The organism is Flavobacterium sp. GCM10022190 (assembly GCF_042656445.1).
GTDB classification, from domain to species: domain Bacteria; phylum Bacteroidota; class Bacteroidia; order Flavobacteriales; family Flavobacteriaceae; genus Flavobacterium; species Flavobacterium nitratireducens.
The window spans coordinates 115,344-173,014 of record NZ_JBHSOQ010000002.1; the positions used below are offsets into that span (position 1 = coordinate 115,344).

The window sequence follows — 57,671 nt, forward strand, 5'->3', positions numbered from 1 at the left end:
GACAATCGCAAAGTTGTGTTTTCTTTGTACCAAGTCTGATGGCGAATGTGCCATGTTGTCTCTTAGGTAGTCAAAACCAAATTCGTTGTTGGTTCCATAAGTAATATCAGCATCATAGGCTTTCTTTCTGCCTTCTGAATTCGGTTGGTGATTGTCGATACAGTCAACAGTCATTCCGTGGAATTCGAATAAAGGTGCTTTCCATGCGCTATCACGTTTTGCTAAGTAGTCGTTCACGGTTACTAAGTGTACTCCGTTTCCAGTTAAAGCATTTAAGTATAAAGGAAGAGTCGCTACTAAAGTTTTTCCTTCCCCTGTTTGCATTTCGGAAACCTTACCTTGGTGCAATACCATACCACCAATTAACTGTACGTCGTAGTGAATCATATCCCAGGTAATGTCTTTACCGGCAGCATTCCATTTGTTTAACCAAATGGCTTTATCTCCTTCAATACGTACGTAGCTTTTTGAGCCTGAAAATTCACGGTCTCTAGCCGTAGCAGTAACGGTTATTTCTTCGTTTTCTTTAAAACGTCTTGCAGTTTCTTTTACAACGGCAAAAGCTTCTGGAAGAATTTCCATTAAGGTTTTCTCAGAAACAGCATAAGCTTCTTTTTCTAAGTTATCAATTTCAGTGTAAATGTCTTCTCTTTTGTCGATATCTTCGATACCCTCAACTTCTGTTTTAAGAGTAGCAATTTTAGCATCAATAGCAGCGCGGGATTCTGTAATTTTTTCTTTGAAGAATATAGTGCGTGCTCTTAATTCATCATTTGATAAACTGATTAAGTTGCTTTCAAAAGTTTTAATTTTATTTAAGTAGGGTTGCAAAGACTTCACGTCTTTCTCGGATTTATCGCCTACAAAAATTTTGATAATGCTGTTTATGAAACTCATAATGTTTGTATTTCTAAAATTGTTTTTTTCTCTTTAATTGAACAAAAAAAAAGCCTCTTTTGAGACTTTTTCTTTGTTTTTTAATATTCATCCTCGTTCCAAAGGTAATCTTCGTCTGTAGGATAGTCTGGCCAAATTTCTTCCATTGACTCATATATTTCGCCTTCATCTTCAATAGATTGTAGGTTCTCTACTACCTCTAATGGAGCTCCTGCACGTATAGCGTAATCAATAAGTTCGTCTTTGTTAGCAGGCCATGGTGCATCACTAAGATAGGATGCTAATTCTAATGTCCAATACATCTTTTGTCGATTTAGTTTTGTGCAAAAATAAATTTTTTACTGAAAAAGGCAAGTAAAAAATCATTTATTTTAAAAAAAAATAAGAACGTCTTTTTTTAGTGTTCAGTTTTCCGTTTTTTAGCGTTCAGATTGGTACTGTTCATTGCATTCTGATGACTGACTACTATTTCCTTGGAATCCACTTGACTTCCTCGGCGTTTAAATCAAGCGACAACTTTCGTGCCAACACAAAAAGATAGTCAGAAAGTCGGTTTAAATAGCTGATTGTAATCTCAGGAATGCTCTCATTATGACTTAAATGAACGGTTATACGCTCGGCACGGCGACAAATACAGCGTGCAATATGACAATGTGACACGGTAGGATGTCCGCCTGGGAGAACAAAATGAGTCATTGGAGGCAATTTGCTTTCCATTAGGTCTATTTCTTTTTCTAAAAATTCAATATCCGAATCGACAATACCTAAATTTTGCAATCGTGCGCTACCATTTTTTAAAATAGCTTTATCCTCAGGTGTGGCTAATAAAGCACCCACAGTAAATAGCCTATCCTGAATTTCGATCAATATGTCTTTGTAATGCGCATCGATATCTTGATCACGAATCAAGCCAATGTAGGAATTGAGTTCATCGACCGTTCCATAACTTTCAATGCGGATATGGTCTTTTGGCACAGGAGTCCCTCCAAATAAGGAAGTACTACCTTTGTCGCCTGTTTTGGTGTATATTTTCATTTAGTAAAAAGTTAAGTGTTATAGGTTAGAAGTAAGATGTTTGTAGAGAAAAAACATATTATTAATAATTGGAATTTGAAACTTCAAACCCTTAACTCTTAACTTCTAACTTTTTTCTGGTATCACTTTCAATCATTCCATCTCGTAAACGAATGACACGATGTGCATAAGCGGCAATTTCTTCTTCGTGAGTGACCAAAATAACCGTATTTCCATTTGCATGAATATCGTTAAAAAGGTTCATGATTTCGATAGAAGTTTTAGAGTCAAGATTTCCTGTTGGTTCGTCAGCAAGAATAATAGAAGGTTTGTTGACCAAGGCACGAGCCACCGCTACACGCTGGCGTTGCCCCCCAGAAAGCTGGTTGGGCTGATGATCCATACGGTCAGCAAGATTAACTTGTTTCAATACTTCGATAGCTCTTTTGTTGCGTTCTTCTTTTGGATAACCGGCATAAATCATGGGTAAAGCTACATTGTCCAGTGCAGTAGTTCGCGGTAATAGATTGAAAGTTTGAAAAACAAATCCTATTTCTTTATTACGGATTTCGGCCAGCTCATCATCTCTCATTTTACTGACATCTTTTCCGTTTAAAATATAGGTTCCAGAAGTAGGAGTGTCTAAACAGCCCAGAAGATTCATTAACGTCGATTTTCCAGAGCCTGAAGGTCCCATTAGTGCCACATATTCTCCTTTGTTGATTTCTAAATCGATTCCTTTTAAAACGTACACAATTTCATCTCCTAGTTCAAAATTACGTTTGATATTGGCTATTTTAATTAATGGTTCACTCATTTTTCAGTTTCGATTTAGATTGTTTTTTTCGATAAACCAAAGCTAAAAAATCATTTACTAAAAAGTAGCTTCTATTGTGAAAAACTTATGATTTATAATACAAATTAATAGTGAGTTAGACACGAATGATAAAATGTTCTTTAGGTTGTTCTCTTCTGAAGAAAACCAATCCCCATTGGAACGTATCAATAGTTACAGAAACTTTTGGGTGTTTTTTGATGCTTTCCCAAGCTATTTCCATTTCGGCAGACCAATGAATATCATCAAAAATCCAAACGGAGTCATTGTTAATAGTAGGTAATAATTTTTCGAAATAATCTAAAGTAGCTTCTTTTGAATGATTACCGTCAAAATAGATTAAGTTATAAGTTGACAGTTGTGAATTGACAGTTGATAGGAAATTATTGAATTCGGTTGTAATGCATTTTACGTTATTGATATTGTCCCTCGACTCCGCTCGAGATGACAGCGTTACTAATTGTTTTTGTGCAACTGCCATTGTATTTTGGCAACCTTCTAAAGTGGTAATTGAAGCATTTTTATTTCCTAAAGCAAGAGCAGAAGTAGCCAAACCTAATGAAGTGCCTAATTCCAGTATATTTTCGGGTTGGAAATAATTAGTAATTCTAAATAATAATCGAGCTCTTTTTTTTGAAATTCCAGCTGTTTTGGCGATTTGTCTTATAGCTCTGGTATTTGATTTAAAAACTTTGGAACCTGCTCCAAAATCGGTTACTTCAATGCTGTTTTTGTTTTCCAATAAAGTCTTGCGGTAATTATCTAAAAGGGGATATTCAGCTTTCTTTTTCTTATCATAAAAGCATTTGGTTATCAGACTAAAAACAAAAGGGGAGTGCACCGCATGTTCGTTTTTTGAATGCCAAAGGAATTTTAGATAGGCTTTAATTTGGAAAAACATGGATTTTAGAGTTTAATTTTTAGCTAAAAAAAGCCGCAGATTTAAAGATTTACGCCGAATGATTTCTATCTTACTTATAATATTTAAACGCAAAGGACACAAAGAAAGATTATTCTTTTGTCTAAAAAAAGATCGCAAAGCTTTGAGAACTTTCTGAACTTTGCGAAGACATTGCGGTCTTTGTGTTTAAAAGTTAGCTGTTTTTTATCAAAGCGAGTCTCTTTCTTAAAATCTGCGGCAAAAATAATAGATTTTATCTTGAAGTAGCTTATTTGAGTTTTTTAATACATATTTTTCTAAAATCGATTGGAAAACCTTCGTATTGCAATAAAACCCTACCTTCGGTAACGGTTGATTCACTGCCTTGATTGACTAAGATGCCGTTTAACTTTTGAGTGATAACGCCATTTTTAGAAATTACTTCTAGTTTGTTCCATTCTCCAAATGGTTTTTCGGTATCCGCAAAACGTTTAGAAACCACGCTTTTGCCTGCTTGGGTTTTGGTTCCATTGATGTTAAGAGTTACTTCCTGAAGTAAAACAAAATCGCCTGTAGCGCCTTCTTTAATTTGAAATTGGATTCCTTTAGGCCATAAAACATCTGGAGTTTCAGCAGGTACCAAATACATCACACCGCTGTTTTTAGTATTCATTTTTTTTGCAAATTTAGAATCGGTGTTCCAACGGAATTTAACAATCATTTCAAAATTTTTAAACGATTGTTCGGACATCAGGTAACCCGACTTAGATCCATAAAGTCGAATCATTTTATTTTCGACCGAAAAAAGTTCGGAAGCATTGTTTACCTTGCCTTTTTCCTCCCCAAAGGCATACCAGCCTTTTAGGTCTTTTTGATTAAAAAGCGTTACTTTTTTTTGTGCCTGATTATTTTGAGTGACCAGTAATAAATTCAACAAAAACAAGCGATAAATAATATTCATAATGAGTACTGTTAGAGTAGCGAAAGCGTTGATTTATAAAAATTCTTGACGCAAAGGAGTAAAACTATCTACAAGTTTTACATATTCTGTTAGCGTTTGAATGCTGTGATTTAAATTGGATTCGATTTTATAGACATCTCCTTCGTTTAAAAGATATTCTCGGTCTTCAACAAATAATTTAAGTGAACCCGAAGCTACATAAGTGATTTGTTCATGTACATGTTTGTGTGGTGGGTCAGGTGTTTCCATTGGTCCGTTTAAGAATTCAATTACGGTAACCATCAAATGATCCAAATGAACTACTTTGCGCATTAGGGATGGATTTGAATTTACTGCTTCAAATCCTTCTTTGTTTTTTATTACTTCCATAAGTGTTTGTAAATAGGAGGCTCAAAGAACTAAAATAATTTTTTAATGTACAATTTAACTTGTTCTTTAAACTTGAGGATTGTTTCTTTTATTTTGAAATCAGTTAATTGATTTCAACTTTATGAGTGTCTTGTTGAATTAACCATGGTCTTTTGTCTACTGATTTAGTAGTTATTTTACAATTTGTAAAAGTAATGGTATCGGCATGCCTGATAAAAAAACCAAAAGCATTGGTGTTGCCAAAGTAACTTCCTTCTGGATATTTTCCATCATATTCCATAACTGTTTGATTTGTGTTTTGGATACCACCTTTTAATTCGAAATTGATATTTTCAAAAGTTACATTTTGAATGTTGTGTCCTTTTATCCCTGTAATGATAGAAGGATATTGCTGAGTAAAATTAGTTCCATTTATGTTTTTGAAAGTGATATTTGAAATGGCACCTATGCGTGTTTTTCTGTCGGGTACAGTTCTGCGTCTGTCGGCTAAAAGAATAAAGATAGCTTGCCCACAATTGGTAATTTGGCAATCGCTGAAATTTAAATTGTCAATTACAGCTCCGTCCATCGATTCTATACAAAAGGCTGAATTTTGAAAAGCATTTTTCAGGATTAGTTCAGAAACATCAAAATTCATAAAACTACCTAAGCCATCGGTACCTAATTTAAAGCAATTTCCAGCTTTTACATTTAGTTTATCCAATATACATCTTCTTACAATAATGTCTTTACAGCCGTATTCGCTACCGCTTTTAAAACAAATTCCATCGTCTTCTGATTCAATATAGCTGTCTTCAATAAGTACTTTATGACAGTCTACGATATCAATGCCATCTCTGTTTGGGGTGAGTTGGCCCGTATTTACTTTTATTTTTTGAATAACTACGTTATCCGATTCTATATAAACTTGAGTCCAGCAAGCCGGTTTGATAAGGGTAATGTTTGATACTGTTACAGTGTTACAGCCTACAAAGGCTAGGATAGAAGGACGGTCTTTTTCGGTACCTATTTCTTTTACATGCATCCAAGGTTCGTAATCACCTTGTCCGTTGATGGTTCCGCCACCTGTTATCGTTACATTGTTAACTTTGTTTCCGTAAATTAATCTTCTTTGACAATCTTGAAGCATTCTGTTTGGGAACTTGGTATCAATAAGATGATGCGGATAGTCTTTTTCATCATCAGATTTAATTCCTAAAACAGTGGCAGAAGCATCAATTTTTAAAGTTAAATTGCTTACCAAAACTATTTGACCTGTTAAAAAAGTTCCTTTTTCAAATACAACAGTTCCTCCATTTTCTTTACAAGCATCAATAGCTTTTTGAATGGCTATTTGGTCATTGGTTATTCCGTCTCCTTTAGCACCAAAATCATAAACGTTATAAACTTTTTTGATGTTTTGAGCTTGAGAACATAAAAAAGAAAGAATTGTAAAAAATGTAATACAGGCTTTTTTCATAGTTTTTTGGTAAAGGATGAGGTTGAATTTTGAGAAAGAAAATTAGAATAAATTCAAAAATTGATTTGCTTTATTTGGGGCCATCATAGTTGTAATGAAAATAATTAAAAGCAGCAGCACCTCCATCGGTTAATTCATTATAACTGTATAAAGCTATTCGGCTACCTTTCCAATATCCAAATTCGGCATTGAAATCAGGGCCAATGGCTTTGAAGTTTTTATTATCCAAACTGTAAAAGAAATGATTTTTTTGATGTATTAAATCAAGTTTTAATTTAAGGTAAATTGTTTTATTTGTAATGATGAATTCTTCTTTTGGTTTATCTTTTCCTTCGAAAAAAACGTATAATTTTCCGTTATTGTTTTTAACCCCAATAGAATTGTAAACTTTAGACATACTACTTAATCCTGCTTTTTGTCCAGAAACCATATGAGTAGCATCCATTTGAACCGTAACTTCTCCGTAACTTCCCATTACTTTTTGAGTTAAGGTATTATAAGCTTCCATAATATTTGCTGCTTTTTTAGCTTTTAAAACAAACCATCCTTTTTTGTCCGTTAAAGACCAATTAGCATTAATAGGGTTATGATTCCATTGCCATTGAAGTCCTAATTCGGCTGAATTAAATTCATCATCTGATTGCGGGGCAACAATGGGGAAATCACCAACTATATCAGGTTTTTTCCATACCGCTACAGGTTCCCCAATTCCGTTTCGGTCAATATCTATTCCAATAACGGGCCAATCGTCATGCCAATACATAGGTTGTAAATGCAATACACGCCCTAAAGCATCAGCAGATTGAAAATGATAAAACCACCACTCTCCATTAGGAGTGTCAACTATTGCACCTTGATGTGGACCGTTAATGTTGGTGCTTCCTTTTTCTAAAACGACTCTTTTTTCATAAGGACCATAAATGTTTTTGCAGCGTAAAATAGTTTGCCAACCTTCTGAAACTCCTCCTTCAGGAATGCTGATATAGTAATAATTATTTCTTTTGTATATTTTAGTTCCTTCGGCAACAGGTCCTGTATATACTGTTTTGCCTTCATCAAGTAATTTTGTCCCGTCAGCACTCATTTTATGTATAATAATTGGTCCAGCACCATGCACACTGTGTCCCAGATAGGCTTGGCCATCATCATCCCAAAAAGGGCAAGGATCTTCCCATTTTTCAACTTCTTTTACAAGTAGGAGTGGAGACCAAGGGCCTTCGGGATTATTAGCAGAAGTCATAAACAGGCCTTCATTGATAGTACAAAAATAGACCCAAAATTTATTGTCGTGAAAACGTATTGCCGGAGCCCAGCTGCCTCCGGCATATCTTTTAAAAGTATCATATGCCGGAAAATCCAAACGATTGTAAATTCGACCCACGATTTTCCAGTTTACCATATCTTCTGATTCCTGGATAGTCATCCCCATATAATGAAATTCAGAACAAATCATGTAGTATTTATTCCCAACCCGAATGACATCGGGGTCAGAATAATCAGCATTTAAAATTGGGTTTATGTAAGTTCCATTTCCTTGATCGCCCCAAGAACCTCTTTTTTGCCCATAGTTTACTACTGAAATTAGAGTAACTAAAAATAATACTAGTTGCTTGTATTTCATTTTTAGGATATTATTTATCACGGTTTGGCATTGGTGTCAAATCGGTCAAATCGGAGATTTTTATTGGTTTTCCAGATTCTATGCTATTTCGAGCAGCAATACCTATTAATATTGACATTGCTCCATCTCTACTGCCAGCAGATCTTTCGTATGGGTCGATCGTTTCAGGTGTTTTAAAAATTTTGTCATGCAAGCGTTGGTCACCACCACCATGTCCTCCTTTTTCCGTAGGAATCGTAACTTTTTCATAATCTTTCCAAAGCTTATGAACGATGATGGTTTCAAAGTCAGCTTCTTCAATAGCCGATTGGTCCATTTCTTTGTCGTGCATTTCGGCTTGATCTACCTTTCTTTTCTTATTATATGGAATATCTAAAGAAGCTTCAATTCGACCTTCGGTACCATTAAATGCTAATCTCCAGCCTTCAAAAGGGGAATACGTAGTGAGGGAGTAGTTTACCATAGCATTATTAGCATATTTTATTTGAGCCGACATTTTATCATAAATATCAATTTCTTTTCTAAAAACGCAATTGTCCCTCACATAGCCATCGTATTTTTCATTTGCGACATACAAATCCATGAGGTGTTTATCTTTAGTAATATCATAAAAATAGTTGCAAGTGTTTTTGTGTTCACATTTGCGGCAGTTTTCTCCTCTAAATGAATTGTTTTTTCCATAATGTTCTAGATCACCCATAGCAAAAACTTCAACGGGGTCTGAATCCAGCCACCAGTTCAATAAGTCAAAATGATGTGTTGCTTTATGAACCCAAAGTGTTCCGCCGCTATTTTTTAGACCGTGCCATCTCCTAAAATAGGAAGCACCATGATAGGTATTTAAGTACCAATTAAAATCTACCGATGTAATTTTTCCAATGGTATTATTGGCTAAAAGTTCTTTGATTTTTGTGCTGTAGGGACTCCATCTGTAATTGAAACCTACAATTAATTTTTTACCTGATTTTTGCTCTGCATTTAATATATCTTGGCATTTGTTTTCATCAGTTGTCATTGGTTTTTCAGTCAGTACATCATAGCCAGATTCTAATCCTTTAATAATGAATTCGTGATGCGTTGAGTCTTTTGTTGTAACAATGATAAGATCTGGTTTTGTGTTTTTTAGCATCTCATCATAATTTACAAAAGTAGGGCAGTTCACACCGATGAATTTCTTGGCATATTCAACTCTTCCAGGATTGCTATCGCAAAGACCAACAAATTCAAGTATGTCCGAATATTGTTCGATTAATCTTTTGCCCCAAAAACTAATTCCGCGTACTCCGGTTCCTACCAGAACGACTTTTAGTTTTTTAGAATTTTCAAAATCAAAATCAAATGAACTGATAGGGAATGCTGAATAAGCTGCCAGCATGCTTACTGAGGTTAAAAATTTTCTTCTTGTGATATCCATTTTGGTTTAATTTAAGGTTGGATTATAAAATCAATAATGTGGTTTTACTCTAATTTTTTTGATTGGTTGTTGTGGTAATGAAGATAAAAAAAATCATCTGAAAATTTATAAAAAAATATATCCAGATGATTGATTAATAGCTTGTTTTGGTTTTAGTTGTTAGTTGAATTTTATTAGTTCTTTTCTTTTTCTGCTTTTTTCCTCCAAAAATTGGCTAATAAGGAACCAGATACATTCATCCAGGGGCTAAATACGGCAGAGGCCAGACCTACAGTGGCTAATTTTCCCATCGAACCCGCTAGCCCTGATGCCATTCCTCCATTTTGTAAACCTACTTCGAAAGCAATAGTTCGACTACTGTCTTTGTCTAAACCACAAATCCGACTTAAATAATAGCCAAAGAAATAGCCTGCTCCATTGTGAAGCACAGCCACAAGGAAAAGAATAAAACCTATTTGAATTAAATTATCTCGACCAGCTGCGGTGGTTACCAAAGTGAAATAAATAATACCAAACATTGAAAAATAGGGCATTAAACTATCGATTTTGGGATATGCTTTATAGGCAGAATGATATAATTTACCAACTAAAATGGCACCAGCAATAAAAGCGGAAATTTCGATTAAAATTCCAGTCGTACTTTCACTATCATAAGTAAATGAAGAACCGATAAAGGACAATACTCCCAACCAAATAATTGAGAACACAGATAGATAATTTATCCTTTTTCGTGCTGTTTCACCATAGTTTTTCAAAATATCATGAATCATTGCCGCTGATAATGGCACCAAAACAATTTTGATAATTTCCATCATCATGTTGAAGAACTTCACTTCAACCATGGTTCCGGCAAATAGTTTCATTAAAAAAGGCGTCATAATGGGTGCAGCTAGGGTAGAAATAGCAGTAACCGTAACGGATAAAACCAGATTTCCTTTGGCAATATAAGTCATCACATTCGAAGCTAAACCACTACTACAAGAACCAATTAAGATGATTCCTGCTGCGATTTCAGGTTCGAAATGGAAAGTTTTTGCCAAAATAAATCCTGTAATAGGCATAATGGTAAAATGTCCCAATAAGCCAATTAGTACTCCTTTCCCTGATTTGCGAATACCTGTAAAATCTTCAATACTCATTTGAGTTCCCATACCAAACATAACCAGTTGGATGATCACTAAAATGAGCCATTTATTTCGTAAATCGATAGAGCCCAGATGTAAAAAAGTTTGTGGGTAAATCAATCCGGCGCAAACAGCCGTCAGAATCCAAAGGGTGTATTGGTAACCACTCAGGAGTTTACTATGTCCAATTCCTATTGCCAAACAGGCAAAAGCACTAATTAAACCAATTTTCCAAAGGCTGTCCATTTGTGAGAACCAACCAATAGCCGAAAGGACAAACAAAATGGGACTAGCCCAAAGGAAGAGTTTACGCATAGTAATTCTATTAGAAATAGACTTCGGCTAATTTTTTCATGGCAATCGCCGGACTTGCTAAAATAGGAACCACTTTTTCGGCATCACTTAAACCATCTACAACACGGGCCATAGAAGCTTGAGCCAACACAATTACGCCCACTTCCTGCATTAATTCTTTTAGCGCTTTGGCTACCATTTCGTCATGTTTCGCAGCATCTCCACTCATTAAAGCTTCGAAAGCTCCTTCGCATAATTTTGAGGTTATAGTTACCTCTTTTCCTGTTGCAATGGCTCTTCTTCTCACCAAATCACTGGTTGGTTCTAAGGTTGTTGGCAATGTTGCAATAACACCAATTTTGTTGCTGATTTGAACTGCTTCGTCAGCCATAGCTTGATCGACACGTACTACAGGAACCGAGCTCAAAGTAGCAGCCGTTTCGATTGCAACTCCAATTGAAGAGCAGGTTACCAAAATCACATCCGCACCCGCTTCTTCGGCTGCTTTTACGTGATTTACCACTCTGGCTGAGGTATTTGGCATTAATTTTCCTTTTTTAATTACATCTTTGATTAGACTGTCGTCAACAATATTAAATGTTTCTACACCGTTTAAATATTCCGAACTAAGTTGTTGGAATAATGGAACTAATGTAGCTGAAGTATGTACGAATCCTAATGTTTTTGCTTTCATGTATTCTTTTTTTATTTTGAATATTATAATTTTTCTCCTTTTTGAACTTTGATAAAATAATCCGCAGTGCCTACCTGACCACCTTTGAAATTGAGTTCTAAGCCATTTACTTTTTCGTCCTCTGAAATCGCTTTGCAAAGCGGAGCTCCGGGTGCTAGTGGCGCCATCATCTCCAAGGCGAAAATCCCCAATTCGGAAGCGGCATAACTCGAAGTATCACCTCCGGCAAAAAGAATACGTTGGATAGGAACAACTTGTAAAACTTCTTTAATGATTTGCCCCAAAACACGTCCGTAGATTTTACTGCTTTGTTTTTGAACTTCTTTATCCGTTAGTCCGCTCTGTTTTAAATACGTTTCGGTTTCTGCAATTCTTGGGTCATTTGGACCAATACTCGTATGCAAAATGGCGCTTTTTCCAGCTTTTAGTTTGTTTATAATTGCGGCCGCTACCTCGGCAATACTTTGTTCCTGATGGTCGTGGTGCATTATTTTAGATTCCAAAGCAATGCTTTCAAAACCATTAGCTGCAGCATATTCGATTTGTCCGGCCGTTACAGGCGAACAGCTTCCAGATACGACCAAAAGCGGACTCGCTTCACCCGGATGCTTGAATTCATAATTATTTGGAATGATGTGATTTTCTTTCCAAGCCAGTCCAAGCGCCATTTCGATTCCCGAAGAGCCAACAGTAAATAGTGTTTTCTCTTTTCCTTTCTGATGAAAAACAGTTCCAATGTTTTTTAAATGGTCCTGATTCAAACCATCAAAAAATATTATTTCAGCATTTTCTTTGGAGAGCAATGCTTCTTGAATAGCATCCGAACCTTTTTCGATAGTAGTAATATTGACTAAATCAATGCTTTTTTTGGTTTGTTTAGCCAAATGTAATCGCAAATCGGCTTCGTGAGCGGGAGTAACGGGATGCATGCTCATGGACGGATGACGGTCAAGCCGATGGATTTCGCCATTTCCGGTAGTTCCCATTTTAGCAAATAAGTTCCCAAAAACACAATACCTTCCCAAATGCGGTGCAGCAGGGGAGATGAAGGTGGTTTTTTGATTGAAAACTTCCGAACCAATTTCGATAGCTTTACCAATATTACCCACATGAGGAGCTGAGTCGAAAGTAGAGCAGACTTTGTAATGCACCTGTTCGGCATTGAAATCTCTTAAGGTTTCAAATGCAGGATATAATTCACCTTCCATTTCATTGGGTGACATCGAACGGCTTTTTCCGGCCAGACCAATAGCCTGAATTCCAGGAAAAAGCTCCAGATCCTTATGAAGTGGTGAGCGAAGAAAAAGAACGGTTTTTATTCCGGCTAGGGTCAGGAATTCTAAAGCATCAGTGGAGCCTGTAAAATCATCTCCATAATATGCCAATAATAAAGAATGTTCTCTGTTCATTATTTTACGAATTTATTTTTAGCAGTTATGTCTGCAAACACAGGAATTTTATTTTCACCACGAATTACACGAGTTAGCACAAATACTAATGATTTCTAAAATAAATTACACAAATTTTTATCTGCTTTAGGCAGATTCGTGGAATGTTATGATATCCAAATTTGTGTTATTTCGTGGAATTCGTGGCTGTTTTTTGATTTATTATTTTGCGAATTTTTTAACTGATGCTGCAAATTCAGGATGCTGTAAAACGGCTTCTTCAATAGATAAACCATCAACTGCTGCTTTCCATGCTTGTTGTAAGGCGTTTACACCTGCTGTGGGACCCATTGGGTGTGCTAATATTCCGCCACCAGCCATGTATAATAAGTCGGTGGTTTGGGTTCTTCTGTAAGTTTCAAAAGCTTGACCACCCCATTGTCCTGAAGAAACAACCGGCAAAGGATTGTTGCCACAAACAAATGGTTTTAAGCAGGACTGAATGGATTTTACCACCGAATCGTCGGATTCCCAGAATTTATTCTGGATTCCGTTTACGTGCATTTGGTCAACGCCTGCCAAACGCCAAATTTTTTGATATGCTGGAAATTCAATTCCTAATAGCGGATGACGGTTTAACATTCCCCAGCCATTGCGGTGTCCGTGGATAACCAAATCACCTTGGTCACAAATTTTTTTAGTAGCGCTCAATCCTACGCTGTTTATACTAATCATGGCGCAAGTTCCCTCGTGCTTTTTGATTAAATCGTATTTTCTTTGCATCGCATCAATCTCGTCACTGATGTTAAATGCATACATTACTTTTTTGCCTGTTTTGTGAGCATGATTGTTAATTACTTTCATGATAACGTTTACACGATCGTCAAAAAGAGAGTTTGCTGTAGATCCCATCAATTCATCATCCTTGATAAAATCGATACCTGCTTCGATTAAAGTTTGTACTAAAGCCGCTGTTTCTTCAGGACTCATCCCCACGCTTGGTTTAATAATCGTACCAATCATCGGTCTTTCGCCCACACCACAAGAGGCTTTTGAACCTTGAATTCCAAAACGAGGACCTTTGAAATGATTTTTGTAGGATTCCGGTACTTCAAAATCCATTAATTTTAATCCGGTAAATTGACTGATTTCGTATAGATTACCTTGTAAAGTGCTGATTAATAAAGGTAGATTGTATCCGAAATTCTCAATTGACCAACTTACCTGAACTTTGGCTCTTTGGTAGTTCTTACCCGGAATACTATTTCCAGGAATCGAAGGTTCGTCTACAATATCCAGTTTTTCAATATGTTCTACTCGGGCAGCAAAGCGTTGTTTGAGTTCGGCGGTTTCACCAGGAACCGATACAAAAGTTCCAGAAGACTGTTCGCCTGCTAAAACCGCTGCCGCCTGTTCTACTTCATAAGGGGTCTCAATGTAATATTCTGCAAAAATTCTTTCCATTTCTTTTATTTCGATAACGAGTTATTTTTTGAGTGTTTTTTATAAAAATAACACTTAAAATCACATGTACAAACGAAATAATAGAATCTTTAAGCAATTTTTATTTATTCCATTGAATGTATTCCAATCATATTACCTTCGGTATCTGTTGCCAAAGTGATAAAACCATAATCTCCAATAGACATTTTAGGTTTAAAAACTTTTCCTCCAGCAGCTTCAATTCTGGATTCTTCAATACTGCAATCGTTGCTCATAAAATAAACAATAGTACTGTTATTACCCGCTCCAAAACCAGGCATCTTTACCAGTGCTCCTGATGCTGTGTTTTTAGATTCCATATTAGAAGGGAAGAATAACATTTGGAATTCTTCGCCAGTATCCGGCAATGGCATTTCCTCCATTGTAAGGTCAAATACCGTTTCATAGAATTTTTTTGCTCGGGTAAGGTCATCAACATAAATTTCAAACCAAACTACAGGATTTCCATTTTTCATAACTTTAGTTTTTTAATTATACTATTTTTTCTCTAAATTTAGTTTTCATCCCTTTTATAAAAAATATAATCAGTATTGATGGCTTCTATACCATTTGCTTTCAAATCACTGGCAATTTGGGCTCGATGATAAGTCGAGTGGTTAATAACGTGAAAAAGAATCTCCTGAACAGAATTTGAAAATTTACTTCCTTTAGAGTTTTTATAATTGATTTTTTGACTTAAATCAATCGTTTCTATAATTTGTAGACTTTGGTTGTAATTGGATTCATTAATTTCTTCCAAATTGATTAAAGATCGTTTTTCCCAAACTTCCACAGTGCTTTTTTGATTCAGAATTCGGTTGTTCCAGATTACTTGGGCATTAATTAAATGGTTTAACAATTGGATCGATTTTTCAGGAATAGTACGTTCAATGTCTTCAAATAACTGTATAAGTTTTTGATTGCATTGCCAATTATATTCGAAAGTGTCTTTAAAAAATAGCTTGATTTCCATTGGATGATTAAATTCTAAATTTAAGTTAAAGATATTAAAAATCGGACAATTTAAAGTGAACAATCATATTGTACAGCATAAATTACGGTTCCATTTTAAAAACTTAACTTTGCAACTCTTTAAAAACACTCTCCATATTTTGAGAGTTTATATAATTAATTTTTTTACCATCACATGCAACAGTATATTAAACTATTTGATTTTTCACAAAAAGTAAATTATAAAACCGAAGTTTTAGCTGGATTAACCGTAGCGATGACCATGATTCCGGAATCACTTTCTTTTGCTATTTTGGCTGGATTTCCTCCTCTGGTAGGTTTGTATGCTGCTTTTATCATGGGATTAGTAACAGCTATTTTTGGTGGTAGACCCGGTTTAGTTTCGGGAGGTGCAGGAGCAACGGTTATTGTTTTAATCGCTTTAATGAATTCGCATGGATTGGATTATGTGTTTGCTGCGGTAGCATTGGCAGGTGTAATCCAAATTTTGATTGGAGTTTTTAAATGGGGAAAGTTTATCCGATTAGTTCCGCAACCTGTCATGTACGGATTTGTGAATGGTTTAGCTGTTGTGATATTTATGTCGCAATTGGAACAATTTAAAACAATGGTCAATGGACAAAGTGTTTGGTTATCAGGTAGTCCGTTGTTTATTATGTTGGGTTTGGTTGCTTTGACAATTGGAATTGTTATAGGTTTTCCAAAAATAACTAAAGCGATTCCAGCTTCATTAGTGGCTATTATGGTGGTTTTTGTCTTAGTTTTTGTTTTTGGAATTCAAACTAAAACGGTGGCCGATATTGCTTCGGTGAGTGGTGGATTTCCTCCTTTTCATATTCCTTCTATTCCTTTGAATTTAGAAACATTCCAATTGATACTGCCTTATGGTTTGATTATGGCTTGTGTGGGATTGACAGAAGGTTTGCTAACCTTAAATTTAGTTGATGAAATTACTGCTACCAAAGGAAACGGAAACAGAGAATGTATTGCTCAGGGAAGTGCGAATATTTTAAACGGATTTTTCTTTGGGATGGGTGGATGTCCAATGATAGCACAAACGTTAGTGAACTTATCTGCTGGTTCCAGAGCTCGTTTGTCAGGAATTGTGGCTGCATTAACTATTCTTTGTATTGTTTTGTTTGGTGCTCCAGTAATAGAAAAATTGCCTATGGCTGCCCTGGTAGGGGTTATGATTATGGTCTCTATAGGAACTTTTGAATGGAGTAGTTTTCGAATCATCAACAAAATGCCTAAACAGGATATTTTTGTGGGTATTGTGGTGGCTTTGATTACTATTTTCTTGCATAATTTGGCTTTAGCGGTTTTGATTGGGGTGATTATTTCAGCTTTGGTTTTTGCCTGGGAAAGTGCTAAACGCATTCGTGCTAAAAAATATGTGGATGAAAAAGGAGTGAAGCATTATGAAATATATGGTCCGTTGTTTTTTGCTTCGACAACCGCTTTTGCTGAAAAATTTGATGTGCTGAATGATCCTCATGAAGTGATTATTGATTTCAGAGAAAGTAAAATAGCCGATATGAGTGCCATTGATGCTGTTCATAAAATTACGGAGCGTTATGCTAAAGTTGGGAAAACTGTGCATTTACATCATCTAAGTGAAGATTGCCGTCAATTGTTGCAAAATGCCACGGGAATTATTGAAGTGAATATTATAGAAGATCCAACATATAGAGTAGTATCTAATTGATTGAAAATGGACTTAGTTTTATACCACAAATTACACCGATTTTCATAAATTAATAAGTTGAAATTTATCTAATTTGTAGTTTTATTCGGAAGTAATACCGCTAGGAGTCATTGCTTTAACCACTTTTAGACTAAGTATAGTTGGACGATCTAAAAATATATTCCTACTCATTTTTATAAAATTAAGAAACCAATTAGTTATACGTTTATAGGTAATTAATGGGTTACGATTTTTTTTTTTTTTTGTTTAACTGTAAGTTTTTTTAATTGTGAACAACTAATAGCTAAAAATAGATAATTATGAAAACAGTTATTATGTTCGTTTTACTTTTTGTAGTATTGAGTTGTGCAAAAGAGTCTTCACCCGAAGGAAGATCAAAAATTAGAGACAACCATCTTCAAGAACAGCTCGATAGTTTAAAATCTCAAAATGCAGCCCTTCGAAAAGAAATTAATTGGATCAAGAATGAATTAAGTGTAATGAATCCATGAAAACTCAATTGAATTTTGCTGATGTTAGATTGTTTCTTTATCAATTAGTTTAGAATGAATAAACTTGAAAAAGATTTTTTAGGGTTAATATCACAATACAATGCGATGATTCATAAAGTTGTCCATTTGTATCGTGATACCCCTGAAGATCGTGAAGATTTGTTTCTAGAAATAGTATTCTAACTCTGGAAATCCTATCCTAATTTTAAATCGGAGTCCAAAATAAGTACTTGGATGTACCGTATAGCTTTGAATACTGCAATAGCCTCTTTTAGAAAACAAAAATCTCCAATTAAGTTCTTGTCTCAATTACCTGACTTGGCTGAGGAGCAAGTAAGTGAAGAGCTTTTAGTTAGACAAGAACGATTATTTAGTGTGTTAAAAGTATTAGATGATGGTGAAAAAGCCTTGATAACGCTCTATTTTGAAGATTTAAGTTATCAGCAAATTTCAGAAGTAATAGGGATAAGTGAGAATTATGTAGGTGTCAAAATCAATCGGATTAAGGCCAAAATTAAAAATCTATTAAATGAGAAATTATGAGTAAAGATGATTTAAAATCGGAATGGAATGCAGTAGATACAATTTTAAAAAGTGAAAAAGCTTTGTTAAATATGTTACAGGAAAACCAACATCCTGTTTTAAAATCCATTAGAAGACAAATTCAGATTGAGGTTACAGCTTGGTCGCTTTTTTTATTAGTGTATTATTCGATGTTTGATGGAGATAAAAAGCCATTTTGGGTAAATGCTGTTCTAGTAGTAACACTTATGCTTCCTATTTTGCATAGCGTATACGGTTATTTTTATAATAAGTATTTGACTGATGGATCAGATGTTAAGAGGGCATTAGAACAATTATATGTTAGATTAAAGAAATACGCTTTAATCTCTATTTTTATTCGTTTAGGCTTTGCTGGAGGTTTAATGTGTTTTTTTACTTATAATATCAATTTCAACGCTAGCAAGTATTGTTTTTTAGTGCTTATAAGTACTGTTTTAGTTCTGCAAATTGCTTTTTTATGTGCTATTTGGAGGAAGCGTTTTAAGCATTTTAAATTAATAATTTCAACTTTTTATGAAAGTGAATAAGACAAATCTTAAGTTTCTCTTAAAAAGCTAAAAAAAAATCACTAAAAGTGGGTATTGTCATAAAAAGCTAATTCTTATAATTTTACCATCGTAAATAAGAACTGAAATATTAATTGTTAAAACACATCAATATGACAAATTCAGAAAAAATAAGAAAAGTTAACGAATTACTTATTGAAGTAATAAAAGATGAAGAGAATCAACTAGAAAGTTCTTTTTCTGGTTTAAAAGATGTAGTTTTGAGTATCCTAGCTGATTATTGGCAAACAGAAAGAGAGCCAGCAATCTTCATGGATAATGTGATGTTAGAAATAGATTAGTATAAAGGATATAGGATTTGTCATTTTAGGGTTTGATAAATTTTTGTTAGGAAGCCACTTTAAATTTTTAGAGTGGCTTTTCTTATTCTATGAATATAGAACCTATAAGATAGCATTTAGCGTATCCACTTATACGAACTCTATTCGCAACTAATTCACATTCTAAATATCCTTTTCGGTTCGATAGTTGTATAGCTGTTAATTTGTTTTTATTTAATTCTTTAGCCCAATATGGAATTAAACTTGTGTGAGCTGAACCTGTTACAGGATCTTCATTGATTCCAGATTGTGGTCCGAAGAAACGGGAAACAAAATCGACTTTGGTAGCTTTTGCGGTAACAATTACTCCTCTAGCATTGAGTTTTGAAATTTTTTCAAAGTTTGGATTCAGATTCAGTATATCTTCTTCATGGTCAAAAACCAGCATATAGTCAGTCTTTCCTTTAAGTGCTAGGGAGGGTTTGATATTGAACGACTCAATAATTGAATCGGTCAAATCAGTTGTTTCCACTATGTCTATTGGGAAATTCAATGAAAGTAAATCACCTTCTCGGGTTACAATTAATTCGCCACTTCTGGGAGAGAAAAATGGTATTGTGTTTTCGTTGTGGTTTTCGTAGTTGAATAACACAAAAGCCGCTGCTAATGTGGCATGCCCACATAAATCGACTTCAACAGTTGGAGTAAACCATTTAATTTCGAAATGATTGTCTTTTTTTACATAAAAAGCGGTTTCGGCTAAATTGTTCTCAGCAGCGATTTTTTGCATGATACTGTCGGGTAGCCATTCGGTTAAAGGGCATATTGCAGCTGGATTTCCTGAAAAAACTTCTTGGGTAAAAGCATCAATTTGATAGATTTTCATAGCTGAATTGTTGTTTTAGAGTAGTCCTAAGGGGGGCAAATGTTTTAATTTAAAAAAATCCTCTTTTTAAATTGGATTAAAAAAGAGGATTTAAAAGGAATCTTGTTTTACTGTTTTATAAAACAGCTTTTATTTTTTCGATAATATTTTCATATTCCTCATCTGTAAGGGTTACTCTGTTAGGAAACATTTCAAAAACACTTCCAAATCCATATCCATCAGCATATTTAGGGACAATGTGAAAATGTAAATGTGATAATTTATCCGAAAAAGAACCGTAGTTAATTTTATCAGGATTGAACACTTTAGCTATTGCTTTGGCAGTTCTTGCTACGTCTTCCATAAGCGCATTACGTTGTTCGTCAGTAAGTTCATGAAATTCAACTCCATGATCTTTGTATACTACATTTAATCGTCCAGTGTAAGATTGCTCTTTAAAAATAAATAATTCTGATACTTTTAAATCAGTAATTTTAATCATTAAATTGTCTAACGCTTCGTTTTTTTGACAGTACGAACATTCTGAAACAGGTGTTGGCATAATTAGGGTTAATTTTATTAATTTGTGTTAGTCTATAGACAAATCTAACGATAGTATTTTATTTATCCAAATAGCCTTTTTCTTTTAAGCGAGCCAATACTTTTTCACCAATTTCTCTACCCCAATTTTGACCAGCTTTCATTGATTCTTGCATGACTAAAGGCATTGTGTTAATCATTTTTTTACCAATTGGGGAGTTGTAGAAAGTAATTAATTGATCGATATCAGTTTCAGTGTAATATTTATCATAAACGGGTAAAATTAAATTCTCGATATCATTAGCATTGATTTCTTTTCTAAAATTATCCCAAAATTCTTGTTTAACAGTGGAATAGGAATTTTTAAAACTACTCATCATTTGATCCATAACTTGCATGCCTAATTTTCCTGAGCCAGTTAATTCTAACAGATGTTTAATCTTTTCTCTTTTTGAGTTATCTTGAGCATTCGCCAAAAAGGATATTAATACGAAGCTAGCCATTAAAAGTGTTTTTTTCATGTTTGTTGAAGTTAATTATTTAGAAAAGTAAATGTAGGATTATTTTTGTATTAAAATAAATTTGATGTAAAAAAAAGCGTTCTCGAAAGAGAACGCTTTTCATATTGTAGAACTAAAATTAGTTGTTTTCAATCCATTTTCTGGCATTTACAAATGCTTCATGCCATGGAGATACTTCGTCTTTTTGACCTCTTTCTGGGTAGTGTGCCCAGTTCCAAGGATAGTAAGAACGCTCAATGTGTGGCATCATCACTAAGTGACGACCTGTTTTATCACACATCATAGCTGTGTTGAAATCAGAACCATTAGGGTTAGCTGGATAGCTGTTGTAACCGTATTTACCAACAATTTGGTATTGGTCTTCACTGTAAGGTAATTTGAATTTACCTTCTCCGTGTGATACCCAAACTCCTAAAGTAGATCCTGCTAATGAAGATAACATTACAGAGTTATTCTCTTGAATAGTAACTGATGTAAATCCGCTCTCGTGTTTGTGAGAGTTGTTATGTTGCATTTTTCCGTGTACTTCGTGTTCCGGATTAATTAATTCTAATTCCATGAACAATTGACATCCATTACAGATTCCAACAGAAAGTGTGTCTTCGCGTTTAAAGAAGTTCTCTAAAGCCGTTTTCGCTTTTTCGTTGTATAAGAAAGCTCCAGCCCAACCTTTAGCAGAACCTAAAACATCCGAATTAGAGAAACCTCCAACAGCCCCGATGAATTGAATATCTTCTAAAGTTTCACGACCCGAAATCAAATCGGTCATGTGAACGTCTTTTACATCAAAACCAGCCATATACATAGCATTAGCTACTTCGCGCTCAGAGTTTGATCCTTTTTCACGGATAATCGCTGCTTTTGGTCTTGGACCTGCAGGAATCTCTGCTTTTTTACCTGTAAAATGAGCAGGAAAAGTAAAGTTTAAAGCTTGGTTCTTATAGTTGTCGTAACGCTCTTTAGCTGTTCCGTTTTTAGATTGTTTTTGATCTAATAAATACGATGTTTTGTACCAAATATCTCTGTATTTAGCAATGTCTAATTGGCAAGGGCCAAAGTTTAAAATAGCCTCGTTTGTTACTGTTCCTAATTTGTAGAAAGAAACTCCGCTAGCATTTAATTTACTTTCTAAAGCAGCGTCGTCTTTCGCCTGGAAAACAATACCGATGTTTTCTGCAAATAAGTATTTGATAATGTCTTTTTCTTCAAAAACAGAGAAGTCAATTTTTGCTCCTAAGTTTACATCAGCAAAACACATTTCTAATAAAGTAGTGATTAAACCACCACTTCCAATATCGTGTCCAGCCACAATTTGACGGTCATTAATTAATTCCTGAACAGTGTTGAATGCTTTTTTGAAGAATGCAGCGTCCTTAATCGTTGGAACTTCAGTACCAATTTTGTTCAATGTTTGAGCAAAAGAAGAACCGCCTAATTTAAAGTCGTCCTGAGAAAGGTTGATATAATAGATTGAACCTGCATTTTTTTGTAAAACCGGCTCAACTACTTTTGTGATGTTAGTACAGTTACCAGCAGCCGAAATAATAACCGTTCCAGGAGCAATTACCTCGTCGTTTGGATATTTTTGTTTCATCGAAAGTGAATCTTTTCCGGTTGGGATATTGATTCCTAATTCGATTGCAAAGTCAGAACAAGCCTGAACCGCTTCGTATAAACGAGCATCTTCACCTTCATTTTTACAAGCCCACATCCAGTTAGCCGATAATGAAACACCTTTGATACCGTCTTTAATTGGAGCCCAGATAATGTTTGATAAAGACTCGGCAATAGCAGTACGGCTACCAGCAGCAGGATCTACTAAGGCAGCGATAGGAGAGTGACCAATAGAAGTGGCGATACCTTCTTTTCCATTATAATCCAAAGCCATAACCCCAACGTTGTTTAATGGTAATTGTAATGGTCCGGCACATTGTTGTTTTGCCACTCTTCCGCTCACACAACGGTCCACTTTGTTAGTTAACCAGTCTTTACAAGCTACTGCTTCTAATTGCAATACTTCTTCTAAATATTTAGCAATATTGTTTTTGTCGTAAGCTAATTCAGTGTAGTTATAGGCTACTGAATTATCAGTGATTACGGTTTTAGGAGAACTTCCAAAGAAATCTTCCAAAGCATAATCCATCGGTTTTTCACCCGTAATTTTTGATTCAAAAGTAAAACGGTGGTCACCGGTTACATCACCTACCTGATACATTGGAGCACGCTCTCTTTCGGCGATTCTTTGTAAGGAATCGATGTCTTTTTGAGCGATAACTAATCCCATTCTTTCCTGAGATTCGTTACCAATGATTTCTTTAGCAGAAAGTGTAGGGTCACCAACAGGTAATTTGTCTAAGTCGATTAAACCTCCAGTTTCTTCCACTAATTCCGAAAGACAGTTTAAGTGTCCACCAGCTCCGTGATCGTGAATAGAAACGATAGGGTTGCTGTCGCTTTCTACTAATCCACGAATGGCATTAGCAGCACGTTTTTGCATTTCAGGGTTCGAACGTTGGATGGCATTTAATTCAATTCCCGAACCAAAAGCACCTGTATCAGCAGATGAAACCGCAGCTCCGCCCATTCCAATTCTATAGTTTTCTCCACCAAGGATTACAATTTTATCTCCTTCTTGTGGTTTGTGTTTGATAGCTTGGTCTAATTTTCCGTAACCAATACCACCAGCTTGCATGATTACTTTATCGTAACCTACTTTTCTATTATTTTCTTCATGTTCGAAAGTTAAAACAGAACCCGTAATAAGCGGTTGCCCGAATTTATTTCCAAAATCAGAAGCTCCGTTTGAAGCTTTAATTAAGATATCCATTGGTGTTTGGTATAGCCATTGCCTTTCGTCCATGGCTTTTTCCCAAGGTCTTTCTTGTTCCAGGCGAGAGTAAGAAGTCATGTAAACTGCAGTTCCAGCTAATGGAAGCGAACCTTGTCCTCCTGCCAAACGGTCACGAATTTCTCCTCCTGAACCTGTTGCAGCACCATTGAAAGGCTCTACAGTTGTAGGGAAGTTGTGTGTTTCTGCTTTTAATGAAATTACCGAATCAAATTCTTTTGTTTCGTAAAAATCAGGTTTATCAGCACTTTTAGGAGCAAACTGAGTTACTTTTGGTCCTTTTAAAAAGGCTACGTTATCTTTATAAGCCGAAACGATATCGTTAGGGTTTTCCTGAGATGTTTTCTTGATTAATTTGAAAAGAGAAGTTTCTTTTTCTTCACCGTCAATGATAAAAGTTCCATTGAAAATTTTGTGACGACAGTGCTCCGAGTTGGCCTGAGAGAAAGCAAATATTTCGGAATCCGTTAATTTTCTTCCTAATTTGGTAGCCAAATTATTCAAGTATTCTACTTCTTCTTCGCTTAAAGCCAATCCTTCCTGTTTGTTATACCCATCAATATCATCGATTTCTAAGATAGGTTCTGGTTGAATATTGATAGTAAAAATATCCTGATTTAATTCGGTATATTTTTGAGAAAGCATTGGGTCAAAATCGTTGAAATCTTCAGTAGCTCTGAAAAATTCTTCAATACGAATGATTCCTGAAACACCCATATTTTGAGTGATTTCTACTGCATTGGTACTCCAAGGCGTAATCATTGTTGCACGAGGACCAACAAAAAAATCCGTCAATACGGATTTCTCTATTTTAGTTGCATTGGCAAAAAGCCAGTTTAGTTTAGAAATATCTTGAGCCGAAATTTCGCCTTGAGTTTGTACAGCAAAAATTGCGTTGCTTTGGTTTTCAAAGAAATGAATCATCGTAAAAGTATAAGTTTGTTAAATTAACGCTGCAAATTTAGGTTAAAAAAACAGTACGAACAAGTGTAAAAATGACTTTTTAAGGTCGTTGAAATCAGTGTTCAGATTGTAGATTTCAGAAAGCAGATGGAGGTATTTAGAAAGCAGTTTAAAGAGTTAAATACTAGGAGTTAACAACTTAATAGCTATTTAGGAAATGTCATATTTTGATAAGCTCCTAAGTCAGGAGGTGAAGTTCTGGTTTTTCCATTAATATCTAAAGGAATTAAATAAATCGGATTCCCTTTTGCGAAAGCGGCAGAAGTATTGTCAATATTTAGCTTGTTTTTTACAATGTCAAAAAACAGTGGATTTTGATTGATTATGTTGTTTGGGTAATGGTTTGTGTCACCGAAATTAAATAGAGGATTGGAGCTATTGGCTTCCTGTTTTAATAAGCAATTGTTGAATTGGTATTCAAATTGGGCTGTATTATTTTTGTCAAAAATCAATGCGTTAGTGTAGGCTCCATAAATAATGCAATTATTAAAAGTTGCCTGAGTTAGATTTGAAATTTCTGGATTTTTGGAACTTTTACGATTACTTAGTGTTAGGGTCGATTGTTGCGGGCTATTCCAATAGTTGTTAAATGTGCAATGTGTAAACTGATAGTTTCCGCCATAAATACAGGCTAAGGTAGCTTTGCCAGCGGTATTAATTACGATGTTTTCGCCTGTAATTTTAGCGTTTTCGGCTAAGATTCCATAATGAGAAGAATTGTAAATCTGGCTGTTTTTTATAGAAATCGTGCTGTTGTCTTGATTGTCAATTCGTAAACCTATTGTTGCATTCTTGATGGTAAGATGATTGATAGTATGATTTGTACTTCCACTTCGAAGCCAGATGGTTGACCATTGTCCGGGAATACTAGCATACATAGCTTCCTGACGGTCGCCTTCAAAGATAATCTCGTTTTCCAGTTTTGTTGAGGTCGAAACTGTCCCGTTGCATTGTAAACTTGCCGATTGTGGTACAATTAAGCCTGAGTTAGCATGGAAATAAACTCTAGCTCCTGCATCAAAAATGACGGTTTTGCCTTCTGGTACGCAAGCATATCCATAAATCACATAGGGTTTTTGATTGGTAAAATGCAGTTCGTTTCCATTGATTGCGTCATTTTCGTCCAAATAGAATCCGCTTAATTCTTTTTCGTCAAATGTTACGGTCTCGGTAGTATTATCATTGAAGCGTTTTGGATAGAGAAAAACAGCATCTTTTACTAGTGTGAGTAATTTTACTTTTTGCAAATTACTACCACTGTCAAACTCAATTTCATCAGCATACAAAAAATCTACAGGATTAGCGTCCGAAATAGATGGGGTGGTTTCTATAAAAATATAGAGACTGTCCCTACCTAAAAGAGTAACATTGTTAAAGATTTTATTGTTTTCGCCTTGCATGCCATCAACGGTCATGCGGTATTTAGAATTCAGTCCTTTACCAAGTTTGATCGAGGGTATGTTAATATCGTTTTTGCTTTTATTGTACACTTTTAGCATGTAAGTACTGGAGCTTATTGTAGAAAAAACGGTATCTAAAAAAACAGTATCTCTGGAAAAAACTAATTTACCATTGCTGGGTATAGTAGAAAAATCAGTACGACAAGCACTGATAAGTAAGGTTATTCCAAGTATAAATAATAGCGAAATGGGACGCATTGTTTTGTTTTTTTGTAAAAATAGAAAAAAACGTATTGTCTTAGCGTTAATTTTTAAAATGGATGACAGAATAAGCTTTGGATTTAGCACAAAGTATCTTTTCTTTTCTTTATTTTTACAATCGATTAAAATAAAATTCATGACATTCGATAAAGAAAAGATATTGGAATACTGTAATCGTATTTCTAAAAACACCTTAATGGAAACCTTAAATATTGAATATGTGGATGCTGGAGAAGGTTTTTTGACAGCAACAATGCCTGTCAATTCCAGCGTTCATCAACCTATGGGCTTGTTGCATGGAGGGGCTACGGTAGCTTTAGCTGAAAGTGTTGGTAGTGCGGCTTCTTTTATATTTGTTAATCCAGAAGTAAGCGAGGTACGCGGAATTGAAATTTCGGCCAATCATTTAAAATCGAAAAGAGAAGGAGTGGTTACGGCTACTGCCAAAATTATTCATCAAGGTGCGAGCATCCATTTGTGGGAGATTCGAATTGTTGATGAAAGAAATAATTTGATTTCGCTTTGTAAATTGACCAATATGGTTTTACCTAAAAGAAAGAAAATTAATTAAAGTAAAATTCGGTTACGTAGATTTTTAATACAATCTTTAATACACAACTGTATGATTGATTTCTTTATAAAAATAAAACAGCAACAAGCGCAAAATTTACCTTTTGTTGTTTATAGAAAGCCTTACAAAGCAGAGTTAAGAGGTTTTTTTCAAAAAAATGATCATTTGTATTTTGCCGAAACTTTGGATGAAACTGGATTTGTTTTTGCTCCTTTTGACGGCAATCAAATGATTTTGATACCCAAAAATCAATCGGTTATATGGGAAGCAGATGTTAGTTCATTAACAGAGCAACAAGCCGTTAAAATAGAATCTTCAGAAAATCAGATAGAAAAAGAACGCTTTGAGTCACTAATCCAAAAGGCTGTTGAAGCTATTAAAAGAGGTGATTTGAAAAAGGTAGTATTGTCTAGAAAAGAAATTTTAGAGGTTCCTAATTTTGATTTAGTGGCTGCTTTTACCCAATTGATTCAAAATTTCCCAACTGTTTTTTGTTATTGTTGGTATCATCCTAAAATTGGTTTGTGGTTGGGAGCAACTCCAGAACGTTTGCTTAAAGCAAGTAGGAAAAAGTTTTGTACGATGGCATTAGCAGGAACGCAAAATTTTGAAGGCAGGACTGATGTGATTTGGGAATCAAAAGAAATTGAAGAACAGCAATTTGTAACTGATTTTATTTTAGAAAATTTAAAAGGTTTGACCTCAGAAGTTGCTATTTCAAGTCCGTATACCGTTCAAGCAGGTAATGTGTTGCATATTAAAACAGATATCGAGGGCGTAATCAATAAATCATCACATTTAAGTCAGGTGGTTTCTGTATTGCATCCTACACCAGCGGTTTGCGGTTTGCCTAAACAGGAGGCTAAAGATTTTATTTTAGCAAATGAAGCTTATGATAGAGAATATTACACAGGTTTTTTAGGAGAATTGAATAAAAAAGATTTTACAGAGAAAAAGCAAAAATCGGATTTGTATGTTAATTTGCGGTGTATGCAAATAAAAGAGAAACAAGCGCATTTGTATATTGGCTGCGGTATTACAAGAGAAAGTATAGCAGAGAAGGAGTGGAATGAAAGTGTGAACAAATCCTTTACGATGAAAAGTGTGCTTTGAAGTTAGAAGTCAGAGGTTAGAAGTTAGAAGTTAGTTGTTTGCTGTTTCCATCATTTAAAATTTAGAAACCTCGCAAAAATTTTCCTCTTTGGGGTAAAAAATAGATTTAGAATACAGAAAAAAGAAATAATGAAATTAGATATACTGGCGTTTGGAGCACATCCTGATGATGTAGAGTTAGGTTGTGCAGGAACCATTTTAAAAGAAGTTTCCCTAGGGAAAAAAGTAGGGATTATAGATTTGACAAGAGGGGAATTAGGTACTCGTGGATCAGCTGCTATAAGAGATGAAGAAGCAAAGGCTGCTGCTGCTATTTTAGGAGTATCGGTTAGGGAAAATTTAGCCATGCGTGATGGTTTTTTTGTAAATGACGAAAAACACCAACTGGAGATTATAAAAAGGATTCGAAAGTACCAACCTGATATTGTTTTGTGTAACGCTATTGATGATCGTCATATCGATCATGCCAAAGGGAGTAAATTGGTTTCGGATGCTTGTTTTTTATCAGGTTTGATTAAAATCGAAACCGAATTAGATGGACAGCCGCAAAAAGCTTGGAGACCCAAGTTAGTTTATCATTACATCCAATGGAAAAATATCGAACCTGATTTTGTGGTAGATATTACTGGTTTTACGGATAAGAAAATAGAATCCATTTTAGCCTACCGTTCGCAGTTTTATGACCCTAATTCTACCGAACCAGAGTCGCCTATTACTTCAAAAAACTTTTTTGAGAGCTTGAATTATCGTTCTAGGGACTTGGGGAGGTTAGTAGGTTTAGATTATGCTGAAGGTTTTACAGTAGAGAGGTGTTTGGCAGTCAATAGTTTAGCGGATTTGCTGTAATTTTTTTTAATTTTTTTTCAAAAAATGTTTGCACAACTGGAATTCTGTTGTATCTTTGCCACCGCAAACAAGCAAACAAATGGTGGTTGTAGCTCAGCTGGTTAGAGCATCGGTTTGTGGTGCCGAGGGTCGTGGGTTCGAACCCCATCATCCACCCAAAATTCAAAAGCCTCTTCGAAAGAAGAGGCTTTTTTTGTGCCTTTTGTTTTCTAGATTTTTTTTTTTTTTTTTTTTTTTTTTTTTTTTTTCATCCATAAATCATGATTTCTAATGTTTCTAAATTACGATTGTTATAATTTTTTAAATTGTAATTTAAATCGGAATAGATAGTTTTAGCTGAATTCCTTTTGAATATAACGTACAATTAAAAAATCCCATTTTGAAATCATTTTCAAAATGGGATTTTTTAATGCTTTGATGAAATTGTTTATTCCTTTTTTAAGCTATTTTTTTATGCTCTAATACATCTGAAATGTGCAGACATTGATTTTTTATTTGTTCCAGATTTCCCAAGCTTTTTCCGCTTGAAAAATAAGCATATCAAGACCGTTTTTTATTTGAGCGCCTTTTGCTTTAGCGTTTTTTAAAAATTGTGTTTCGGCTGGATTATAAATCAAATCGTATGCGATGTGTTTTTCTGTAAAAAAATCATATGGGATCTCTGGGCAAGCTTCGATATTTGGGCTGGTCCCAATAGGTGTGGAATTGATGACAATTTGGTATTCCTCAAAAGTAGCAGCTGTTATTTGGCTATAATCAATTGCTTTTTCGGAAGCTTTTCGAGATACAAAAACATATTCGATACTTAATTCTTCCAGAGCAAAAGCCACTCCTTTAGAAGCGCCTCCTGTTCCTAGAATCAATGCTTTTTTATGATGTTCTTGTAGTAAAGGACTCAGGGATTTTAAAAAACCATAATAATCGGTATTGTAGCCTTTTAATTTTCCTTTTTTGGTGAATTTAATCGTGTTTACAGCACCGATTTTAGCGGCTTTTTTAGATAATTTGTCTAAAAACGGAATTACCTCTTCTTTGTAAGGAATGGTAACATTTAAACCGCTTAAATTTGCTGTGTTTTTAATGATTTCAGGAAATCCGGAGATTTCCTGAATGTCAAAATTTTCATAAGTATAGCCTGCGTAATTTTCTTTTTCGAATTTGGTAGTAAAATGTCCTTTTGAAAAGGAATAACTGATATTACGCCCCAGTAGTCCGAAGCGCTTTCTTGTATTTTGGGTCATTATTGTTTGTTGTGTTTTTCAATATAATTCTGTACCATTTTTTTCTCCCAAACAACAGGAAAAAGGTCTTCGATGATGATATAGTTGTCGAAATTCAGTCGGAGCGCATTGCTTAAGTGAATTTTAGCTTTTCTATCATCGTTAATCATAAAATAAAGACCAGCTAAACGGTATTCTATTTCACTTTCTTCCGGATAATAATCAGAAGCTTGTAACAAGGTATGAATAGCGGTTTCAAATTCGCCTAAGAATTGTAAAATGTCTACCCAAAATAGCCAAGTATCTAATTCTGTATCACCAAATTCGACTGCTTTTCTAAAACCAAATTCAGCCTCTTCAAAAAAGTTCATTTGTTTGTTAATATTCGCATATCTTTTCCAGTACAAGCTGTTTTGATTGTCTATTGCTAAAGCTTTGTTGACAAAAAATAAGGCTTTTTGAAAGTTTTTTTCATGTAAATAAAAATCCGTAATTGCAATCCATCCTTTGTCTAAAAGAGGATCTTCGTGAACGGTTTCGTTATAGAATTTAAGAGCTAACACTTTATTGCCTAGTTTTTCGTAGCATTTTCCAATACGAAGTAAGGCATAGGATGTTGGATCTTCTAATTCGATAGTTCTATTATAACTTTCAATAGCTTCCTCAAATTTCCCTAAACGTTCAAGGGCTTTGGCTTTTTCCATAAAAGCGCCTAAGAATTCATCGTCTATAAGAGTAGCATAATCAAAGGCACGAATAGCTTGCTCGTATTCTTTTAATCCATAATGTAAACGTCCTTTTTGATGCCATGCAATTTCACTATAGGGATTGATTTCAATGTATTTATCCAAATAAAGGATAGCATCTTGATTTTGGTCTAAAAACTCAAAACAGTACACTACATTATACAGTGCCGATTGGTCTTCGATGTCTTCTTCCAGACATTTGATAAAGTTTTCTTTGGCCAATTCTAAATTGTCCATAAATAGGTATTCCATTCCAATTAAATTATACACATCGGCATAATCATCGGTGTACTGTAAAGCAATTTTTAGAAATTCAACGGCTTTTTCATGCTGATCTCTTTTTGAGCAGATATTTGCCTTTTGAATATAAATTTCTTCATTGTGCGGTTCAATGGCATATAGCTCGTTGAGAAGTTTCTCGGCTACATCCAGTTTGTCATCATAAACTAGCATTTCAACTTGAACGAGTTTTAAGCCTGTAGACTTAGGGTGTTGGTCTAATGCTAATTTGAGCGCTTTTTTCGCTAAAGCGGCCTTACCTGTATCGAGATAGTGAAGTATGATTTCTTCAAATTCTTCAGAGTCAAAAAAGAGCACTTTGTTGGTTTTCAACATAGACTCAAATTTGGATAGAGATAAGTTATAATCTTCTTCTTCGTTGCTTAGTTGCATACTTCCTGTTTTTAGAATTTGGCCTACCTTAAAGTTAGGCATCCTTTGTGTTTTATCGAAGAAAAAAATGAATTATTGTGAACAATTTAATTAACAAAAGAAACAGTGTTTATTCGAGCGATTGCTATTTTTTTTGAGAAGCCATTACTTCATCCATCACTTCTAATAGTATTGCGCATCCCTCGCGAATTTCTTCATTAGAAATTGTTAAAGGAGGAGTAATTCTAATAGCACATCCTTCAAAAAGGAGCCAAAATAAAATGAGTCCTTTGTCTTGACATTTTAATATTACTTCATTTGTGATTGCGGCCTCGGCAGTCATAGCCGCCAGCATCAATCCTTTTCCTCTAACTTCCTGTATCAAAGGATGTACCAAAAGCGATCGAAAGAGTTTTTCCTTCTCTAAAGCTTCTTGCATCAAGTTTGTTTCAGTTAATTCTTTCAATGTTGCTAGACAGGCTGCCGCAATGACAGGATGTCCGCCAAAGGTGGTAATGTGCCCTAATTTAGGATTATCAGTTAATAAATCCATCATTGCCGATGAAGCGGTAAAAGCACCAACAGGCATTCCGCCTCCCATGCCTTTTCCCATGGCAATTATGTCAGGAACAATATCGTAGTTTTGGAAACCAAATAGTTTTCCAGTTCTTCCAAAACCAGGTTGGATTTCGTCCAGAATTAATAAAGCTCCTACTTCAGTACATCGAGCGCGAACTTTTTTCAAGAAATCATTTTGTGGTTGAATAAATCCGGCGCCTCCTTGAATGGTTTCGAGTAATACACCAGCGGTTTTAGTAGTTATTTTTTCTAAATCGGCTTCATTGTTAAACGTAATAAAGTCTACATCTGGAATTAATGGTCGAAAAGCTTGTTTTCGTTCCTCAAATCCCATAACACTCATAGAACCCATAGTGTTTCCGTGGTAGGCATTATAACAGGAAATCCATTGGCTTCGACCAGTTACTCTTCGGGCTAATTTCAAGGCTCCTTCAATTGCTTCGGTGCCTGAATTCACTAAGTAGGTTTTGTCTAATGGCGCAGGTAGGAGTGAAGCCATGAGTTTGCAATATTCTACAGCTGGACTTTGCGAGTATTCGCCATATACCATCACATGTGAATATTTGTCCAATTGGTCTTTAATCGCTTGATTGACTCTTGGAGGTTGATGTCCTAAAGTACAAGCTGAAACTCCAGCAACAAAATCCAGGTATTTTTTATTATTAGTGTCGTATATATATGAACCAATGGCGTGTGAAACTTCCATTCCTAATGGGTAAGGAGAAGTTTGTGCTTGGTATTTTATAAAATCCTTATTCACTGTTGTTAGTTTTTTACCGCAAAGTTTGCAAAGTTTTTTCGCAAAGTTCAGGAAGTTTTTTTACTTTTTGATACAATTTGGATTTAGTATAGTATTCTGTTTTCTGCTTTCTGAAACTGAAAACTGCCTACTTCTTTTTCTTCTTTTTATCGTAATTCAATGTTTCTTTCCTGATTTTCATTGGAACGTTTTTCTTGGCAGCGTCTTTTTTAGTATCAGCAATCATTTTGTCGTTGTATTGATTCTCTTCTTCTGGAAAGATATCGTCTTTAGATTTTATTCGTTCGTCAGCCCGCCATTTGAAGCCTTTAAATTTTCTTTCGTATTCGCTAAGTTCTTCTTCAGGATAGATATCTCCATCTACTTGTTGAAAAAACGTTATGGTTTCAATAGCATTTTTGTCGAAAAGAATACTGATTTTACTGCTTACATTTTTATTGATTCCAATGAGTTCCTTGTCATCATTTCGCATGTAATAAATGACCTCGGCGTTTTTAACAATGTCTACATCGTGGAGTTTACCTTCTTCGAATTTGCCATAGAGGTTCATTCCTTTTATTTGATTGTAGCCAGTTCCTAATGTGTCTTTGGAAATGATAAAGGTGTTGTTAAGTACTTTTAAGGAATCGAGTTTTTCTGTTTTTTTATTTCCTATGAGGTGCATAATATCGCCAGTAATTTGACTTTCTCCATTCCATAATATTGGGTTGCCTATGAGTTTTGTCAGAGCGATTTTGGTGCTAGAATGTATGGAATCACATTTTCCGCTCATATCTGTTTTAAAGAAACGAACATTATTAAACGCACGAATTATTCGGTCGCCTTCTTTACCCGTTACCATTATTTTTTTACCATGAATATAAACCGAATCATTTTGAACGAAATTTACAGCTAATGCTCTTTTAGTAACAAACATGGAGTCTTTTTTCTGGAATATTTCGGCATAATGACCTTTGACGATACCACGATTAATCGAATCGGTAATTTTTACATTTCGCGTAGCCGAAGCAAATTCTTTGTTACGATCATAATACAAACTATCACCTTGAATCAATCGATCATTGTATTTGATATATGATTTTCGCAGAAAATGGGCTAGATTTTTCTTCGTATCATAAAAGCCCTTTTCAGTATAAATATAATTGTTTTTGCTGGTTATGGTTGAAGGTCCAAAAAGATAGGAATGCCCTGAATTACTATAATAATCAAGATGATCTGATTTAATAACATATTTAGGATTCGTAATGGTTACCGCAGTCAAAAACTGAAATTTCTTTTGAGCTACATAATATTTTCCAGAATTACTCTCTAAAGTATTTTCATTGTTTATAATTACTCCTTTTGTATTGTAAAATGCTTCTTGGGTATTACGATCAAAATTAATTGTATCTGTTTTTAAAGTAGAGTCGGGTGTGCTTAAAACAGCATCTCCTGTAGCGAATGCTTTTTTTACATTTCCGTTGTACTCGGCATATTTACTGTTTAAATAAAGAGTGTCTCCTTGAACTAATTGAACATTACCAAAAGCTTTAATATAGTTTTCTTTTTGAAAATAGTAGGCTTTGTTACAACTTAAAACGGCACCATCGTGATTTACGACCACATTTCCAGTTAATAAAAAAGCGTCTGGCATTTCTGCCTGATTAACATCGGCAAAATCAGAATGTTCAATGATGATTTTTTTAGGAGCTTGTGCATTTACTTGTATTAAAGTAACAAAAAACAAACTAAAACAGATGAAAAATAGCGATTTACTCAAGGGTGTATATTTTTGTCAAATTTATAAAAAAGGACGCAAACCCAATAAATATTACTGTTTATTTATGATTTTGATAAGAGAGTTTTATTTGTAGTAATGTTGTTGATTACAACAAAAAATGCCGACGGTTATTTTAAAATAAGGCGTCGGCATTTTATTGGTTTGAAATTATATCAATACTGTTTGATAAATGAGTTTTTGTAATTTTCATTGACATTATTCCAGTCAATAATAGCAAAAAAAGCATCAATATAGGCTTTTCGACGGTATTGGTAACCCAAATAATAAGCGTGTTCCCAAAGGTCTAATGCTAAAATAGGTGTTCCTGGTACAGCGGCATTTCTCATTAAAGGATTGTCTTGGTTTTGTGTACTGGTAATTTTTAGTTTTCCAGCTTTGTCTACAATTAACCAAACCCAAGCTGAACCAAATTGTAAACTTGCTTCTTGTATGAAAGCATTTTTAAAGTCGTTAAAAGATCCAAAATCTCTATCAATTACTGATGCGATAGTGTCTTTTGGTGTTCCTCCGCCTTTAGGGCCAATAGATTTCCAGTATAAGGAGTGGTTATAAAATCCTCCAGCATTATTTCTTAATTCAGTATCATTTATATCAAGTTTGGCTAAGATGTTTTCAATAGACATATTTTCGTATTCCGTACCAGCTATGGCTTTGTTTAGATTATTGGTATACGATAAATAGTGTTTCGAATAATGGACTTCTAATGTTAAAGGCGATAGAGAAGGCGCTAAATCATCATAGTTATAGGGCAGTTTGTCCAATAAAAAAGAGCCAGGGTCTGCTTTTACATCATCTGGAAAACCAATAGAGATTTTTTCTTCAGCTGTAGGAAGTGGAACCTCGACAACTTCAGTTAGTTTTTTCTTATTGCATGAAACTAAAAAACTTAAAAAAAATAGGCTTGCTGTAGTAAAGAAAAGCTTTTTCATGAATTGTATTATTTTCAAAGCGAATTAATGATTTCAATATAGTTTTCTTTGGCTTCATCTACCGAAAGATGACTGATTTGCATCCAAGCATTTGTTTTAAAGGCATCTCTTAGATGAAAATTAGAAGTTTGTCTAATTTCTACTGTACCTATTGTTGCTTGTTTGTAAAAGGCATAAAGTCTTAGCTGTACATCTTGAGGTAAAGATGCTTGAGTCATTTTTGAAGCTTTTTCAACCGCTTCGTTAAACCGAGTATCTAAATCTTTTTGAGTCATTATTTTTTTGCAATAACAGTTTTTCCTCCAATTGCTTTTTGGTTTAAAACTACATCTACTGGAGTTCCTAAAGGTAAAAATAAATCTACTCTGGAACCAAATTTAATAAAACCTGCATCAGTACCTTGTACTACCTGCATTCCTTCTTCCGCATAATTAACAATTCGGCGTGCTAATGCACCAGCAATTTGACGGTATAAAACAGCTCCGAATGTGTTGTTTTCAACGACAACAGTTGTTCTTTCGTTTTCTTCACTTGCTTTTGGATGCCAGGCCACTAAGAATTTACCAGGATGATATTTACTAAATTTAATAATTCCACTCATGGCATATCGAGTTACGTGAACATTAATTGGCGACATGAAAATAGACACCTGTAAACGTTTGTCTTTGAAATATTCACCTTCGTATACTTCTTCGATAACAACCACTTTACCGTCAACTGGAGCAAGAATTTGATTTTCGTTTATAATCAAAGGTCTTTTAGGGTTTCTAAAGAATTGTAATATGATAACTAAAACTAAGAAAGCAAAGAGTTGAACTAGCATTCTTAGCCATTCGATATCAATAAATTTATCAGCAAGTAATAATACTGCCACGGTAAAAACCGAACCTAAAAAAATAGATGGAATTCCTTCTTTATGAAACATAATTTAAAATTTGGTAAAATAAAAATATTATTGGTGCTACAAATATAACACTATCTAGTCTATCTAGTACACCTCCATGACCAGGCATAATGTTTCCACTGTCTTTTACTCCAGCAATTCTTTTGAATTTGGATTCTATTAAATCTCCAATGGTTCCAAAAATACCAACAATAGCTGCAATTGATGTCCATATTAAAATGGATTGCTGACTGAATTCTGGTTTTGGACTAATGTAATATTTGGAGATTAAATAACCAGTAAAAATGGCAAAAATGATACCTCCTAAAAATCCTTCAATTGTTTTTTTAGGCGAAATGCGTTCGAGTAATTTATGTTTCCCAATTGATTTCCCAACGATGTAGGCAAAAGTATCATTGGTCCAAATTAGAAGGAATAAACCAATGATGATTTTGGGGTTGTAATCTTTGATACCAAATGAAATTTTAGTTATAAAAACAAATGGTAGTGTTATGTAACCAAATAAATAAAGGTATTTAGAAGAAGTGCTAATTTTTTGAACACTGTCGTAAAAAAGAAAGAGAATGCATTTTACTGAAACTACTAGTGTGGTTGCTAATAAAATGATGTTAAGTTGTTCGATGTTTACCGTGATTTCAATGTTTGTACCTAGATAATCATTGATAGTAGTAGTGGTTAGTGTATTGTAATGACTAATAAGGGTAATAGTTGTATATACTAAGAATGCAGCAATTAACGGAAGCACTTTATTTACTTGCGTTAGATTGCAAAATTCAGAGATAGCAATTAGTAAAAAAATACCGAAAAGGATAAAAAAACTTTCGGTTGAGAATAATATAGAAGCTAATAATAATACAATGTAAATAGCGCCTGATATTGATCTTTTTAGAGTTTCATTCATTTTAAAGATCTTCTAAAAGCAATAAATAAAGATTTTTTGCGGAGCTTCCATATTGTGTGAAGTCTTCTTCTTTAGCTTTTTCAAAATATTTTATAGCAGTAATATTGGTAGGGTAGTCTCTTTCGTATTTCTTTTTAATTGCACTAAGACCATCACTTTTCATTGCAAGTATTTGACTTGTTGTAGCCAAAACAACTATGTTTGTTGGTAGTTCGTTTGGTTTATGTTGCTTGATTTGTTTAGATGAAAATAGGATAGAACCTTCTTCAGCAATTAAATTTTCACAACTTGAAAGTAAGAATTTTGGGCTTGTAGGCTTATTATAAACTAGTTTGTTTTCGTCTAACAAATAAAATAACTTAGTATCGTAACATAGTACTTCACTTTCGAACCAATCGTTTTCTTCTAAAATATTTTCAAATTGATCCTTAACTTCTTGATCATTTTCACAGTAGATAAATTTACCTCCATTTTTTTTGAAATTGTAGATAAAACGCTCGTCAACAGAGATGTTGCTATCAGAAAAAAAGTTGTTGTTTTGGCTTTCTTTTTCTTCATCTGAAGGTGAAACACTAGATCCAAAAAGTTTTCTAAAAAGACTCATATTTTGTAAGGTACTTAATGTTTTATTGTAACCGTTCAAAGATAAAAAAATCTTAATTCAAAACGAGGTTTTGAATTAAGATTTTAAATTATTTATATTAAGTGTCTTATTAAGAGACTGTTTCTTCAAGATTTTTGTCAAAACTTCTTTTTCCAAAAATAGCTTCTAAATCGTCTTTAAAAATAACTTCTTTTTCGATAAGAATATCAGCAAGTTGATTTAATTTATCTTTGTTTTCTTCTAAGATTTGAATAGCTCTTTGGTATTGATTTTCAATTAATAAAGAAATTTCTTTATCTATAATTTGAGCTGTTTCATCCGAATAAGGTTTCGAAAAATTATATTCACTTTGTCCTGTTGAATCGTAATAAGTTACATTGCCTATTTTTTCATTCAGTCCGTAAACCGTAACCATTGCTCGGGCTTGTCTTGTTACTTTTTCTAAATCACTTAACGCTCCAGTAGAGATTTTGTTGAAAGTAACTTTTTCGGCAGCACGTCCTCCCATAGTTGCACACATCTCATCTAGCATTTGCTCAGTACGAACAATTTGCCGTTCCTCTGGCAAGTACCAAGCAGCACCTAAGCTTTGACCTCTAGGAACAATGGTTACTTTGATTAGAGGGGCAGCGTGTTCTAACATCCAACTTACAGTTGCGTGTCCTGCCTCGTGAATGGCAATTGCTTTTTTCTCTTCAGGAGTAATGATTTTATTCTTTTTCTCTAATCCACCTACAATACGGTCAACTGCATCAAGGAAATCTTGTTTATCAACTGCAGTTTTGTTATTACGAGCGGCTATTAATGCGGCTTCATTACATACGTTAGCTATATCAGCTCCAGAGAAACCTGGTGTTTGTTTGGCTAAAAAGTCTAAATCTAAACCTTCTACTTTTTTCAAAGGCGCTAAGTGAACTTTGAATATTTCGGCACGTTCACGTACATCTGGTAAATCAACAAAAATTTGTCTGTCAAAACGTCCTGCACGCATTAAAGCTTTATCCAAAACATCGGCTCTGTTAGTTGCAGCTAATACAATAACGTTTGAATTAGAACCAAAACCATCCATTTCGGTTAGTAATTGGTTTAAAGTATTTTCTCTTTCGTCATTGCCTCCGGAGAAATTATTTTTACCTCTAGCGCGTCCCACAGCGTCAATTTCGTCAATGAAAATGATAGCAGGAGATTTTTCTTTAGCTTGTTTGAATAAGTCACGTACTCTTGAAGCACCAACTCCTACAAACATTTCTACGAAATCTGACCCTGAAAGTGAGAAAAAGGGAACTTGAGCTTCTCCGGCAACCGCTTTTGCTAATAATGTTTTTCCTGTTCCAGGAGGTCCTACAAGTAAAGCGCCTTTTGGGATTTTACCTCCTAGGTTTGTGAATTTTTCAGGATTTTTAAGGAATTCAACAATTTCTTGAATTTCTTCTTTAGCTCCTTCTAATCCAGCTACATCTTTAAAAGTGGTTTTAACATCGGTTTTTTCGTCAAAAAGTTTCGCTTTTGATTTTCCAATGTTGAAAATTTGCCCACCGCCACCAGCGCCACCACCAGACATTTTACGCATGATAAAAATCCATACTGCTATGATAATGATTACCGGAAGTAGGCTAATAATGATATCTGACCAATTACTAGCTTCTTTAAAATCGTAATCAACCAGTTTTTTTTCTTCTTTGGCTTTGTCTAATTTTTCTTGAAATGATTTTAAATCACCAAATTTTGTGGTGTAATGTGGGCCTTTATTAGGGCGATCAAAGATGTCTTTTGCCACCTTTTTGTTAGAAGGGTCTTTTAATCCTTTTTCTGAAAGGTAAATTTCGGCATCTTTATTATTGAAAATAATAACATTTTTTATGTCTCCTTTGGCTAACATGTTGTCAATGTTAGACGATTTTAGCTGAGCTGGTTCTTGTAAGTTAGTACTACCCGTAACAAAGCTTATAAATAAGAAAATAAGTAAGATGGCAGTATAAACTAACCATGGACTTATTCTAAATTTGTTTGGGTTTGGATTGTTGTCTTTTGCCATTATTTTTTATCTTACTTTTAGTATTTGTTTGCAATTGTAGTAATTTTTGCATCTCCCCACAAACTTTCGATATTATAATATTCTCTAATTTGTTTTTGGAAAACATGCACCACGATGTTTACATAGTCCATAAGTACCCATTCGGCATTGTCGGTTCCTTCAACATGCCAAGGTTTGTCTTTTATTTCTTTGGAAACTATTTTTTGAATGGAGTTAACAATTGCGTTAACTTGGGTATTTGAATTTCCGTTGCAGATAACAAAATAGTCGCAAACTGCGCTATCTATTTCTCTAAGATCGAGAATATCTATATCATTTCCTTTTACTTCTTCTATTCCTTTGATAATGTTTGCAAGCAATGCATCATTATTTACAGTCTTTTTTGCCATGAATTATTTTTATAATAAGTGTGTAAAGTTACCATTTTTTGTGATTATTTTTGAACCTTAACATAATATTAAAAAATGTTACAAAAATAATTCCTAATGAAACTTATCAAACTCGATGCCATAGACTCTACTAATGATTTTTTGAAAGCCCTGTCTGCTTCTCAAGAATTAGAGAATTTTACTGTGGTAACTGCTGAAATCCAAACTAAAGGAAAAGGACAAATGGGAGCGGTTTGGAATTCGGAAAAGTCTAAGAATTTGATAATGAGTGTTTTTGTTAAGGATTTATTGTTGAATGTAGAAGCGATTTATCTGCTTAATATTGCAACTTCGTTAGCGATAATTCAAGTGTTGAAGGATCAAAAAATTAATCATTTAAAGATAAAATGGCCTAACGACATTATGTCAGATAATTTTAAATTGGCTGGCATTCTTATTGAAAATAGTTTCAAAAGTGATGGCTCTATAACGTCTATAATAGGTGTTGGTTTGAATGTAAATCAAACTAATTTTGAGAACCTTCCTAAAGCATCCTCTATGGCAGTTGTGTCTAATTCCTATTTTGATAAAGATCAATTAGTAGAGTTAATCGTAAATCAATTGAAAGAGAATATAAAATTAATTGGTTCTCATTCTCAAAAATTGTGGGCAGAATACATGGATTTACTTTTCAAGAAAGGGATACCTATGCCTTTTACTATAGGTGACAATAAACCTATTATGGGGATAATTACAAGTGTTACTAAACAAGGAAAATTAACGGTACTTCATGAAGATGATAGTCTAGTAGATTATGGTCTTAAAGAAATACAATTGTTGTATTGAATTAGGTAATCAAGATTGTATTCTAAATTAATTTATTTTAAAAAAAATCATCTTTTTTTTATTTCTAAATGCTTGTTGTGTAGTGATTTGTGTTTTTTAAAAAGTTAAATGTTATTTGAACACTTAAAAACATGATGGAAATAAGTATTTTTATTTTACTTTTGGATTTCGTTTTTCGTAAAAAATAGAACATAATAAAATTAATGTTTAATTTTTTATGGGTAAAATTATCGAAATTCGTAAGCTTTACAAGCTTAAAATTTAAGTCTTGTTAAAAGTATTGTGTATTAATCTAACAACCAATTAATAATTTAAAACTTTTTTTTATGAGCTCAACTCTCGGATTTGCAGATTATGCAGTCTTTATAATTTACTTTTTAATAGTATCTGTTTATGGATACATTGTTTATCGCAAGCGCGAAAAAAACGAACACGATGCTAAGGCGTATTTCTTAGCCGAAGGGACTTTGACATGGTGGGCTATTGGAGCTTCATTAATTGCTTCTAATATTTCTGCAGAGCAGTTTATTGGGATGAGTGGAGAAGGTTTCTTCTTAGGAATTGCAGTTGCTGCCTACGAGTGGGTTGCTGCTATTGCTTTAATTATTATTGCGATTTGGTTTATTCCTGTTTATTTGAAAAACAAGATTTATACCATGCCACAATTCTTAAAAACAAGATACAATGAAACTACAGCATTGATTATGGCTGTTTTCTGGTTGTTTTTATATGTTTTTGTAAACTTAACTTCTATTTTATATTTAGGAGCTGTAGCGATTAACGGATTGGCAGGAGGAGAATATCTTCATGTGATTATGTTAGGTTTAGCGGTATTTGCTTTGATCATCTCTCTTGGAGGTATGAAAGTAGTGGCCTATACAGATGTTATTCAAGTAGCGGTGTTGATTATTGGAGGTTTAGTAACTTCTTATATTGCTTTGACAACAGTAGGAGAATATTTTGGAGTAGGAAAAGATGCTATTGCAGGATTCAATGTATTAATGAAGGAAGCACCAGAGCATTTCAAAATGATTATTCCACGTCCAACAGCTACTTCTACACAATTAGAAATTGATAAATACCTTACTTTCCCTGGAATTTTATCTTATTTAGCAGGTATCTGGATTATCAACTTGAACTATTGGGGATGTAACCAATACATCACGCAAAGAGCACTTGGCGCTGACTTAACTACAGCTCGTACTGGAATTTTGTTTGCAGGATTGTTAAAATTATTAATGCCTGTAATTGTAATGTTACCGGGTATTGCTGCTTATGTTTTATACGAAGGAGGTCATTTACCACAATTAGTAGGAGGAAAAGACGGTGCTTACTCGGCGATGTTGACATTTTTGCCTACAGGATTAAAAGGATTATCAGTGGCAGCATTAACAGCAGCTATTGTAGCTTCGTTAGCAGGTAAAGTGAATAGTATTTCTACGATTTATACTTTAGACGTTCATAAAAAATACATTCAAAAAAGTGCTTCAGATAGAGCTCAGGTAAACATTGGTAGATATGCTGTTTTTGCTTCTATGGTTCTTGCAGTATTATTTACATGGAATGATGTTTTAGGAATTGGAGGAGTAGGAGGATTTACCTATATCCAAAAATATACAGGATTCATTAGTCCTGGAGTATTTGCTATGTTCTTCTTAGGGATGTTCTGGAAGCGCACAACAGGAACTGCAGCTATTGTGGGAGTATTAGCAGGATTCTTATTATCAGTATTGTTTAATGAATATGCACCAGCATTGTTTGGAAATGAAACGTTCTTATATACTGCTTGGCCAAATGGGAAAGGTGGATTTGAAATTCCATTCCACATTTGTATGGGATTATCATTCATGTTCACTATGCTTTTAATGGTTGCAGTGAGTTTCGCAGGACCAAAAGTGAACCCTAAAGCTTTTGAATTAGATACTGAAATGTTCAAAGTAAAACCACAAACAACAGTATTAATCATCATTACTTTATTAATTATCGCAGCTTTATACGTGAAGTTCTGGTAAGATTACAATAATAGTTTTAAATGCAAAAATGTGGAGTTGAATTTGTTCGACTTCACATTTTTTTTTGATAATTATTTACAAACAATAGTTTTTATTGAATTGTCTTATTTAAAAACTATAAAATTGACGTGTATTTTGTTTTTTATTTGATTAATTTTATCACTGTATTAAATTAATTTGAATAAATACCAATTGACATCCTAAATCAATTATTTTGAGATATTTAACTTTATTATATACACTTCTTTTTTCTTCGATTGTAGGTTTTGCTCAAGAATATTCTATACGTTTTTTAGATGTTACTGACGGTATATCTAATAACTCAATCACAACTATTTATCAAGACAACGATGGCTATATGTGGTTTGGTACCTACGATGGTTTAAATCGTTACGATGGATATACATTTAAAACATTTAGGAATGAGATAAATAATCCAAATTCCTTATCCAATAACACTATTTATTGTCTGGAAGGTGATGAAAAAAGACAAATTTGGATAGGAGGAAATAAAGGAGCAAGTGTGTATGATAAGTCCAAATCATTATTTTATTCTGTAAAGTATAAATTGGATTCGGATGAAAAAGAGATTGTTTTGAAGGATGAAGTGCACCAAATAAAGTCAGTTTCTAAGGAAATGGTTTTGTTAGCGGCTCAAAATTCAGGATTAATTGTTTTTGAAAATAATTCGCTTAGAGGAATTACGGTTCCATTATTTTTAGGTTCTAAAAAACTATTAAATTATGATGCTTTAACCATTCAAAAGGATAAGAAAGGTCAATTTGCATGGGTTTATGTAAGAAATTTAGGGATTTGCAATTTTGATTTTAATACAAAAAAATTGAAGTTAGTCGTTCCTTTACTTTTTGATGTTAAGTGTTTTGAGGCAGATAAAGACGGTAATTTATGGATTGGTACAGATGAAGGTCTTTTTTTGTTTAATACTACTTCGTTGAAAATTTCTCCAAATTATTTTTCAAATAAGTGTATCGTAACTAATGTACATGTAGATAAGAAAAATAATATTTGGATTGCGACAGATGGCTGCGGCTTATATTTATTGGATAAAAACCTTAATAAAGCTGTACCATATAAGAATGAATCATCACAACCAATTGTTAAAAGTAGCGCAATTTGGAGTATATATGAAGATTATACGGGCAACATTTGGCTAGGTACATTGAGAGGAGGAATAAGTATGCTTAGTGCATCGCCTAAACATTTTAAAACCATAAAGTATATTTCTAACGACTATAATTTAGCTCAAAATTTTATTTTATCAGGTTGTGAAGATAAAAATCAAAACTTATGGATTGGTACCGATGGTGCAGGATTGCGTTATTGGAATCGAAAAAATAATAGTTATACGGTTTATAAAACCAATTCAGGCAATGCAATTTCAAGTAATTTTATAACCAATGTTATATGTGACGCTAATGATGAAGTCTGGTTGTCAACTTGGGCTGGAGGGCTCAATAGAATCGATCCTAAAACAAACAAAATAACCCATTATTCTTGTTTTAACCCTTTTACTAAAAAGGTTGAGAAAAATGTTTGGGTAGTGTTTGAGGATTCTAAGAAAAATATTTGGGCAAGTACAACTAATGAAGGTTGTTTGTATTTATTTGATAGAAGTAAAAATGTATTCACATTATACGATAAAAGGATCACTAATTTACAATGTTTGACTGAAACCCGAGATGGAAAGATTTGGGGAGGAAATTATTCGTCAATAATTTGGTTAGATAAAACCAATAAAAAACATGGTAAAATTACTATAGGATATCCTGTTCGATGTGTATTAGAAGATTCTAAAAAACAATTTTGGGTTGCTACACAGGAAGGTGGATTGTTAAAATTTAATAGAAAAAACAATACTTTTCATAGGTATACAACAGCTGACGGATTGCCTTCAAATACAATCTTGAGGATATTAGAGGATAAAAAAGGGAACTTATGGATGAGTACCTATAACGGCTTAAGTAGATTTGATACTAAAAGTAATGTTTTTCAAAATTTTTCGAAAAGTGATGGTTTGCAAAGCAATCAATTTAGTTTCAATGCCGCATTAAAATTGTCAACTGGAGAGTTGTTTTTTGGGGGAATAAATGGTTTTAATTTGTTTTACCCAGAGAATATTAAAAATACACTTACTCATGCTAAGATTCTTCTATCTGATTTAACAGTCAATAATGAACCTATTGAATCCAAACCTAATTTAATTACAGCTTGGACTAAAAATCAGCAAATTAAAGAAATTACATTGCCTTATGATCAAACTTCTTTATCCATTGAGTTTGTAGCTTTGAATTATTCAGATTCTAATAAAATTAACTATGCTTATTTTTTAGAAGGTTGGGATACACAATGGAGTACAATAGGAAAAAATAGAAAAGTTAATTTTCCTCGATTAACAGAAGGGGTTTATAATTTTAAGGTCAAAACATCTGATTTTAATAATAATACTGATGTTTCAGAAACGTTAGTCCGTATTGTTGTTTTACCTCCTTGGTATAGAAGTTGGTGGGCATTTTTTCTCTATTTAGTTTCAGGAATCCTTATTGTTCATAGTTTTATACGATACAATAAACATCAGGAGCAATTAAAATTTAAAATTAAAATAGCCGAATTTGAACGAGAGAAAGAAAAGGAAATTGCCGAAAAGCAGTTATCCATGTTTACCTATATTTCTCATGAATTTAGAACTCCATTGTCTTTAATTATAAATCCGTTAAAAAAAGTTTTAAAGAGGGAGGATGTTCAAAAAAATAATTTTAGTAATGATTTAAAGATTGCTTTTAGAAATGCTAGACGTTTGTTAAGTCTTGTCGATCAGTTATTGCTTTTTAGAAAGGCTGAGAATGACGCAGATATGCTAAAACTTTCTGAAATCAATATGAATGATTTGGCAAAGGAAGTTTACAGTTGTTTTGTAGTTCAGGCACAAGAGAAAAATATTTCATATGATTTAGATCTTCCTCAAAATGAAGTCTTTATTATTGGAGATTATGAAAAGTTAGAAATTTCATTATTGAATTTAGTATCAAATGCATTTAAATATACTCAAGATGGAGGAAGTGTAAAAGTGCAATTGAAAGAAAGTGATAATCAAGCTTTTTTAATAGTTGAAGATACGGGTCATGGAATTGCATCTGCTGATATTGAATTGATATTCGAAAAATTCAATCGAATAGACTCGAAAGTTTCTGTTAGTACTGGATTTGGTATAGGCCTTTTTATTGTTAAGTATTTTATTGATAAACACAAAGGAGTAATTAGCTGTGAGAGTGAATTAGGAAAAGGAAGTTGTTTTACTCTAGCATTATTAAAAGGAGATGAACATTTTAATGACATACCTATTAGTTCGGCAACACCTAAGATGAGTGGGTTAGTTGAGGAGCTTTTATTGGATGAAGTAGATGGCAAGGACGAGACTAATTCAGAGCAAATTGAGGCTAAGTTGAACAAAGAAATGCTAACAGAAAAAAGATCGGTAATAATAATAGATGATAATACAGAAATTCGAAATTATTTAGTTGATTTATTTTCGGTTAATTTTATAGTTTATAGTGCCGTAAACGGAGAGGAAGGTTTAAGAGGTATTAAGAAATTCATGCCAGATATTGTTATATCAGATATTGCGATGGACGTTATGAATGGGTTAGAGTTATGTAGAAAGATAAAAGAAGATGAATATCTATCGCATATTCCTGTAATCTTATTAACGGCATCTAATAATCCAGAAACGCATTTGCAGGGTATTACTGATGGAGCTGATGATTACATTACCAAACCTTTTGATGATGAGTTGTTAATTGCAAGAGTAAACACGCTATTAAAAAACCGAAAAAATTTAAGAAATTATTTCTTAGATAGTATTACATTAAGGGAAAATGAAAATAAAGTACCTGCAGAATATCAAGAGTTTTTAAAGAAATGTATCGAAATTGTTGAAGCCAATATTGGGAATCGAGATTTTACAATTAAAACTTTTGCAACCGAAATAGGTATGAGTCATCGAAGTCTGTATGCTAAAATAAAAATTATTTCAGGTGAAACTTTAAATGCCTTTATTCGATCCATACGTTTGAGAAGAGCAGCAATGCTTTTGTTAACAGAAGATATGAATATAGCTGAAGCAAGTACCATAGTGGGATTTGAAGATCAAAAGTATTTTAGACAGCAATTTGTAAAACTCTTTGGTATGACTCCTTCAGCATATATAAAAAAGTATAAAGATTCGTTTAATAAAGATATGAATGTTATCAAATAGTTTTTAGCTAATTGTAAATTCCTTTAGATAAATAAATTAAAGTTTGAAATCCTAATATTGTTAATACATGTTAGGATTTTTTTGTGTATAATTAAAAAATACAGTTTAATTTTTGGATATTATATAAATACAGCGTTTTATTTTGTTAAATAGTTTTTTTTAACAAATTTACCCTTGAAGTTTGCGATTTTCACCTCTTTTTTATTCCAATTTACCCCCTTTTTAATATCATATTTGGTTATTTCTTTGCCAAGCTGATAGCTTTTTTTTTAGAATAGTAAATTTCTTTTATGTTAAGTTATCGTAAAATTTGTAGACCATTAAACACTAATTATTAACTAGCAAACTAAAATCCAAGGTATGAAAATTATAGAAAGTTAATGAAATTTTATTATAGATTAAAATTGTGAAAAACTATTAAACTAACCAGCCATTTTTGTATACGAACAGGCTTTAAAAATTGAAAACATATGAATAAAATCTCGTATTTATGTTTACTCACTTTTTTTGTTATTCTTTTTTCAGGATGTCAAAATGATGAGTCAGCTTATCCTGCTTCAGCAGACCCTACCGTTTCGTTATCAACCAATGAAATTTATGGAGCTCCAAATAGAAAATTTGAAATCAAAGCGACTTTAAATGATGATTTAGGTCTAAAGAGTGTTAGAATTGAAATTCCGGAATTGAGTTTAGATAAAACAATCAATTTTGCCACGGAACCTCTTTTGACTACCTATGATTTGAGTTATTTCTTTGAAGTCCCAGCTGATAGAGGAACATCAGAGGCTTTTAAAATTAAATTAACAATTACAGATGTTTCCGGTAACGAAATTGATCAGGAGATTGATTTACGTTTGGATGGCGAATTTAGTGCTCCTGCAATTAGCATGATTACACCTAAAGAAGGTGCAGTGATTTTATTATCATCCAGTACTGAATTACCGGTTAATTTTGTTGTGAATGATGATTCAGGAATTGATTATATCGAAGTAAAATGTGAAGCTTTAAATATTGATGAATTGATCCAGTTAACAGGTTCCCCGCAGTCATACACATTTAACAAAACTTATAATTTGCCTGTAACTGCTGCCCAATATGTTTTGACTATTACTGCAAAAGATAAATTTGCGATTCCTAATATGGGGACTTTAAATATAAATGTAGTAGCCACTAATGAATACCCAGCAATTTATTTATGTGATCAACCAAAAGGGACTAATTTAACAACAGATGCTGTTGGTGTACCGATGTATTTCCACGAAAAAAGCGGACAAGATTTTGAGTTTAAATATTATGCTGATACAGATAATAAACAAATCTATTTCTTAGGACAAGAGTCAGATTTTGCTCCTCACTGTTTTGGATTGAATGGTTCAGGAAATTTAGTTGATGATGTTAATGCTTCACCAATAATTTTACCTACTAAAGGATATTATAAAATAAAAGTTAATCCAAGTACTCTTGTTTATACAGTTTCAAAATACACGCCGTCATCTAAAGTTTGGGCAGATGTAGCAAATGGTTTGTGGCACGATAATGAAGCATTAAGAAGACCTTTCGTAAGTATTTGTGGAGGAGGTATTCAAGGCGCAACATGGGATACTTGGGATGCATGGCAACAAAAAGGATTGCATTTGGCTAATAATCCAAACAATCCATATCAATTAGTAGGTGAATATACACTTACAGGTACAATGGAAGGAACTTTTACAGGTCAGTGGTGGAGTCCATCCTGGAGATTGATTAAAAATGGTATTGCTACCATGTCGCCGGGTTCAAATGGAAATGCTAAATATCCTGCTGCTCCGGGTGTTTATAAAGTGGTTCTCGATACTGAACTAGAAAGAGCTTTTATTACAAAAAAATAATTAGTTATATCCATAACATTTATTAAATAAACTTAAAGATGAAATATAAATTTATAGGGTTGTTGATAGCCGTGCTATGCTGCGCAACAACCTTTGCACAAATTACAATTAAAGGAACAGTAAAAGATAAAATGGCTGTTCCAATTCCCGGGGTAAATGTTTTTGTTAAAGGAACACAAACTTCTACTTCGACTGATTTTGATGGAAACTATAGTGTTGTAGTTCCTAATAAAGATTCTCAAATAGAATTTTCTTTTATTGGTTTTAGTACACAATTAATTAAAGTTGATCAAAAAACAACAATAGATGTTGTTTTATTAGAAAACAATCAAACTTTAGATGAAGTAGTGGTAGTAGGTTACGCAACTGTAAAAAAGAAAGATGTAACTAGTTCGATCGCTTCTGTTAAAGGAAAAGAACTCCAAACAATGACAGTAGGTAATGTTACCGAATCGCTGCAAGGGAAAGTTGCAGGGGTTCAAATTACTGGAGCTGGTGGTCCTGGTGCTCAGCCTAGAGTATTAATTCGTGGAATTTCAACTGTAAATTTAAGTACAGATCCTCTTTATGTAGTGGATGGTATTCCTATGGGAACAAGTATTAATTTCCTTAGTAATAACGAAATTGAATCGATGGATGTACTAAAAGATGCTTCTGCAAGTGCTATTTATGGTTCTCGTGCATCTAATGGTGTTATCTTAATTACTACTAAAAAAGGTAAAGCTGGTAAAACAAAGTTTACTGTTGATATGAGTACAGGTTATCAAATTATGAATAAACCTTACGATATGGCCGATGCAGAGAATTATGCTAATATTTTGAATACTGCATATACTAATTCAGGTTATTCAGAGTACTTACCAAATGCTGAACAATACAGAGGAAAAACTACAGATTGGTGGGGAGCAGGAATTAATAAAAATTCATCTGTAACTAATGCTTCTATAGGAGTTTCTGGTGGTTCTGAAAAAAATACCTATGCTATTAGTTTAAACTATTATAATTCTGATTCATTTTACGAAATTGGGGGATGGAAACGAGTTACAGCTAGAATTGCTAATGATTTTAAATTTACTGATAAATTTTCAGCTGGAGTAACTTTAAATCCACGTTACGAAACTTGGGGAGCACCAGGAAACTGGGCAGATTTTGTTAAGATAGATCCAATTACACCAATTTATAAAAGAGCAGATCAATTAAATGGTACTGAAAATGAATACAGTATATATGCTCGTTCTCCATCCTATGTTTGGAATCCAGTTGCTTCGGTTAAAAGATATGATGATTATAATAATTTGTATAATTTGAATTCGAATGCATATTTACAGTATGAGCCAATTAAAGGTTTGATTATAAGAACACAGGGATCTGTTGAATTTGGAAACAAAATTTGGAATAAATTTAGTCCTGATTTTGTAATTGATGCAGCTCATGAAAAAGCTGAAATTAACAGTGTCGAAAGAAAAGCAACTACAAATGTAGATTGGACATGGCAATCTACAGTAACGTATTCAAAAACTTTTGCTGAAAAACACAATGCTAGTTTTATGGCTGGTTTAACTATGGAAAATTATGATTCCTCTGATGTTTGGGGGTATGGAGAGGGAGTGCCTAATAATTCACAAACGATGAGAGAATTAAGTGCTGCAACTAAAAACCGTAACAGTAGTGGTACAAGTTGGTCAAGTTCTTTAATGTCATATATTTCAAGACTTTCTTATAATTTTGATAGTAAATATTATTTGACAGCTTCATTTAGACGTGATGGTTCTTCTAAATTTATGGCAAATAACAAATGGGCTAATTTCCCAGCAGCATCAGCTTCATGGAGAATCTCGAATGAAGATTTCATGACAGATTTAAATTCAACCATAAACAACTTAACTTTTAGGGCAGGTTGGGGTAGAGTGGGTAATCAAAATTTACCAGCTTCCGTTTACCAATCAAATATAGGGCAAGGCTATTATGTTATTGATGGAAATGTTGTAGATACTTCATATCCATCTACAATGGCTAACAAAGATATTCGTTGGGAGATTGTAGAAGATATCAACTTTGGTCTTGATTTTGGTCTTTGGAAAAACAAAATTTCAGGTTCATTAGAATATTATCAAAAAACAACAAAAGACATGTTGTTCGTAAAGCAGTTCCCTACTTATAGTGGTTTTCCTTCTTATGCAACAATTTGGACAAACGTTGGTTCTATGCGCTCTAACGGAATTGATTTGCTTTTATCTTATAAAGACAAGAAAGGTGATTTCTCTTATGGTGCCGATTTGACTTTTACAACCGTTAACGTAAAAATGGTTTCATTATCTACTGAAGGAGAAAAACTGTATGGTTCAAGTAACAGAACTTTAACTATTCAAGATGATGAGCCAGGTTATTTTTACGGGTATGTAGCTGATGGTTTATTCCAAAATCAAGTAGAATTGAACTCACATACTGATGAGCATGGTACAAAACTTCAACCTTATGCAAAATTAGGAGATGTACGTTTTAAAGATGTAAATGGCGATGGTAAACTAGATGATAAGGATAGAACTAAAATTGGTTCACCATGGGCTGATTACAATATTGGTTTAAACTTGAATTTTGCTTACAAAAACTTTGATTTAGTAGCTAATTTCTATTCAAGTATTGGAAATGAATTGGTAAACCAAAACATATCTGACTTATATAATGGAGCAAGTCTAACAAATAAAGTAAGTGGATTAGATCAAATGGCTTGGCATGGTGAAGGAACTTCAAATTATATTCCGAGACTTTCTAAAGATGATAACAATGAAAACTTTACAAAATTCTCATCCTTATATGTAGAGGACGGTTCTTTCGTTCGTATGAAAAACCTTCAGTTAGGTTATTCTTTCTATAATAAATTTGGCTTTGACAAATTGAGAGTGTCATTATCAGGTCAAAATATATGGACATGGACAAAATATTCAGGTGTAGATCCTGAAGTTGGTGGTGGAGTTCTAGGATCAGGATTTGGAGGATGGAATTACCCAGTTCAACCAACTGTTTTGATGGGTATTAATGTAGCATTTTAATTTAAAAAAAGTATGAAAAAAATAATAGTTTCGATATTAACATTTGCTGCAGTTGCAGTTTCCTGCAGTGATTTTATTGAAAAGGATGCAAGAGGTACACAAACATTAGAGAATTATTTTCAAACAGCACAAGAATGTGAAAATTATGTGAATGAGCTAACTCATAGATTGTTGTTGCCTAATGATTGGTGGACTTTGATTGCTCCAAGAGTAACAAATGAAATGGCAACAGATGATGCTTGGATGGGAAATACAGGTCAAGATAGTGGGGCTCATAGACCAGCATCGCAATACCTTATTACTCCGGATAATATGGGCGATATGAATAGTATGTATACAGCTCATTTTTATACGATTCAATCTTGTAATATTGGATTGGCTAAAATGGAAATGGCGCCTATAAGCGAGTCTCAAAGAAATCAGTATGTAGGGGAATCATTATTTGTTCGCGCTTATTGTTATTATGAATTAGTTAATAACTATGGTGGTGTTCCATTGTATACAACGGTACTTGGCACAAGTGATTTAAAATTGGCACGTAGTACTGCTGCCGAAGTATATGAACAAATTGAAAAAGATCTTAAAGCTTCTGCAGAAAAATTAGAAGAAGTAGAAGTATTTAGAAACGGAAGAATTAATAAATGGGCTGCTTATGCTTTATTAGCACGTGTATCCCTGTTTCAGGAAAAGTGGGCCGAAGCTAAACTGTATGCTAATAAAGTAATAACTGAAGGACCTTATTTATTAGAGCCAAATTTCGTAAATATTTGGGATGTTAATAATCATAACGGAGTAGAGTCTATTTTAGAGGCTCAATCTTCGAGTGTTCAGGATAAGAATTTAGGATGTGCATTACCAACTTTATCTGGTGCTAGAGGAGAGGATAAAAAGTATTTCCCAAGTAACGATGCCGCAGATGTTCTTGATGGATGGGGATGGTGTATGCCAACAAGTGATTTAGAAAATGCTTATATCTCTGAAGGAGATGTAATCCGTCGTAGAAGTACCATTACAAAATGGGGTGAAGCTGCTTATGGTGATGAAGTTTTAAATCCAACTCATAAATTCAGTTTGAATGATAATAAGTCAGGACGTATTATTCGTAAATACTACATTCCAATAGCAACTCGTCGTGCATTAGACAAGAAAGATGGACACTTACCATTGAATGTGCCATTAATTCGTTTGGCCGAAATGTATCTTACAAGAGCAGAAGCTAATTATCATTTAAATGATGCTGAAGGCGCTATGGCAGATATTAATGTTGTTAGAGCACGTGTGGATTTAGATCCAGTAGAAGGAATGGCAGGACCAAATCTGTTGAGAAAAATTTACAAAGAGCGTCGTTTAGAATTAGCTTTCGAAGGATTACGTTTATTTGATATTAGAAGACAAAAAGATCCAAGTACAGGTAAACGTGTTATCGAAATGTTGATGGGACCTAACGGAACGTTTGTTCGCTACAACTTAAATTCTACCGATCCTTATGAAACCACAAATACTAGAGAAGCTCAAGATAAAGGAATTAATTTTGACGCTACTAAGCATTTGGTTTGGCCAATTCCACAATTAGAAATTGACTTAAGTGGAGGAATTATTAAACAAAATCCAAATTATTAAAATGAATTTTTTAAATAAAAGTAAAGTAAGTCTACTATCAGTAGGCTTACTTTTTACATCGATATTGCAATTTAGTTGTTCTTCTGATAATGAAGAGAAATCAGATTCTGAAATTTCAGTGATTAGAGAACTTACGATTAATTTAGATATGAGTCTTCAAACAATGGAAGGCTTTGGAGCTTCAGATGCTTGGCAATGTAATAATATTGGAAAAAATTGGCCAATAGAAAAGAGAAATGCTATTGCTGATTTATTGTTTAGTAAAGAAGTTGATAGCGAGGGTAATCCTAAAGGGATTGGTTTGTCTTTATGGCGTTTTAATCTTGGTGCTGGAAGTACTGAACAAGGAGACGCTAGTGATATTATTGATGAATGGAGACGTACAGAATGTTTTACCATTGATGGATTAACTTATGATATGAGTAAGCAAGAAGGGCAAGTTTGGTTCATGAAAGCTGCAAAAAATCGTGGAGTCGATAAATTATTAGCTTTTACAAACAGTGCTCCAGTCTATTTGACTCAAAATGGTAAAGCACATGCAAGCATAAATACTTTTTACAATTTAACAGATGGGAAAATGCCTGAGTTAGCTGATTTTTGGGTAAATGCTATCGAAAAATTAAACACAGTTCACAATTTGACTATTGATTATGTGAGTCCATTTAATGAACCACAATATGAGTGGGATGGATCTGGTCAAGAGGGTTCCCCTGCATCTAATGCTAATATTTATAGTTTTGTTAAAATTTTGTCTTCAAAATTACAAGAGAAAGGTTTGAATTCTAAAATAGTTGTGGGTGAAGCAGGTGCATTTGAACCACTTTATAAGACGGTATCAGGTAAAGAAAATAGATCAAATCAGATAGACTATTTTTTCGCACCAAACTCCACTAAAAATATAGCTGGTTTGAGTAATGTAAAGAAAACTATTTCTGGTCATAGTTATTGGCAAGTTTGGCCTTTAAGCGAAATGATTTCATCACGAAAGGCTTTAGCAAACAGAGCTAGTAGTATTTCTGGATTGAGTGTATGGGCATCTGAATATTCTATTCTTGAAAATCCAGGAACTGCAGAACTACCAGATGGTGCTGGTCCAGGAAGAGATTTAGGAATGAGAACTGCGTTATGGGTAGCTCGCATTATTAGTACCGATATTTCAATTGGAGGAGTTACATCATGGCAATGGTGGACAGCAGTAAGTCGTGGTGATTATAAGGATGGATTAGTTTATGTGGATAATGGAATTACAGAAGGAGCTGGTGATGCAAATTATTGTAAGTTTGATGGTTTTGTTAGAGATTCTAAAACGCTATGGGCTTTGGGAAATTTTTCTTTCTTTGTAAAGCCAGGTATGCAAAGAATTCTTATTCCTAATTTAAATAATGAATCGGCTATTACAGATACAATGATAACAGCTTATAAGGATGAAGTAAACAAAAAAATAGTTATTGTTGCAGTAAACATGAGCGAATCTACTAGAGTTTATAATTTGAATCTATCAGGAGGAAAAATTGTAGACAATAAATTGACACCTTATGTAACTTCAGCAACAATGAGTTTGAAAAAGTTGGCAGCAGTAAATACGGATAATGTCGAAATTCCAGCAAGATCTGTTGTTACCTACGTTGGGAATTATAATTAAAAAGAGAATTTCCCCTTTTTTTTGCGAATTTCCCCCTCTTGTTAACTATAATTTAATCTTTTCTTTGCTTCTTTATGATTTTGTAAAGAAGTTTTGAAATTTTAATACCATCTATATATCAAAAAACAATTATGACAAAACCAAAAAAAATCTTTTTAGCAATTCTCACCTTTGTGAATGTATCTGTTTTTAGCCAAATTGGATTTGGGGATGCTAAAAAAATCAATGAACAGTGGAAATTTATTCTACAAGACAAACAAGATTTTCAAAATCCAACTTATGACGATAGTAAGTGGAAAAAAGTTTCAATTCCTCATGATTGGAGTGTTAAAGGACAATTAAGTCCTACTTTAGCAAGTGCAACTGGATTTTTACCCGGAGGTATTGCTTGGTACAGAAAATCTTTGAACGTGCCTGAAGCAAAAAAAGGTGAAAAAGTATTCTTGTATTTTGAAGGAGTTTACAACAGAAGCGAAGTTTTTATCAACGGACATTCTTTAGGAAAACGTCCTAATGGATATATTTCTTTTGCATACGATGCAACTCCATATATTAAATACGGATCTGAAAATAGTATTGCTGTTCGTGTTGACCATAGTCAAAGTGCCGATTCTCGTTGGTATACTGGTTCTGGGATTTATAGAGATGTTTGGGTAGTGTATGCTAACCCAATTCATATTGCCCAATGGGGTGTTTATGCTTTTCCTGAAGTAACTAAAAAAACAGGAATTTTAAATGTTGAAGTAGAAGTTCAAAATAGTTCTAATCAAAAAGCAAATTTAACGGTTGTTAATGAGTTGATATCGAATGATGGAACAATTGTTGCTAAAAGCACCAATTCTATTGCTGTAGTTGCTAATCAAAATGGAAAAATTGCTACTAAATTAAAGGTTAATAATCCAAAAATATGGGATATTGAAAATCCAAATTTGTATCAATTAAAAACGTCTGTTTTAAATGGAGGAAAGCTTATTGATCATTCGTTGACACAAACTGGTTTCCGTAGTTTTACATTTGATGCTAATAAAGGTTTTGCTTTAAATGGTAATTGGATGAAGATTAAAGGTGTTTGTTTGCATCATGATGCTGGTGTATTAGGGGCGGCAATTCCAAAAGAAGTTTGGGAAGGAAGATTGAAAACATTAAAAGCAATTGGGGTCAATGCAATAAGAACAAGTCATAACCCACAAGCGCCTCTATTTTATGAGCTTTGTGATCAATTAGGTCTATTAGTTTTAAATGAAGCTTATGATGAATGGGAATTCCCTAAACGTAAGTGGTTAGAAGGTTGGAATGTAGGAACACCAGGATTTGAAGGTTCTTTTGATATTTTTGCTGATTGGGCCGAAAAAGATTTAGAAGATTTTGTTCGTCGCGATAGAAATCATCTTTCGGTATTTGCTTGGAGTATTGGTAATGAAGTAGATTATCCAAACGATCCTTATTCTCATCCTGTTTTAGATGGAGGAAAAGATACTGGTTTCTCTCAAGCTGCTTACGGAGGTTATAAAAAAGATGCGCCTGATGCGATGCGTTTAGGCGGGATAGCAAAAAGATTAGTGGCTGCTGTAAAAAAATATGACAAATCACGTCCTACAACTGCCGGTTTAGCTGGTGTAGCAATGTCTAACGAAACAGAATATCCAGGCGCTTTAGATATTACAGGGTATAATTATACTGAAGGTAAATACCAATCGGATCATAAAAAATATCCAAATCGTGTGATTTTTGGTAGTGAAAATCGTCATGATTACGAAGCTTGGTTAGCGGTTAAAAATAACGAACATATTTTTGGTCAGTTTTTATGGACTGGTATTGATTATTTAGGAGAGTCAGGTAGATGGCCTTCTAGAGGTTTTTATTCAGGATTAGTTGATTTTGCTGGAAACATTAAACCAAGAGGTTATTTCCGTCAGTCATTATGGTCAAATAAACCTATGATTTATATTGGTACTTATATTT

47 protein-coding genes, 1 tRNA gene and 1 pseudogene (2 of these 49 cut by a window edge) are annotated in these 57,671 nt (G+C 33.8%); 17 read left to right on the forward strand and 32 right to left on the reverse strand.

The window, feature by feature from the left end; all coding sequences use genetic code 11:
* The 16 genes from secA to ACFPTQ_RS07595 all read right to left on the reverse strand — a co-directional run.
* On the reverse strand, window positions 1–897 hold the 5' portion of the coding sequence (gene secA / locus ACFPTQ_RS07520) for a preprotein translocase subunit SecA (RefSeq protein ID WP_379775838.1). 2,451 nt of this gene lie to the left of the window's left edge; the window shows 897 of its 3,348 coding nt (coding positions 1–897); the start codon lies at window positions 895–897; its stop codon lies beyond the left edge, outside the window.
* Between the two features lie 80 nt (window positions 898–977).
* Window positions 978–1,199 carry a DUF2795 domain-containing protein gene (locus tag ACFPTQ_RS07525; RefSeq protein WP_007138072.1) on the reverse strand — a complete coding sequence of 74 codons (222 nt, stop codon included), beginning with the start codon at window positions 1,197–1,199 and terminating at the stop codon, window positions 978–980.
* A gap of 163 nt (window positions 1,200–1,362) precedes the next feature.
* Entirely contained in the window at window positions 1,363–1,932 is a 570-nt protein-coding gene (locus ACFPTQ_RS07530) for a cob(I)yrinic acid a,c-diamide adenosyltransferase (protein WP_379775841.1), read from the reverse strand.
* A 91-nt stretch (window positions 1,933–2,023) separates the two neighbouring features.
* Window positions 2,024–2,728, reverse strand: coding sequence for an ABC transporter ATP-binding protein (locus tag ACFPTQ_RS07535; RefSeq protein ID WP_379775844.1), 705 nt, complete (start codon window positions 2,726–2,728; stop codon window positions 2,024–2,026).
* Window positions 2,729–2,843: 115 nt separating this feature from the next.
* A complete protein-coding gene (locus ACFPTQ_RS07540; protein WP_379775847.1) occupies window positions 2,844–3,647 on the reverse strand; it encodes an O-methyltransferase in 804 nt (267 codons plus the stop codon).
* Between the two features lie 268 nt (window positions 3,648–3,915).
* On the reverse strand, window positions 3,916–4,587 hold the full coding sequence (locus tag ACFPTQ_RS07545) for a 3-keto-disaccharide hydrolase (protein ID WP_379775850.1): 672 nt from the start codon (window positions 4,585–4,587) through the stop codon (window positions 3,916–3,918).
* A gap of 33 nt (window positions 4,588–4,620) precedes the next feature.
* Entirely contained in the window at window positions 4,621–4,956 is a 336-nt protein-coding gene (locus ACFPTQ_RS07550; RefSeq protein WP_379775853.1) for a cupin domain-containing protein, read from the reverse strand.
* Between the two features lie 103 nt (window positions 4,957–5,059).
* The gene (locus ACFPTQ_RS07555) at window positions 5,060–6,415 is read right to left on the reverse strand and encodes a glycoside hydrolase family 28 protein (RefSeq protein WP_379775855.1); all 1,356 of its coding nucleotides are present in this window, start codon (window positions 6,413–6,415) and stop codon (window positions 5,060–5,062) included.
* A 70-nt stretch (window positions 6,416–6,485) separates the two neighbouring features.
* Complete coding sequence (locus tag ACFPTQ_RS07560) at window positions 6,486–8,036, reverse strand: glycoside hydrolase 43 family protein (RefSeq protein WP_379775858.1); 1,551 nt, start codon at window positions 8,034–8,036, stop codon at window positions 6,486–6,488.
* Window positions 8,037–8,046: 10 nt separating this feature from the next.
* Window positions 8,047–9,450: a Gfo/Idh/MocA family oxidoreductase gene (locus ACFPTQ_RS07565; protein WP_379775860.1), complete on the reverse strand. Its 1,404-nt coding sequence runs from the start codon at window positions 9,448–9,450 to the stop codon at window positions 8,047–8,049.
* 173 nt (window positions 9,451–9,623) lie between these two features.
* Window positions 9,624–10,889: a bile acid:sodium symporter family protein gene (locus ACFPTQ_RS07570; RefSeq protein WP_379775863.1), complete on the reverse strand. Its 1,266-nt coding sequence runs from the start codon at window positions 10,887–10,889 to the stop codon at window positions 9,624–9,626.
* A gap of 10 nt (window positions 10,890–10,899) precedes the next feature.
* On the reverse strand, window positions 10,900–11,562 hold the full coding sequence (locus ACFPTQ_RS07575; protein ID WP_379775866.1) for an aspartate/glutamate racemase family protein: 663 nt from the start codon (window positions 11,560–11,562) through the stop codon (window positions 10,900–10,902).
* Window positions 11,563–11,585: 23 nt separating this feature from the next.
* Window positions 11,586–12,971 (reverse strand): four-carbon acid sugar kinase family protein, encoded by a 1,386-nt coding sequence (locus ACFPTQ_RS07580; protein WP_379775869.1) that lies wholly within the window; start codon window positions 12,969–12,971, stop codon window positions 11,586–11,588.
* Between the two features lie 201 nt (window positions 12,972–13,172).
* Window positions 13,173–14,414: a ribulose-bisphosphate carboxylase large subunit family protein gene (locus ACFPTQ_RS07585; RefSeq protein ID WP_379775872.1), complete on the reverse strand. Its 1,242-nt coding sequence runs from the start codon at window positions 14,412–14,414 to the stop codon at window positions 13,173–13,175.
* A gap of 104 nt (window positions 14,415–14,518) precedes the next feature.
* On the reverse strand, window positions 14,519–14,908 hold the full coding sequence (locus ACFPTQ_RS07590) for a VOC family protein (RefSeq protein WP_379775875.1): 390 nt from the start codon (window positions 14,906–14,908) through the stop codon (window positions 14,519–14,521).
* A gap of 38 nt (window positions 14,909–14,946) precedes the next feature.
* Entirely contained in the window at window positions 14,947–15,405 is a 459-nt protein-coding gene (locus ACFPTQ_RS07595; protein WP_379775878.1) for a DinB family protein, read from the reverse strand.
* 174 nt (window positions 15,406–15,579) lie between these two features.
* Here ACFPTQ_RS07595 and ACFPTQ_RS07600 point away from each other — a divergent pair, with 174 nt between their 5' ends.
* From ACFPTQ_RS07600 to ACFPTQ_RS07620, 5 genes and pseudogenes are all read left to right on the forward strand, one after another.
* Window positions 15,580–17,112 (forward strand): SulP family inorganic anion transporter, encoded by a 1,533-nt coding sequence (locus tag ACFPTQ_RS07600; RefSeq protein WP_379775881.1) that lies wholly within the window; start codon window positions 15,580–15,582, stop codon window positions 17,110–17,112.
* Window positions 17,113–17,411: 299 nt separating this feature from the next.
* Window positions 17,412–17,603: a hypothetical protein gene (locus tag ACFPTQ_RS07605; protein WP_379775884.1), complete on the forward strand. Its 192-nt coding sequence runs from the start codon at window positions 17,412–17,414 to the stop codon at window positions 17,601–17,603.
* 195 nt (window positions 17,604–17,798) lie between these two features.
* Window positions 17,799–18,146 (forward strand): annotated as a pseudogene (locus ACFPTQ_RS07610) (RNA polymerase sigma factor); the annotation flags it as partial.
* A complete protein-coding gene (locus ACFPTQ_RS07615; RefSeq protein WP_379775887.1) occupies window positions 18,143–18,694 on the forward strand; it encodes a hypothetical protein in 552 nt (183 codons plus the stop codon). The pseudogene ACFPTQ_RS07610 and the gene ACFPTQ_RS07615, both read left to right, overlap by 4 nt.
* Window positions 18,695–18,825: 131 nt before the next feature.
* Window positions 18,826–19,014 carry a hypothetical protein gene (locus ACFPTQ_RS07620; RefSeq protein ID WP_278035356.1) on the forward strand — a complete coding sequence of 63 codons (189 nt, stop codon included), beginning with the start codon at window positions 18,826–18,828 and terminating at the stop codon, window positions 19,012–19,014.
* An 82-nt stretch (window positions 19,015–19,096) separates the two neighbouring features.
* On the opposite strand, the gene ACFPTQ_RS07625 is transcribed toward ACFPTQ_RS07620, so the two are convergent.
* The 5 genes from ACFPTQ_RS07625 to ACFPTQ_RS07645 form a co-directional block, all read right to left on the reverse strand.
* Window positions 19,097–19,879 carry a PhzF family phenazine biosynthesis protein gene (locus ACFPTQ_RS07625; protein WP_379775890.1) on the reverse strand — a complete coding sequence of 261 codons (783 nt, stop codon included), beginning with the start codon at window positions 19,877–19,879 and terminating at the stop codon, window positions 19,097–19,099.
* Window positions 19,880–19,994: 115 nt separating this feature from the next.
* Window positions 19,995–20,420 (reverse strand): HIT family protein, encoded by a 426-nt coding sequence (locus tag ACFPTQ_RS07630; RefSeq protein ID WP_379775893.1) that lies wholly within the window; start codon window positions 20,418–20,420, stop codon window positions 19,995–19,997.
* 58 nt (window positions 20,421–20,478) lie between these two features.
* The gene (locus ACFPTQ_RS07635; protein ID WP_278035359.1) at window positions 20,479–20,919 is read right to left on the reverse strand and encodes a DUF2059 domain-containing protein; all 441 of its coding nucleotides are present in this window, start codon (window positions 20,917–20,919) and stop codon (window positions 20,479–20,481) included.
* A 118-nt stretch (window positions 20,920–21,037) separates the two neighbouring features.
* A complete protein-coding gene (gene purL / locus ACFPTQ_RS07640; protein WP_379775897.1) occupies window positions 21,038–24,691 on the reverse strand; it encodes a phosphoribosylformylglycinamidine synthase in 3,654 nt (1,217 codons plus the stop codon).
* Between the two features lie 185 nt (window positions 24,692–24,876).
* The gene (locus tag ACFPTQ_RS07645; RefSeq protein ID WP_379775900.1) at window positions 24,877–26,388 is read right to left on the reverse strand and encodes a hypothetical protein; all 1,512 of its coding nucleotides are present in this window, start codon (window positions 26,386–26,388) and stop codon (window positions 24,877–24,879) included.
* 139 nt (window positions 26,389–26,527) lie between these two features.
* Between ACFPTQ_RS07645 and ACFPTQ_RS07650 the strand changes: the two genes are divergently transcribed.
* From ACFPTQ_RS07650 to ACFPTQ_RS07665, 4 genes are all read left to right on the forward strand, one after another.
* Complete coding sequence (locus tag ACFPTQ_RS07650; protein ID WP_379775903.1) at window positions 26,528–26,962, forward strand: PaaI family thioesterase; 435 nt, start codon at window positions 26,528–26,530, stop codon at window positions 26,960–26,962.
* Window positions 26,963–27,013: 51 nt separating this feature from the next.
* Window positions 27,014–28,075 carry a chorismate-binding protein gene (locus tag ACFPTQ_RS07655; protein WP_379775906.1) on the forward strand — a complete coding sequence of 354 codons (1,062 nt, stop codon included), beginning with the start codon at window positions 27,014–27,016 and terminating at the stop codon, window positions 28,073–28,075.
* Between the two features lie 129 nt (window positions 28,076–28,204).
* Window positions 28,205–28,921 (forward strand): bacillithiol biosynthesis deacetylase BshB1, encoded by a 717-nt coding sequence (gene bshB1 / locus ACFPTQ_RS07660; RefSeq protein ID WP_379775908.1) that lies wholly within the window; start codon window positions 28,205–28,207, stop codon window positions 28,919–28,921.
* An 82-nt stretch (window positions 28,922–29,003) separates the two neighbouring features.
* Window positions 29,004–29,077, forward strand: a tRNA-His gene (locus ACFPTQ_RS07665).
* A gap of 335 nt (window positions 29,078–29,412) precedes the next feature.
* Here ACFPTQ_RS07665 and ACFPTQ_RS07670 read toward each other — a convergent pair.
* From ACFPTQ_RS07670 to rsfS, 11 genes are all read right to left on the reverse strand, one after another.
* Entirely contained in the window at window positions 29,413–30,162 is a 750-nt protein-coding gene (locus tag ACFPTQ_RS07670) for a shikimate dehydrogenase family protein (protein WP_379775911.1), read from the reverse strand.
* Window positions 30,162–31,559: a tetratricopeptide repeat protein gene (locus ACFPTQ_RS07675; protein ID WP_278036454.1), complete on the reverse strand. Its 1,398-nt coding sequence runs from the start codon at window positions 31,557–31,559 to the stop codon at window positions 30,162–30,164. Before ACFPTQ_RS07675 ends, ACFPTQ_RS07670 begins: the two co-directional genes overlap by 1 nt.
* A gap of 124 nt (window positions 31,560–31,683) precedes the next feature.
* The gene (locus ACFPTQ_RS07680; RefSeq protein WP_379775913.1) at window positions 31,684–32,877 is read right to left on the reverse strand and encodes an aspartate aminotransferase family protein; all 1,194 of its coding nucleotides are present in this window, start codon (window positions 32,875–32,877) and stop codon (window positions 31,684–31,686) included.
* 127 nt (window positions 32,878–33,004) lie between these two features.
* On the reverse strand, window positions 33,005–34,636 hold the full coding sequence (locus ACFPTQ_RS07685) for an OstA-like protein (protein ID WP_379775916.1): 1,632 nt from the start codon (window positions 34,634–34,636) through the stop codon (window positions 33,005–33,007).
* A 173-nt stretch (window positions 34,637–34,809) separates the two neighbouring features.
* Window positions 34,810–35,586: a superoxide dismutase gene (locus tag ACFPTQ_RS07690; RefSeq protein ID WP_379775918.1), complete on the reverse strand. Its 777-nt coding sequence runs from the start codon at window positions 35,584–35,586 to the stop codon at window positions 34,810–34,812.
* 14 nt (window positions 35,587–35,600) lie between these two features.
* Window positions 35,601–35,861 carry an acyl-CoA-binding protein gene (locus ACFPTQ_RS07695; protein ID WP_379775921.1) on the reverse strand — a complete coding sequence of 87 codons (261 nt, stop codon included), beginning with the start codon at window positions 35,859–35,861 and terminating at the stop codon, window positions 35,601–35,603.
* On the reverse strand, window positions 35,861–36,511 hold the full coding sequence (locus tag ACFPTQ_RS07700; protein WP_379775924.1) for a phosphatidylserine decarboxylase family protein: 651 nt from the start codon (window positions 36,509–36,511) through the stop codon (window positions 35,861–35,863). Before ACFPTQ_RS07700 ends, ACFPTQ_RS07695 begins: the two co-directional genes overlap by 1 nt.
* Window positions 36,501–37,391: a phosphatidate cytidylyltransferase gene (locus ACFPTQ_RS07705; protein WP_379775926.1), complete on the reverse strand. Its 891-nt coding sequence runs from the start codon at window positions 37,389–37,391 to the stop codon at window positions 36,501–36,503. Before ACFPTQ_RS07705 ends, ACFPTQ_RS07700 begins: the two co-directional genes overlap by 11 nt.
* A 1-nt stretch (window position 37,392) precedes the next feature.
* On the reverse strand, window positions 37,393–37,995 hold the full coding sequence (locus tag ACFPTQ_RS07710) for a lactate utilization protein B/C (protein WP_379775928.1): 603 nt from the start codon (window positions 37,993–37,995) through the stop codon (window positions 37,393–37,395).
* 109 nt (window positions 37,996–38,104) lie between these two features.
* Complete coding sequence (gene ftsH, locus ACFPTQ_RS07715; protein WP_379775931.1) at window positions 38,105–40,030, reverse strand: ATP-dependent zinc metalloprotease FtsH; 1,926 nt, start codon at window positions 40,028–40,030, stop codon at window positions 38,105–38,107.
* A gap of 17 nt (window positions 40,031–40,047) precedes the next feature.
* Entirely contained in the window at window positions 40,048–40,419 is a 372-nt protein-coding gene (gene rsfS, locus ACFPTQ_RS07720; RefSeq protein WP_026715516.1) for a ribosome silencing factor, read from the reverse strand.
* Window positions 40,420–40,515: 96 nt separating this feature from the next.
* Here rsfS and ACFPTQ_RS07725 point away from each other — a divergent pair, with 96 nt between their 5' ends.
* The 8 genes from ACFPTQ_RS07725 to ACFPTQ_RS07760 form a co-directional block, all read left to right on the forward strand.
* Window positions 40,516–41,244: a biotin--[acetyl-CoA-carboxylase] ligase gene (locus ACFPTQ_RS07725; RefSeq protein ID WP_379775934.1), complete on the forward strand. Its 729-nt coding sequence runs from the start codon at window positions 40,516–40,518 to the stop codon at window positions 41,242–41,244.
* A 326-nt stretch (window positions 41,245–41,570) separates the two neighbouring features.
* Window positions 41,571–43,256, forward strand: a complete 1,686-nt coding sequence (locus tag ACFPTQ_RS07730) for a sodium/sugar symporter (RefSeq protein WP_379775937.1) — start codon at window positions 41,571–41,573, stop codon at window positions 43,254–43,256.
* 214 nt (window positions 43,257–43,470) lie between these two features.
* Entirely contained in the window at window positions 43,471–47,529 is a 4,059-nt protein-coding gene (locus tag ACFPTQ_RS07735) for a hybrid sensor histidine kinase/response regulator transcription factor (protein ID WP_379775941.1), read from the forward strand.
* Between the two features lie 470 nt (window positions 47,530–47,999).
* Entirely contained in the window at window positions 48,000–49,397 is a 1,398-nt protein-coding gene (locus ACFPTQ_RS07740; RefSeq protein ID WP_379775944.1) for a hypothetical protein, read from the forward strand.
* 38 nt (window positions 49,398–49,435) lie between these two features.
* Window positions 49,436–52,447 (forward strand): SusC/RagA family TonB-linked outer membrane protein, encoded by a 3,012-nt coding sequence (locus tag ACFPTQ_RS07745; protein WP_379775947.1) that lies wholly within the window; start codon window positions 49,436–49,438, stop codon window positions 52,445–52,447.
* A 12-nt stretch (window positions 52,448–52,459) separates the two neighbouring features.
* Complete coding sequence (locus ACFPTQ_RS07750; protein ID WP_379775950.1) at window positions 52,460–54,067, forward strand: RagB/SusD family nutrient uptake outer membrane protein; 1,608 nt, start codon at window positions 52,460–52,462, stop codon at window positions 54,065–54,067.
* 1 nt (window position 54,068) lies between these two features.
* Complete coding sequence (locus tag ACFPTQ_RS07755; protein WP_379775953.1) at window positions 54,069–55,709, forward strand: glycoside hydrolase; 1,641 nt, start codon at window positions 54,069–54,071, stop codon at window positions 55,707–55,709.
* Window positions 55,710–55,840: 131 nt separating this feature from the next.
* Window positions 55,841–57,671: the 5' portion of a sugar-binding domain-containing protein gene (locus ACFPTQ_RS07760; protein WP_379775956.1), read on the forward strand. Its footprint extends 605 nt past the window's final position; 1,831 of the gene's 2,436 nt are visible here — the first part of the coding sequence; the start codon lies at window positions 55,841–55,843; the stop codon falls past the right edge of the window.

Excerpts from the sequence above, each read along its gene's own strand:
- ACFPTQ_RS07755 (WP_379775953.1), top strand. The coding sequence starts at position 54,069 with ATGAATTTTTTAAATAAAAGTAAAGTAAGTCTACTATCAGTAGGCTTA.
- ACFPTQ_RS07600 (WP_379775881.1), top strand. The coding sequence starts at position 15,580 with ATGCAACAGTATATTAAACTATTTGATTTTTCACAAAAAGTAAATTAT.
- ACFPTQ_RS07655 (WP_379775906.1), top strand. The coding sequence starts at position 27,014 with ATGATTGATTTCTTTATAAAAATAAAACAGCAACAAGCGCAAAATTTA.
- bshB1 (WP_379775908.1), top strand. The coding sequence starts at position 28,205 with ATGAAATTAGATATACTGGCGTTTGGAGCACATCCTGATGATGTAGAG.
- ACFPTQ_RS07645 (WP_379775900.1), bottom strand. The coding sequence starts at position 26,388 with ATGCGTCCCATTTCGCTATTATTTATACTTGGAATAACCTTACTTATC.
- ACFPTQ_RS07620 (WP_278035356.1), top strand. The coding sequence starts at position 18,826 with ATGACAAATTCAGAAAAAATAAGAAAAGTTAACGAATTACTTATTGAA.
- ACFPTQ_RS07590 (WP_379775875.1), bottom strand. The coding sequence starts at position 14,908 with ATGAAAAATGGAAATCCTGTAGTTTGGTTTGAAATTTATGTTGATGAC.
- ACFPTQ_RS07530 (WP_379775841.1), bottom strand. The coding sequence starts at position 1,932 with ATGAAAATATACACCAAAACAGGCGACAAAGGTAGTACTTCCTTATTT.
- ACFPTQ_RS07545 (WP_379775850.1), bottom strand. The coding sequence starts at position 4,587 with ATGAATATTATTTATCGCTTGTTTTTGTTGAATTTATTACTGGTCACT.
- ACFPTQ_RS07535 (WP_379775844.1), bottom strand. The coding sequence starts at position 2,728 with ATGAGTGAACCATTAATTAAAATAGCCAATATCAAACGTAATTTTGAA.
- purL (WP_379775897.1), bottom strand. The coding sequence starts at position 24,691 with ATGATTCATTTCTTTGAAAACCAAAGCAACGCAATTTTTGCTGTACAA.
- ACFPTQ_RS07670 (WP_379775911.1), bottom strand. The coding sequence starts at position 30,162 with ATGACCCAAAATACAAGAAAGCGCTTCGGACTACTGGGGCGTAATATC.
- ACFPTQ_RS07675 (WP_278036454.1), bottom strand. The coding sequence starts at position 31,559 with ATGCAACTAAGCAACGAAGAAGAAGATTATAACTTATCTCTATCCAAA.
- ACFPTQ_RS07745 (WP_379775947.1), top strand. The coding sequence starts at position 49,436 with ATGAAATATAAATTTATAGGGTTGTTGATAGCCGTGCTATGCTGCGCA.
- ACFPTQ_RS07565 (WP_379775860.1), bottom strand. The coding sequence starts at position 9,450 with ATGGATATCACAAGAAGAAAATTTTTAACCTCAGTAAGCATGCTGGCA.
- ACFPTQ_RS07615 (WP_379775887.1), top strand. The coding sequence starts at position 18,143 with ATGAGTAAAGATGATTTAAAATCGGAATGGAATGCAGTAGATACAATT.
- ACFPTQ_RS07580 (WP_379775869.1), bottom strand. The coding sequence starts at position 12,971 with ATGAACAGAGAACATTCTTTATTATTGGCATATTATGGAGATGATTTT.
- ACFPTQ_RS07710 (WP_379775928.1), bottom strand. The coding sequence starts at position 37,995 with ATGAGTCTTTTTAGAAAACTTTTTGGATCTAGTGTTTCACCTTCAGAT.
- ACFPTQ_RS07595 (WP_379775878.1), bottom strand. The coding sequence starts at position 15,405 with ATGGAAATCAAGCTATTTTTTAAAGACACTTTCGAATATAATTGGCAA.
- ACFPTQ_RS07740 (WP_379775944.1), top strand. The coding sequence starts at position 48,000 with ATGAATAAAATCTCGTATTTATGTTTACTCACTTTTTTTGTTATTCTT.
- ACFPTQ_RS07525 (WP_007138072.1), bottom strand. The coding sequence starts at position 1,199 with ATGTATTGGACATTAGAATTAGCATCCTATCTTAGTGATGCACCATGG.
- ACFPTQ_RS07630 (WP_379775893.1), bottom strand. The coding sequence starts at position 20,420 with ATGCCAACACCTGTTTCAGAATGTTCGTACTGTCAAAAAAACGAAGCG.
- ACFPTQ_RS07540 (WP_379775847.1), bottom strand. The coding sequence starts at position 3,647 with ATGTTTTTCCAAATTAAAGCCTATCTAAAATTCCTTTGGCATTCAAAA.
- ACFPTQ_RS07635 (WP_278035359.1), bottom strand. The coding sequence starts at position 20,919 with ATGAAAAAAACACTTTTAATGGCTAGCTTCGTATTAATATCCTTTTTG.
- ACFPTQ_RS07705 (WP_379775926.1), bottom strand. The coding sequence starts at position 37,391 with ATGAATGAAACTCTAAAAAGATCAATATCAGGCGCTATTTACATTGTA.
- ACFPTQ_RS07695 (WP_379775921.1), bottom strand. The coding sequence starts at position 35,861 with ATGACTCAAAAAGATTTAGATACTCGGTTTAACGAAGCGGTTGAAAAA.
- ACFPTQ_RS07585 (WP_379775872.1), bottom strand. The coding sequence starts at position 14,414 with ATGGAAAGAATTTTTGCAGAATATTACATTGAGACCCCTTATGAAGTA.
- ACFPTQ_RS07575 (WP_379775866.1), bottom strand. The coding sequence starts at position 11,562 with ATGAAAGCAAAAACATTAGGATTCGTACATACTTCAGCTACATTAGTT.
- ftsH (WP_379775931.1), bottom strand. The coding sequence starts at position 40,030 with ATGGCAAAAGACAACAATCCAAACCCAAACAAATTTAGAATAAGTCCA.
- ACFPTQ_RS07730 (WP_379775937.1), top strand. The coding sequence starts at position 41,571 with ATGAGCTCAACTCTCGGATTTGCAGATTATGCAGTCTTTATAATTTAC.
- ACFPTQ_RS07650 (WP_379775903.1), top strand. The coding sequence starts at position 26,528 with ATGACATTCGATAAAGAAAAGATATTGGAATACTGTAATCGTATTTCT.
- rsfS (WP_026715516.1), bottom strand. The coding sequence starts at position 40,419 with ATGGCAAAAAAGACTGTAAATAATGATGCATTGCTTGCAAACATTATC.
- ACFPTQ_RS07690 (WP_379775918.1), bottom strand. The coding sequence starts at position 35,586 with ATGAAAAAGCTTTTCTTTACTACAGCAAGCCTATTTTTTTTAAGTTTT.
- ACFPTQ_RS07570 (WP_379775863.1), bottom strand. The coding sequence starts at position 10,889 with ATGCGTAAACTCTTCCTTTGGGCTAGTCCCATTTTGTTTGTCCTTTCG.
- ACFPTQ_RS07605 (WP_379775884.1), top strand. The coding sequence starts at position 17,412 with ATGAAAACAGTTATTATGTTCGTTTTACTTTTTGTAGTATTGAGTTGT.
- ACFPTQ_RS07555 (WP_379775855.1), bottom strand. The coding sequence starts at position 6,415 with ATGAAAAAAGCCTGTATTACATTTTTTACAATTCTTTCTTTTTTATGT.
- ACFPTQ_RS07550 (WP_379775853.1), bottom strand. The coding sequence starts at position 4,956 with ATGGAAGTAATAAAAAACAAAGAAGGATTTGAAGCAGTAAATTCAAAT.
- ACFPTQ_RS07700 (WP_379775924.1), bottom strand. The coding sequence starts at position 36,511 with ATGTTTCATAAAGAAGGAATTCCATCTATTTTTTTAGGTTCGGTTTTT.
- ACFPTQ_RS07725 (WP_379775934.1), top strand. The coding sequence starts at position 40,516 with ATGAAACTTATCAAACTCGATGCCATAGACTCTACTAATGATTTTTTG.
- ACFPTQ_RS07625 (WP_379775890.1), bottom strand. The coding sequence starts at position 19,879 with ATGAAAATCTATCAAATTGATGCTTTTACCCAAGAAGTTTTTTCAGGA.
- ACFPTQ_RS07750 (WP_379775950.1), top strand. The coding sequence starts at position 52,460 with ATGAAAAAAATAATAGTTTCGATATTAACATTTGCTGCAGTTGCAGTT.
- ACFPTQ_RS07560 (WP_379775858.1), bottom strand. The coding sequence starts at position 8,036 with ATGAAATACAAGCAACTAGTATTATTTTTAGTTACTCTAATTTCAGTA.